Below are 57,671 nucleotides of genomic sequence, written 5' to 3'. Positions count from 1 at the left end.
GAGTTCCCCGACTTCTGGTCGGTGAACGCGGTCAACATCGTCACCAGCAAGTACTTCCGGGGCGCCGTCGGCACCCCGCAGCGCGAGACCGGGCTCAGGCAGCTGATCGACCGCATCGTGAAGACGTACCGGAAGGCCGGCGAGGACCACAGCTACTTCGCCTCGCCCGCCGACGCCGAGATCTTCGAGCACGAGCTGGCGTACGCCCTCCTGCACCAGATCTTCAGCTTCAACAGCCCCGTCTGGTTCAACGTGGGCACCCCGCAGCCCCAGCAGGTCTCCGCCTGCTTCATCCTCGCCGTCGACGACTCCATGGAGTCGATCCTCGACTGGTACAAGGAAGAGGGCATGATCTTCAAGGGCGGCTCCGGCGCCGGCCTGAACCTCTCCCGCATCCGCTCCTCCAAGGAGCTCCTCTCCTCGGGCGGCAACGCCTCCGGCCCGGTCTCGTTCATGCGCGGCGCCGACGCCTCCGCCGGCACCATCAAGTCCGGCGGCGCCACCCGTCGCGCGGCCAAGATGGTCGTCCTCGACGTGGACCACCCGGACGTCGAGGACTTCATCGCCACCAAGGTGAAGGAGGAGGAGAAGATCCGCGCCCTGCGCGACGCGGGCTTCGACATGGACCTGGGCGGCGACGACATCACGTCCGTCCAGTACCAGAACGCCAACAACAGCGTCCGCGTGAACGACGAGTTCATGACGGCCGTCGAGAACGGCACCGAGTTCGGCCTGCGCGCCCGGATGACCGGCGAGATCATCGAGAAGGTCGACGCCAAGGCGCTGTTCCGCAAGCTCGCCGAGGCCGCGTGGGCCTGTGCCGACCCGGGCATCCAGTACGACGGCGTGATCAACAACTGGCACACCTGCCCCGAGTCCGGCCGGATCACCGCGTCGAACCCGTGCAGCGAGTACATGCACCTGGACAACACGTCCTGCAACCTCGCCTCGCTGAACCTGATGAAGTTCCTCAAGGACGACAGCAAGGGCCACCAGTCCTTCGACGCCGACCGCTTCCAGAAGGTCGTCGAGCTCGTCATCACCGCGATGGACATCTCCATCTGCTTCGCGGACTTCCCGACCCAGAAGATCGGCGAGAACACGCGCGCGTTCCGCCAGCTCGGCATCGGCTACGCCAACCTCGGCGCCCTGCTGATGGCGACCGGCCACGCGTACGACTCCGACGGCGGCCGCTCGCTGGCCGGCGCCATCACGTCCCTGATGACCGGCACGGCCTACCGCCGCTCCTCCGAGCTGGCCGCGGTCGTCGGCCCGTACGACGGCTACGCCCGCAACTCCGACGCCCACAACCGCGTCATGAAGCAGCACTCCGACGCCAACGCCACGGCCGTCCGCATGGACGACCTGGACACCCCGGTGTGGGCCGCCGCCACGGAGGCCTGGCAGGACGTGCTGCGCCTCGGCGAGAAGAACGGTTTCCGTAACTCTCAGGCGTCCGTGCTCGCCCCGACCGGCACCATCGGCCTGGCGATGTCCTGCGACACCACCGGCGTCGAGCCCGACCTCGCCCTGGTCAAGTTCAAGAAGCTGGTCGGCGGCGGCTCGATGCAGATCGTCAACGGCACCGTGCCGCAGGCCCTGCGCCGCCTGGGCTACCAGGAGGAGCAGATCGAGGCGATCGTCGCCCACATCGCCGAGAACGGCAACGTGATCGACGCTCCCGGTCTCGCGCACGAGCACTACGAGGTGTTCGACTGCGCCATGGGCGAGCGCGCCATCTCCCCGATGGGCCACGTCCGCATGATGGCCGCGATCCAGCCGTGGATCTCCGGCGCGATCTCCAAGACGGTCAACATGCCGGAGACGGCGACCGTCGAGGAGGTCGAGGAGATCTACTTCGAGGCCTGGAAGCTCGGCGTCAAGGCCCTCGCGATCTACCGTGACAACTGCAAGGTCGGCCAGCCCCTCTCCGCGAAGACCAAGGAGAAGGAGAAGACCGAGGTCACGGAGAAGACCGAGGAGACGATCCGCGCCGCGGTCGAGAAGGTCATCGAGTACCGCCCGGTCCGCAAGCGGCTGCCCAAGGGCCGTCCCGGCATCACGACCTCGTTCACGGTCGGCGGCGCCGAGGGCTACATGACCGCCAACTCCTACCCGGACGACGGTCTCGGCGAGGTCTTCCTGAAGATGTCCAAGCAGGGCTCGACCCTTGCCGGCATGATGGACGCCTTCTCCATCGCGGTCTCGGTGGGCCTTCAGTACGGCGTGCCGCTGGAGACCTACGTCTCGAAGTTCACCAACATGCGCTTCGAGCCGGCCGGCATGACCGACGACCCGGACGTGCGGATGGCGCAGTCGATCGTCGACTACATCTTCCGGCGTCTGGCGCTCGACTTCCTGCCGTTCGAGACGCGTTCCGCGCTCGGCATCCACTCCGCCGAGGAGCGCCAGCGCCACCTGGAGACCGGTTCGTACGAGCCGACCTTCGAGGAGGAGAACGTGGACGTCGAGGGCCTGGCCCAGTCCGCCCCGCGTCAGACGGACCTCAAGGCCGTCGCCACGCCGAAGGCCGAGGTCGAGGCCGTCGAGCCCGCCCCGAAGCAGGTCCACACCAGCGCCGAACTGGTGGAGATGCAGCTGGGCATCCAGGCCGACGCCCCGCTCTGCTTCTCCTGCGGCACGAAGATGCAGCGCGCGGGTTCCTGCTACATCTGCGAGGGCTGCGGGTCCACGAGCGGCTGCAGCTGACGTCGCAAGTCCGCTGGAACTGATCCAGCTCGTCAGGGCGGTGGAGCCGATGTCCGGCTCCGCCGCCCTCGGCGTCTTCGCGCCCGGCTCGCGGTCAGGGGCGGCGCATCCGGCCCATGATCCGCGTGAACGTCGACGGGTCGTCCTCGAAGCCCTGGACACCGGAGTGGAACGACCAGCTGTCGGACGTCTCCCGGACGAACTCCGCGACCGTCGCCGCCGTCGCGCCGAGGACGTCGCCGAAGTCGTCCTCGGCCAGGACGGTGTAGCCCTCCCTTATACGGAAGGCAGGGTTCAGCACGCTGACGAACGTGCGGTGCTCCTGGATCTGCTGGATGACGACGCCGATGACCACGCGCGCGTACCGCGCGTCCAGACGGTCGAGTTCCAGCGTCATGACCTCGTCCCAGCCGAAGCCCTTGCCGTCCTTGCTGTCCCGGTTGAGATAGATCGTGCCGTCGGGGGAGCGGCTGTCGAAGTGCACCACGTAGGCAGGCTCGCCCTGCGGGTCGTCCGCCAGATACGTCGCGGCCACGATGTCCAGGTCGGTGGGCGGCCGGCCCGCCGGGCTCGGGTCCCACTTGAGCGACATCTCGATCTTGCGGATGCCCTTGTTGAGTCCGCTCACCGGACTTCCCCTCCCCGTTTCCCCGTCTGTCTGCCGTCACCCCGAACTGCTCGGCCGCCAGGGCCGGTTGTCCATCCTGCCACGCGCAGTGCGCCGTCGCAGGCCTGCTCTCTCCCGGAGAGTGACCAACGCCACGCCCTGTGGCCTTACCATGGCGCGGTGCTGGTCAAGTGGATTCGCTGCACCGTGGTGGACCGCCGCGGTTTCGAACGGGGACAGCGAAAGTGGGCGGGGCTTCTGGGGGAGCCGGGGTTCCGGGGGCAGGGCGGGGGCTGGAGCAGGGCACGGCCCTCCGTCGCGCATGTCTTCGCCTTCTGGGAGAGCCGCGCCTTCTACGACTCCTTCATGGCACGCTCCCACGACCGGCTGGCGACAGCTCAGGCGGGCACGTTCAAGGACGCACAGGCACGGCTGTTCGACTACCGCTTCGACGTGAAGACCGGCTTCGAGCCCCGCTTCACCGACTCCGACGTGGTGCGGGTGGCCCTGTGCCGGGTCCACGAGGAACGCGCCGAGCACTTCACGCTGATGCAGGAGAAGGTCTGGAACCCGGCCATGGCCGGCTCGCCGGGCATGATCCGGGGCATGTTCGCCGAGGCGCCGGGCCACGAGTTCCTGGTGCTGTCGATGTGGAGGTCGCAGGCCGAGCACGGCAAGTACCGCACCGAGCGGGTGGAGCGGCTCGCCCTCCGTGCGCAGACGGAGGCGGACATCGCCTCCCTCACCGGTGACATCGTCGAACTCGAGCCGGCCTGGACGGTCTGATCCCGCAGCACAGGGGACGCCCTGAGCCCGCAGCACGGGGGTGGGGACGTACGCCGTCATGCGCCTTCCGGCGCGGGATCGGTGTGACCTACGCCGTATGGAGGCCGTCGGAGTGCTCGATCGGGCGTCGGTCGATCTAGGGTCTTGGCATGGCACGACCACGGCGCATCGTCCTTGTCCGGCACGGCGAGTCGACGGGCAATGTTGATGACACCGTCTACGAGCGAGAACCCGATCATGCCCTGGGCCTGACGGAGCGGGGCCGCCGGCAGGCGGAGGAGACCGGAAAGCACCTGCGGGAGGTGTTCGGCCGCGAGCAGGTCAGCGTGTACGTCTCCCCCTACCGGCGTACGCACGAGACCCTCCGGGCCTTCCACCTCGACCCCGAGCTCATACGCGTACGGGAGGAGCCCCGGCTGCGCGAGCAGGACTGGGGGAACTGGCAGGACCGCGACGACGTCCAGTTGCAGAAGACCTACCGGGACGCCTACGGACACTTCTTCTACCGCTTCGCGCAGGGCGAGAGCGGCGCTGACGTCTACGACCGTGTGGGGGGCTTCCTGGAGAGCCTGTTCCGCAGCTTCGAGGCCCCCGATCATCCTCCGAACGTGCTCCTCGTGACCCACGGGCTGGCGATGCGGCTGTTCTGCATGCGCTGGTTCCACTGGACGGTCGCCGACTTCGAGTCGCTCGCCAATCCCGGGAACGCCGAGATGCGGATGCTCGTTCTCGGCGACGACGGCAAATACACCCTCGACCTGCCGTTCAACCGCTGGCGGGAGCCGGAGCCGTACGGAATCACCGGAGATAGAGTGGCAGAGAGATGACAGCCGATTCCTCGCCCGCAGGGCGCCTCGACCGGGCCCTCGCCAGTCTGCGCGGTCTCGCCGTGGGCGACGCGCTGGGCTCGCAGTTCTTCGTTCCGGTGAACTTCCCACTGCTCCAGCGCCGCGAGCCGCCGCCCGGACCGTGGCAGTGGACGGACGACACCGAGATGGCGTGCTCCGTCGCCGCCGTACTGGCGGCCCACCACCGCATCGACCAGGACGCCCTGGCCCGCTCCTTCGCGGAGCACCACGACTTCGACCGCGGGTACGGCCCCGCCGTCAACCGACTGCTGCGGCTCGTCAGGGAGGGCGCGGACTGGCGTGAGCTGTCGGCCGCCCTGTTCAACGGACAGGGTTCCTGGGGCAACGGCGCCGCGATGCGCGTCGCCCCGCTCGGCGCCTGGTACGCGGACGACCCGGAGCAGGCGACCCATCAGGCCGAGATCTCGGCCTATCCCACGCACCAGCACCGGGAAGCCGTGGTCGGGGCCATGGCCGTCGCCGCGGCCGCCGCGCTGGCGGCCGCCCCCGGAGGCCCGCCCAGCGCCGAGGCGCTGCTGGACGGCGTCGTCGCCCTCGTGCCGAAGAGCGCCGTCGGCGCCGGGCTGCGTCGCGCCCGGGACATGCTCGACTACGCCGACGCGGCCACCGTCGCGGCCGTCCTCGGCTGCGGACGGCGTACGTCGGCCCATGACACGGTCCCCTTCGCGATCTGGTCGGCCGCCCGCGCCCTCGGCGACTTCGAGGCAGCGTTCTGGACGACCGCGCAGGTCGGCGGGGACGTGGACACGACCTGCGCCATCGTGGGCGGAATCCTGGCCGGCGGGAAGGCGGGAACGCCGCCGGCCGCCTGGACGCGGCAGGTCGAGGCACTCCCGGAGTGGCTGCCCACCACCGCCTGACGAGCGGCCTTTCGGCCGACGGAGACTCTCCGTGCCCGATGGGAACTCTGCGTGACCGTCCGGCGTTGTCCGGATATCGCTGCGCGACGTGTGCGAAGTCCACGGCGTGACGTATGCGAGCCGGTGCCGGTGTCCGAACCAGGGCCCGGGCCGGGGGCCGGAGCCGGAGCCGGAGCCGGGGGTGATCCAGGGGGTGGGTGTGGTGGGTGTGAGGTTCGCGCTGGTGACGCTGTTCGTGATCATGTCGAGGTCCCGGGGCCGGCGACAGGGCCGCCTCCGGAGCGACCGTCGCTGCGCTGTGGCAGGCGGTGGCGCTCCCGGGGCGGCCCGTGCGGCCGTACGGTCACCCCACCGCGGGACCCGCCGTACCGGACAGCGCTTCCAGGTCGCTCTTGCGGACCCGGATCACGAACCAGGCCGTCACCAGAGCGAGCGCCGCCATGGCGGCGGCCGGCACGAACGCCGTCGAGATGCCGTGGGCGAGCACCTCGTGCCCCCAGGGGGCGGGCAACTGGTGCGTCCTGGCGAACTCCGCCTTCTGTTCCGCGGTGCCGTCCGCGAGGAACCGGGGCAGTTGCTTCTCCGCCTCGCCCTTGCTCGCGGACCCGAAGACGGTCGTCAGGATGGACAAACCCAGCGAGCCGCCCACCTGTTGCGTGGCGTTGAGCAGCCCGGAGGCCGCGCCCGCCTCGTGCGGAGCGACGCCGGAGACCGCCGTGACGGTGACCGTCACGAAGTTGAGCCCCATGCCGAAGGCGAAGACCAGGATGGGCCCGAGCACCCCGCCCGCGTAGGAGCTGTCCGGAGTGATGAACGCCTGCCAGGTGAGTCCGATCGCCACCAGCGCGGAGCCGACGAGCATGAACGGCTTGGGGCCGAGCACCGGCAGGAAGCGCTGCGACAGGCCCGCGCCCGCCGCGATGGCGACGGTGACCGGGAGGAAGGCCAGACCGGCCTTGATCGGGCTGTACCCCAGGATGTTCTGCACGAAGAGCACGATGTAGAAGAACATGCCGAACATGGCGGCAGCGAGGCTCAGCATGATCACGTACGTGCCGGATCGGTTGCGGTCGGCGAACATCTTCAGCGGGGTGATCGGCTCCTTGGCCCGCCGTTCGGTGAACACGAAGCCGATCAGCAGGATCGCCGCCGCCGCGAACGCGCCGAGGGTCAGGCCATCCCGCCATCCCTCCTCGGCCGCGCGGATGAAGGCATAGACCAGGGAAGCCATACCGGCCGTCGACGTCAGTGCGCCCGCTATGTCGAAGCGACCGGGATGCCGCTCGGACTCGTTGATGTACAGCGGCGCGACGACGGCGATGAGCACCCCGATGGGCACGTTCACGAACAGCACCCAGCGCCAGTCGAGCCATTCGGTGAGCATGCCGCCCGCGAGCAGTCCGATGGCGCCGCCGCCCGCGGAGACCGCCGCGAAGACGCCGAAGGCCCGGTTGCGCTCCGGGCCCTCGGGGAACGTCGTGGTGATGAGCGCCAGCGAGGTGGGCGACGCGATGGCGCCGCCGACGCCTTGCAGGGCCCGTGCGGCCAGCAACTGCCAGGGCTCCTGGGCCAGTCCGCCCAGCAGCGAGGCGAAGGTGAAGATCAGGATGCCGGCCATGAAGGCCCGGCGCCGGCCGAGGATGTCGCCCGCTCGGGCGCCGAGCAGCAGCAGCCCGCCGAAGGTGAGCGTGTAGGCGCTGACCACCCAGGTGAGGTCGGTGGTGCTGAACTTGAGCGCGTCTTGAATGTGCGGGAGTGCGATGTTCACAATCGTCGCGTCGAGTACCACCATGAGTTGGCAGGCCGCGATGACGGTGAGCGCGATGCCGGGGTGTCCCGCCCGGCGGGCCGCACCCGGTTTCTGCTTCTGGATCAACTGAGAGGTCGTCACGATGGGTCCCCCACAAGAGCGTTAGTGAACGCTGGCGTTCACTGGCGCGTCAACGGTAGTGAGTCCTCGGTAGTGAACGCAAGCGTTCACTCGCGGCGTCGCCTCAGGGCGTGTCCCCCGCCGCGATCCCACGGGGCCTCGCCTGCTCGGCCTCGCCCCACCCCGCTCCCCGCTTCACCTGCCATCCCCGCTTCACCCGTAATCCCCGCTCCTACTGCTCGCTGGAGAAAGTCAGATGGTTACTTCGCGCTGGACGGCCGCCCCCGCTCAGGCGGCCTCTCCCCGCCGGCGCGGCGCCGTGCTCGAACGTGCGATTCTCGATGCCGCGCTGGATCAGTTGGGCACGGTCGGCTGGAACGGCCTCACGATGGAGGGCGTCGCGGCCGGCGCCCAGACCGGCAAAGCGGCCGTCTACCGTCGCTGGCCGTCCAAGGAGGACCTCGTCGCCGACGCCCTGCGGGCCGGACTGCCCAGGTTCGACCGTGTGCCGGATCTGGGCAGTGTGCGGGCGGACCTGGTGGCGTTGTGCCGCACCGCGCGGGACGCGATGTACTCCCGCCCGGGTTTCGCGCTGCGCTCGGTGATTCACGAGTGCGATCCGTCCCAGGCGGTGCGTTTCCAGGCCCTGATCCTCGAAGGCGTGGTGGAGCCCACCGTCGAACTGCTGCACGAGGTGATCAGCCGGGGAATCGAACGGGGGGAGGTGCGGCCCGATGCGGCGAACAGCTATGTCTTCGACGTCATCCCGGCCATCATGATGTACCGCTCCAAGATGTGCGCGTGCGAATGGAACGACCGTGATCTCGACGAGATGATCGACCAGCTCATGCTGCCTCTGCTGCGGCCGGACGCGGCCTGAAAGGCGGCGCGCCGACGCCGGAACCCGCTGATGCCGCGGCCCGGCGACGGCCGGGGCATACCGGGGTGTCGCTCCGGGATCCGGTCGGCGTAACCTGAGGACGCCATGCCGTACGAACCACCTACTCACACCGTCGAGCGCTCCCTTCGCGCCACGACCGGAGCGAAGATCATTGCCGGTGTCGACGAGGTGGGCCGCGGCGCTTGGGCCGGACCCGTCACCGTCTGCGCGGCGGTCACCGGGCTGCGCCGACCGCCCGCGGGCCTCACCGACTCCAAGCTGCTCACCCTCAAGCGACGCACAGCGCTCTCCGCGGTGCTGCTCGACTGGGTGACGTCGCACGCGCTCGGTCACGCCTCCCCGGAGGAGATCGACGATCTGGGGATGACCGCCGCGCTGCGGCTCGCCGCCGGGCGCGCGCTGGACGCTCTCCCGGTCCGGCCGGACGCGGTGATCCTCGACGGGAAGCACGACTATCTCGGCGCTCCGTGGCAGGTCCGCACGGTGATCAAGGGTGACCAGTCGTGCGTGGCGGTCGCCGCGGCCTCGGTGATCGCCAAGGTTCAGCGCGACAAAATGATGGCCGAACTGGGCATCGACCATGCAGACTTCGGCTTTGCGGACAACGCCGGCTATCCGTCGCCCGTGCACAAGGCCGCACTGGAGGAGCGGGGCCCCACCCCGTACCACCGGTTGTCGTGGGCGTATCTTGATGCGCTGCCCCAGTGGCGGCACCTCAAGAAGGCCCGCAGCTGGGCGAACGGGAGCGCTCCGGAGATCGAAGGCCAACTCGGCTTCGACTTCTGACGACTCCGGCCCCCTGATGTTCCACCCGCTGGCGCGTGCCGTGCCGGCGTTTGATAAACAACAGCTCATGCCTCTCATTCCCGAGGAGCCTCAGATTCACGAGAGTGCCCAGGGTCCCCGCGCGACTCCGGCCAGCGGCCGCACCGCACCGACCCCCCGACCTGTACCCGGACCCCGTCCCGCGGCTCCGTCGCGTCCCGGTCGTCCCGGACCCCTCCGGCCCACGCCGCCGGCGCAGCGCGCGCCGCGTGACGGGGCAGTCAAGCCCGGGCCGTCGGCCCCGGCTTCCCCCGCCGCCGCTACCACTTCGGCGGCTCCCCAGGTCCAGTTGATCCCGGCCTCGGCCGAGGGCGCGCTGGACGCCGCCGAGGAGGCCGTGGACCTCCTCCTGGAGTCGGGCCGCGCCCCGGGGGACGTGTTGGTGATCACCACCGGCGAGCAGCACCCCTGGGCCGCCCACGAGCTCTCCTTCGGTGAAGCTCCCTACTGGGCGCAGCACGACGCAGGCGACGACGTCTTCTACGCCGACGCCGCCGTGGCGGGCCGTGCGGGCGTGCGCCCGGTGGTCGTGGTCGCCGTCAACGGCGGCGATGACACGCTGACCGCGGCGCTGCCGCTGGCTCGTGCCCGGGCCGGCGCCCTGTTGATCTGCTGCGGCGACCCCCAGCAGATCAACGCGGTGCTGGGCGCGGGCGTCTGATCCGCTCCGGCGGCCCCACGGGCCAACGGGCCGCCGGGTGCGCGCCGGGTGCCGGGTGAGTGCGCCCTGGGGCGCGTCGGCTTCACAGAGGCGTCGTGCTGCGACGCCTCTGTGGCGTATCCCGGGCGCCGGCGCACGCTCCCGGCCGATCGCGTCGGCGATCCCGACGCGGGCGGGCGTCGGACCTGCGGGCGGCCGTTGGACCTGAGGCGGGCGTCGGACCTGCGGCCGGCGTTGGACCTGAGGCGGGCGGCCCGTGGCCCCCGCGCCGGGTGACCGGAGATCCTGCGTCCCATGAGCGGTCGTCCGACTGCTGCGGGCGAGATCGGGACGTCCGCGTGGCCTGACGGGGGCACCCTCGTGGTGATCGTCCTGACCGGCCCCCCGGCCCGCAGAACGTCCCCCGGGGTCGTCCGGCGGGGCATCGCCAGGGCGCTCACGGGGATCAGCGAGACGACGGCCGACGGCTCCCGCCTCCATGGCGTGGGCACCACGACCGCCCGGCGAACGGTCGCCCTCAAGGGGCGGCCGTCCGTGCGTCAGCGGGCGGCAGCGCGGCGCAGGACCTCCGAGGCGGCGCCGCCGGTCCGCGGCAGTGGGGGCGGCGCCTCGGAGAGCGCGAACGGCTCGGGGGCCGAGTCGGCGTTGGGCCGTCGGCCGCCCCGGCCCTCGCCGAGGACCTGCCAGCCGTCCCGGGTCAGCGTGATGTACGCCCCGCAGCGCAGCCCGTGCAGCGTGCAGGCGTCCCGCAGGCCCCACATCCACGCGCCGTCCTCCTCCGTCCAGCGCGCGTCGCCGTCACGGCAGTAGAGCAGCACAGCGGTGCGCACGGGGGTGCGGCGCCGCAGGTCGTGCGGGATGACCCGGCGCAGCTGGGCGAGCAGGGCGTTGCGGTACATCCAGCCGTCGGTCGAGGCCTGACGCCGGGTGAACGAGGCGCTCGCCCGTACCCGCTCGTCCGGATCGAGCACGGCCACGATCGCGGTGGCCGGCCCCGGCCGGTGCCGTGAGTGCAGCCCGCTGACGACCTCCCGCGGACTGCGCAGCAGCGGGATGCCGGCCGAGGCCCATTCGGCAGGCTCGAGCAAACGGTTGGCGGAAGTGGCGGACGTGTTCGTCGACAACGATGCCGCCGAGGACGGAGCGAATCCGAAGGTCACGATCCTCCCTTCGGCTACGGCCCACAGACGGGCGGGGCGGATGAGGGGGAGCGCACGCCGCAGCAGAGCCCTAGCGGACTACGGGTGATCCGTGCGGGGAGCGGACCTCAATTCTTCCTTCCGAACTTGGATGCGGCAACGAGCAATTGGGACTGCCGACCGTTATATGGTGGCGAGTGACTTATATCCCTACCCGGTGATTCGCGGCAGGACGCCTGAACCCACCGTTCCAGTCCGGCTCACGGGCCCCGTCGGACCCATCGCGAGACCGCCGTCACGCTGAGTGAAGTGGCTGATTGTCACTGCCATCGGGTTGCATGGAGACATGGACGATCTGGAGCTGCGCACCGAAGCCGACGCCATCCTCGCCGAGCTCGTCGGCGCCCCCGGGGGCGCCGCACGGCTGCGGGAGGACCAGTGGCAGGCGGTGGCGGCCCTGGTGCGGGAGCGCCGGCGGGCCCTGGTGGTGCAGCGCACCGGATGGGGCAAGTCGGCGGTGTACTTCGTCGCCACCGCTCTGCTGCGCCGCCGCGGCTCAGGTCCCACGGTGATCGTCTCGCCGCTGCTGGCGCTGATGCGCAATCAGGTGGAGGCGGCGGCGCGAGCCGGAATCCGGGCCCGCACCATCAACTCGGCCAACCCGGAGGAGTGGGACACCGTCTACGACGAGGTCGAGCGCGGCGAGACCGACGTCCTCCTGGTCAGCCCCGAACGTCTCAACTCCGTCGACTTCCGCGACCAGGTGCTGCCCAAGCTCGCGTCGACGACCGGTCTCCTGGTGGTCGACGAGGCGCACTGCATCTCCGACTGGGGACACGACTTCCGGCCCGACTACCGCCGGTTGCGGGCGATGCTCGCCGAACTCGCCCCCGGCGTACCGGTGCTGGCCACCACCGCGACGGCCAATGCCCGGGTGACGGCCGATGTGGCCGAGCAGTTGGGCACCGGCGGCGGTGAGGCCCTGGTGCTCCGCGGCGCGCTGGACCGCGAGAGCCTGCGGCTGGGCGTGGTCCGGCTGCCGGACGCTGCGCACCGTCTGGCCTGGCTCGCCGAGCACCTGGACGAGCTGCCGGGCTCCGGCATCGTCTACGCGCTCACCGTCGCCGCGGCCGAGGAGGCCACCGCCTTCCTGCGGCAGCGCGGCTTCGAGGTGGCGTCCTACACGGGCCGTACGGAGAACGCCGACCGGCTGCAGGCCGAGTCCGACCTGCAGGAGAACCGGGTCAAGGCGCTGGTGGCGACCTCCGCGCTCGGCATGGGGTTCGACAAGCCCGACCTGGGCTTCGTGATCCATCTCGGATCGCCGTCCTCGCCGATCGCCTACTACCAGCAGGTGGGGCGCGCGGGCCGCGGCGTGGCCCACGCCGACGTGCTGCTGTTGCCGGGCAAGGAGGACGAGGCCATCTGGCGCTACTTCGCCGACACCGCGTTCCCGCCCGAGCCGCAGGTCAGGCAGACTCTCGCGGCTCTCGCCGAGTCCGGACGGCCGCTGTCCGTGCCGGCCCTGGAAACGGCGGTGGATCTCCGGCGCAGCCGACTGGAGACCATGCTCAAGGTGCTGGACGTCGACGGCGCGGTCAAGCGGGTCAAGGGCGGCTGGACGTCCACGGGCGCCGCATGGGTGTACGACGCCGAGCGCTATGCGTGGGTGGCACGGCAGCGGGCCGCGGAACAGCAGGCCATGCGCGACTACGTGAGCACGTCGGGGTGCCGGATGGAGTTCCTGCGCCGGCAGCTGGACGACGAGGGCGCCCGGCCCTGCGGCCGGTGCGACAACTGTGCGGGCCCCTGGGCCGACGCGACGGTCTCGGCCGAGACGCTGACCGGCGCGACGAGGGAGCTGGACCGTCCGGGAGTGGAGGTCGAGCCGCGCCGGATGTGGCCGACGGGGCTGCCCGCCCTGGGCGTCGAGCTGAAGGGCCGCATCCCCGCCAAGGAGCAGTGCGGCGCCGGGCGGGCTCTGGGACGACTCTCGGACATCGGCTGGGGAAACCGGCTGCGCCCGCTGCTGGCCGACAACGCCCCTGACCAGCCGGTTCCCGACGACGTCCTGAAGGCGGCGGTGGCGGTGCTCGCCGACTGGGCGCGCTCTCCCGAGGGCTGGGCCACGAACGGCCCGGACGCCGCTGCCCGTCCGGTCGGAGTCGTCGCCGTGCCGTCCCTGTCCCGCCCGCGGCTGGTCGGCTCCCTCGCCGAGGGCATCGCGACCGTCGGCCGGCTGCCGTTCCTCGGTGTGCTGACCTACGCGGGTCCGGGCGGCGCGCACGCGGCGCGGCGCAGCAACTCCGCTCAGCGCGTGCGGGCCTTGTCCGGTGCGTTCGCCGTCTCCGACGAGCTGGCCGAGGCCCTGGCGGGGTCTGCGGGGCCGGTTCTGCTCGTGGACGACTTCACCGACTCCGGCTGGACCCTCGCGGTCGCGGCGCGGCTGCTGCGCCGGGCGGGCGGGGGAGAGGTCCTCCCGCTGGTGCTCGCCACCGCGGGCTGAGCCTTCCCGGCCATGCTCCTCTGCGCGAGGACCCGACTTCCCTTTCGGTGAGAGCCGTTTGCCCGGCAGGCGGAACGCCGAATGAACGTTGCCGGGCGCATGGGCGCGGTGTTACGGTTTTGCCGAGCCCCGTATGGGCCTACGCATGGAGGTAGCGGCTACTCGCCATTACAGAGATCGGCACCGTTCCGTCTCTCGCAGCTCGTCGATCCCACCCGGGGATTGCTGCGCCCATTTTCACTGCGTAGGTATGCGGGGCATTCGTGTGTCGATTTCCGGTGGCGTGGCTGTCTCTCTGCGATCAGCCGACACCGAAAGGCAGCGCATGAGCGAGGAACGGGCCGGGACGCGGCAGGAGCAGGTCGGACGGCGGAACGAGCAGCCCGGGCCGCGAAATGAGCGGGCCGAGTGGGGAAATGAGCAGGCCGGGCGGCGAAATGAGCAAGCCGAGGCCTGGCAGGAGCAAGCGGGGGACTGGACGGGCTTCGACGTCCATGAATTCCAGCGTGGGGTCATCGCCGAGTTTCGCGCCAACGAGGGCAGGCTGGGCGGCATGTTCGAAGGCTGGACCCTGACCGTGTTGACGACCGTCGGGGCCAGGACCGGCCTGCGCCGCGAAAGCATCCTGGGGTATCTCGAATTCGACGGGAAAGGCGTCGTCGTCGCCTCCGCGAACGGCGCCGACAAACACCCCGATTGGTATCACAACATCCGCAGGAACCCGATCGTGACGGTGGAGACCGGCGCCGACACCTACCAGGCGATCGCGGCCGTTCCGCAAGGCCGAGAGCGCGACGAGCTTTTCGGCCGCGTGGTCGAGGAGGCGCCTGGCTACGCCGACCATCAGGCCCGGACGTCACGGGAGATCCCGGTGATCGTGCTGCACCGGATCGGCCCGGTGCCCGGGGCGGAACGGGTCAAAGGGATGGGCGACTGGATCGTCGAGGTGCACGACTGGCTGCGGGACGAGCTGAAGACGTTGCGCGAACAGGCCGATCGGCTGGTCGAGGGCAGCGCCGAGAGGATCGAGCGGACCACACCGGACCTCGCCCGGCAGATGCGCACCCACTGCCTCGACTTCTGCGGCGCGCTGACAAAGCATCACGGCGGCGAGGACATGGCCGTGTTCCCGGCGCTCGCGAAACAGTTCCCCGCCCTGGCACCGGCTTTGGCCCAGCTCGGGGACGAGCACAAGGCGGTGGCCCGAGCCCAGGAGGCCATCCGGCGACTCGTGGACGGGTTCGTCCCCGGCGAGTCCGACCCGAGGCGGCTGCGGGAGGAGCTCGAGCGGCTGGCGGACCGGCTCGAGAACCACTTCACCTACGAGGAGGAGACGATCGTCACCGCGCTCAACGCGACGGTGCCGGCTCCGCACGTCGGTTGACCGAGCGGCTCGGCTGACATGTCTCCGACCTGACTTATCCACAGGCTGAGCGCAACTTTGCGATCCGCGAGATCGTCGGGGCATGACGAACCACAGCGAAGCCACGGGAACCCCCGAAAACAGCGACATTACCGACTGGGCAGAGGTCGGGCGGCCGGATGCCCCCGACGGCAAGGGACGTCGAGGGGAGGGCGATCGTCGGGACGGGCGACACGGGAAAGGACCTGACGGGAAAGGACCTGACAGGGAGGGTCATGACCGGGAAGGGCATGACCCGGAAGGGCATGACCCGGGCGAGGGAGGTCAGGAGGTGTGGGGTGCCGCCGTTCACCAGGTCACCCTGCGCACCCCGGAGGAACTGGCCGACGCTCTGCCCTACCTGCTCGGCTACCGGCCGGAGGACAGCATCGTCCTGGTCGCCCTGCACGACGAGGGCGGGCGGGGCCGGTTCGGCGGCCGGGCCAGGCTCGGCATCCCCGCGAATCCCGACGACTGGCCGGCCGTCGCCGACCAGTTGGCGCGAGGGCTGGTGACGGGCGGTGAGCGCCGGGGCGCCCGCCCCGCGCAGATGGTCGCCTACCTCTGCCAGGAACCGGCGAGGGGCGAGACGGGCCGTCGGACCATGGAACGGCTGCAGCCACTGGCCCAACAACTGCGGGTGGCGTGCGGGCGTCTCGATGTTCCGGTGATCGAGGCGCTCTGCATCGCGGACGGCCGCTTCTGGTCGTACTGCTGCGCGGGCCAGGGCTGCTGCCCGGTCGAGGGCGTGCCGATGGGACTGCCCGGGACCTCCGTCCTGGCCGCGGCCGCGACCTACGCCGGCATCCAGGTCCGAGGCACCCTGCGCGAACTGCGCGCTCGGCTGCAGCCTTTGGAGACCGCCGTCGCCCTGGAGCAGGAGATCGCCCTGGACACCGCGGGCCTGGCGCTCGTCCCGCGGATCCTCGACGAGGCGAGCCGCACGTCGGTGGCCGACGAGACGCTCGCACTGGCTCGGCACGTCATGCGGCGCCTCGCCGAGGCGCCGGCCGTGCCGGGCTCCCTGGCGGCCGACCGCCGGGACGACGTACTGCTCGGACCGGACGAAGCCGCCGCTCTGATCCTCGGCCTGCAGGACCGGATGACGCGCGACCGGGCGGCGGAGTGGATGGAGGGCGACGAGGCCGCCCCGGCGCTGCGTCTGTGGCGCGCGCTGGCCCGCCGCTGTGTCGGACCGTACGGCGAACACGCGGCGGCGCCCCTCACCCTGGCCGGCTGGGTGGCCTGGTCGAGCGGCGACGAGCTCGAGGCCAGGGAGGCCCTGGCGATGGCCCTGGGCGCCGACCCCGGGTATCTCTTCGCCCGCCTCCTGCACCAGGCCTGCAACGAAGGCCTCGACCCCGAGTCGGTACGCCGCTGCCTCCGAGCCGAACGCACGGGACGCGCGCACCCCACGGCACCCGGCACGGGGGAGGAGGCGCACCCGGAGCAGGCAACCCGGGAGCAGGCAACCCGGAAGCAGGTAACCCGGGAGCAGGTGCAACGGGAGGCGGAGGCGGTACAGACGCCGACAGCGGTGCAGACGCCGGAAGCGGGAGAGAAGCCGGAAGCGGGAGAGAAGCCGACAAGGCGGCAGACGCCGGAAACAGGAGAGAACCCGACATGGCGGCAGACGCCGGAAACGGGGAAGGAAGCGGAAACGGGGGCTGTGCGGGAAACCGGGGCGGGACCGGAAGCAGGGGAGGGGCCCGCAGCCCCGCTCCCGGGGACGGAACCGGCAAGCGGCGTTCCGGCGGCGCGAGCACCCCGCACCCACCCACAGAAGCCGCATCCCGCCCGTCGCGCTGCGGCCGGCCGGGGCCAGTCCCGGCCACGCCCCGCAGGCAAGGCCTCCGCGCGGCGTCGTGGCACCCGCCCCGAAGGCGCACGATCCGACGGTGACACCGCCCCCGGCAGGTCGTGAGGGGCCGGAGCGGCATCGCCGGGCGCGGGCACCGGAGTGCCGGGCGAGTCCGCCGCCATTCGGTGGGGCCCGCAGCCCGGTGCGTGACCTGGGGGAGTCCAGCCCCGTTCACCTGAGTGGCGGAACGCCCGCACGGGTGGACCGCCGCGCGCACCCGCCCCTGCCGAAGCCTTCCACCAGGCCTCGACCATGCCGAGGCGCACAGAGAGCAGAAGAAGTCACCCATGCATCAGCCGACTCCGCCCTCCGCCGCCGACGGACGCTCCCGCCCCGACAGCCCGCGCACGTGGTCCGGTCCCACCGCGCCCTCACCACCCACCCCACCGGCTCCTCCGGTCCCGTCGGCGCCGCCTGTCACGCAGACGCCGTCCACCCTCCGTGACCCAGGTCCCGCGCCGCTCGAGGAGCCGGGCGGCGGGTCGGGACCGGCCGTCGGGCAGGGCGTTCGCGACGCCCCCCGCTTCCCGTCGGCGGGCGCGGCGCGCCGCGCGTCCACGCCGCCGGGCAGAGGCACCGTGCCGCCGTCCGGGCCGCCGTCAGCGTCGCGCGCCACCGGACTGCCGCCCGCCCACACGGCGATGATCTGCGTCGCCCTGCCGGGTCTCGCCGTCTCGTCCGACCAGGGACAGCTGACGGGGCACGGCCTGGACGGGATCTACCGGGCGGGCCGCCGCATTCTGTCCCGGTGTCTGCTGCGGGTGGCGGGCCGCGAACCGCTCGTCGTCCAGGCCCGGATGACATCGGCCGACTGTGCCCGCTTCGTCGCCGCCCTGCGCGTCACGCCGCACGGCGGCCCGGACCCCGACGTGGTCGTCGAACGGACCCGCTCGGCGGACGGCGTCGAACGGATCACCCTGCGCAGTGCCGCCGCACGGCCGCTGCGCCTGCCGGTGGAGGTCGCTCTCGGCACCGACCTGGCAGACCTGGGCGCGATCGCGTCCGGCGCCGCCGGTCCCGAACTGCCCGCCAGCGTGCACGACTGCGGCCTGCGCTGGTCCGGCGCCACCGGAACCTCGTACGTCACCGCCCAACCGCCGCCCGCCGACGCGATCGCCGCCGCGGGGCTGCTGCGCTGGGAGTTCGACGTCCCTCCCGGCGGGAGTGTCTGCGTGGAGCTGCGGGTACGCCTGGAGGGCGCCGGACCGGTCCGGGCCGTGGGCCGCGCGGCGACCAGCCCCCTGGCTCCGGCGAGCGCCGGCGGCGACGATCCGCGCGTAGGGGCCCTCCTGGCGACCAGCGTCAAGGATCTGCGCGCGCTGCTGGTTCGCGACCCCGCGCACCCCGCGGACACGCATCTGGCCGCCGGAGCGCCCTGGCGCTGCGGTCTCGCCCCGGCCGACGCCCTGGCCGCCGCCCGTATGACGCTGCCGCTCGGCACCCGCCTCGCCGCGGGGACGCTGCGCATCCTGGCCCGCACCCAGGTCACCGGGCCGGGCCCCCGCTCCGGCATGATCCCCGGTCCCCGCAGGGACGCAGGCCCGCACCTCCCGCCGGGCTGCACGGGAACGGAGGCCACGCTGCTCTTTCCGGCCCTCCTCGCCGAAGCGCGGCGCTGGGGACTGTCCGATCACGAGACGGAGGAACTCCTGCCGGCGGCCGAGCGCTGCCTGACCTGGTTGCGCGGCGCCGTAGGGGACCAGCCCTACCTGAGCGACCCCCAGCCCGACGGACCCGTGCGTTGCGAGACCCAGGCCCACGCCCATCGTGCGGCCCTGCTCGGGGCCGACCTGCTCGACGCCTGCGCGAGACCGGGCGGCGCCACCCTGCGGGAGTGGGCCCGGACCTCGCGCGCCGTGTTCCGCCGCGACTTCTGGATCGACGACCCGGGCGGGGGCAGGCCCGCCGCCGCACGCACTCCGGACGGGCGGACGCTGCCCCACCTCTGCGCGACGGCGGCCCATCTCCTCGACACCGGACTGCTGGGCGGCGGCGTCCACGCCCCCGGGCTGCTGGACAAGGTGCAGACCGAGCAGCTCGCCCGGCTGCTCGGCGGTCCCCTCATGGATTCGGGCTGGGGGCTCCGCGGCCTCGGCGCCAAGGAGGCCGGCTACAACCCGTTCGGCCACCGCAGCGGCGCCGTGCGCATCCACGAGACGGCGATCGCTGTCGCGGGCATGGCGGCCGCGGGCTACGAGAAGGAGAGCACCGCGCTGCTCCGGGGCGTTCTGGCCGCGTCGGAGGCCTTCGGTCACCGTCTTCCGGAGATGTACGCCGGGGAGCAGCGCGAGGACGGCGGCGCGCCGCTTCCCCACCCGGCCGCCTGCCGTCCCGCCGCGACCGCCGCGGCGGCGGGCGTCCTGTTGCTGACCGCGCTCGTCGGCATCCGCCCCGACGCGCCGGCCGGGACCGTCGCCCTGCGCCCGTTGCCCAGCGCGCCTTTGGGCGAGGTCGGTCTCACGGGGTTGCGGGTCGCGGACGCCCCCTTCTCCGTACGGGTCACCCGGCTCGGACTCGCCATGGTGGAGGAAGCGTCCGAAGGTCTGCAGCTGGGTGTGTGACCGCTCCGTTCCGCCCGCTCTCGCGGCGGCGGTCGGCCATCGATGCGGCTGATCAAGGGCGTGTTTATCGTCAGGAAGACGACTATGATCGCCGCATGTCCTACGACCCGTCAGCCTTCCCGCCCTTCGCCGTCACCGTGGACCTGGTCGTGCTGACCGTGCGCCGCCATGCCCTGTGCGCGCTGGCGGTACGCAGGGGCGAGGCGCCGTTCCAGGGGTGGTGGGCGCTGCCCGGCGGTTTCGTACGGGCCGACGAAGACCTCACCCAGGCGGCGGCGCGCGAGCTGGCGGAGGAGACCGGGCTGCATGCCCATGACCCCAGGGTCCCGGCCCAGGACAACGGCGCCCACCTGGAACAGCTGGCCACGTACGGCGATCCCGGGCGCGATCCCCGCATGCGCGTGGTGAGCGTCGCGCATCTGGCGCTCGCCCCCGACCTGCCGGCTCCGCGAGCGGGCGGTGACGCCAGCAACGCGCGCTGGGCGCCCGTCGAGGAGCTGCTCCAGCAGGGCGGGCACGGCCGGGACGGCGAACCGGTCGCACCGCTGGCCTTCGACCACGCCCGGATCCTCGCCGACGGAGTGGAGCGCGCCCGTTCCAAGATCGAGTACTCCTCCCTCGCGACGGCGTTCTGCCCCACGGAGTTCACGGTCGGCGAACTGCGCCGTGTCTACGAGGCGGTGTGGGGCGTGGCGCTCGACCCGCGCAACTTCCACCGCAAGGTGACGGGCACGCCCGGCTTCCTCGTTCCCACCGGCGGCACCACCACCCGGCAGGGGGGCCGCCCCGCGCAACTGTTCAGGGCCGGCGGCGCGACGTTGCTCAACCCGCCCATGCTGCGCCCGGAGGTCTGAGATCCGGCACCGGGACCACTGATGCGCGACTGACCGTGCGGTACACGGAAAAAAGGGATATAGCGCGCTATCTTCCTGAAGGTGATCCAGGCCTACGGACTGACCAGCGATTCCCGTAAGGCGCTTCCGCCCGCCGTCGACGACGTCTCCTTCGAGGCGCACGCGGGCCGCGTCACCGTGCTGCTCGGAGCGCCGGGCGCCGGCAAGACCACCGTGCTGAGACTTCTGCTCGGACTTCAACAGGGGCGCGGCCTCGCCTGCTTCAGAGGCCGCCCGCTGCACCGCGTCGCCCACCCCTCGCGCGAGGTCGGCGTCCTCCTCGGAGACGTGCCGGGACACCCGGCCCGCACGGTCCGCGGCCATCTGCGCATGCTGTGCGCGGCCGCCGGCGTCGCGGTCCGGCGAGCCGACGAAGTGCTCGAGGTGGTCGGCCTGGTCGGCCTGCGCGACGAACGCCTCGGCGGCCTCTCCCGCGGCATGGACCGCCGGCTCGGACTGGCCTGCGCGCTTCTCGCCGACCCGCACACCCTCGTCCTCGACGAACCGGCCGACGGGCTGTCCGGACGTGAGAGCCGCTGGCTCCACGGCATGCTGCGCGCGCACGCCGAGCAGGGGGGCACGGTGCTGACGACGACGGCCGACCCGAAGGAGGCCGCCCGCGTCGCCGACCGGGTCCTCGCCCTGGAGCAGGGCAGGCTCGTCGCCGACCAGGAGGCCGCCGACTTCGCCCGCACCCGGTTGCGCCCGAGGGTGGCCGTCCGAAGCCCCCACGCCGTCCGCCTCGCCGCGCAGCTCACCAGGGAGGCCCGCGCCGCGCAGCGCTCCGTCGAGGTCGTGCAGGAGGACGGCAACCGGCTCTCCGTGTACGGCAGCAGCTGCGCCGACGTCGGCGAGACGGCGTTCCGGCACGGCATCCTCGTCCACCAACTCGCGGACGAAACAGGCGACATGGGGCCGAGGGCGGAGCCCAGGGCCGTGATGGGCAAGGCCGTGGAGAACGAAGCCGTGGAGAACGGGGCCCCGGGGGACAAGGCTCCGCGGAACACGGCTGCGGCCGACGTGACCGCGAAGATCGCGCCCGAGGATGCGGGGGAGGCGTCCACGGAATCCGACCCCGCGACGGCACGATCCCTCTCTGCCGGGAGTCCGCCCGCGGTCGCGCCCCCGGAGCACCCCGCTCCGACCGGCCCTGCCCTGACGGGCCCTGCCCCGATGCGTCCCAACCCGACCGGCCCCGACCTGGCGGATCGTCCCGTGGGCGCGGACGACCCCCGCCCCGAGTCCGACGCCGAGCCCACGGCCGCGCCGCCCTCCCCTCGCCTCCCCGCCGCCCGTGCTCCGGGTGACCTTCCCGCGCTGCCGCCTCCCCTCTCCGTGCGCTCCGCGCCCACCCCGCTGCGCCCTCTCCGCTACGAGATCCGCCGCGCCACCGGGATCAGCACCGGCTTCCTCACCGGCGCCGCCGTACTGCTCGTCTCCGCCGTCACCGCCCTGGTGCTGGGCGGCGCGGGCCACACCGCTCAGGCGCGGCTGCTGGCCGCCTGGCCCGTACAGCTGCCGCTGCCGCCCGCGGCCCTCGGTGCAGGTCTGCTCGGCGCGCTGGCCTTCGGGGACGAGTTCCGCCACCCCGCCCTGGCGGCGGACCGCGGCACCGTGCCGCGAAGGCTCGGGGTGCTCACCGCCAAGCTGCTCGTCGCCGCCGTCACCGCCGTGGCGCTGGCCTTCCTCACGGTGGGCTGTGACGCCGAGGCGCTCTACCTCGTCTACGGACAGGAGCTCGCCCGAGTTCCCGCGGACTGGATGTCGCTCGGCGCGAGTTGGCTCGGGCTGGTGGTCGGCTGCGCCTGGGCGGGGGTACTGGCGGCCGGCGTCTTCCGGTCCACCACGGCAGGGCTGGCGGCGGTGCTCGCGGTACCCGTCGTCGTCGTGCCCGTAGTACAGAAGGCCGTGGAGAGCGCGTCCGTGCGGACGGCGGCCGGACTCTCGATGCGGTTGCGCGAGACGCTTCTGGTGCAGTGGCCCTTCGGCGGGGAGCGATACGTGGACGCCGCGGCGCGCGTGCTCGGCCAACCCGTCGGCGGGGCAATGGCGTTGTCCCTCGCCGCGCTGCTCTGCGCGTATCTGCTCACGACCCTGCGCGGCAGGGTCCGATGACGACCGTCCGGACCCAACCGATCCCTGCGTGTGCGCAACTCCCCGGAGAAAGCCCATTTCTTTCCGATAAGGCGTCAATTGCGACGGGGTGAGCGATCACCCTTTCGTGTGCTTTTCACCAAAGACCTCAAGGGAGTTGGAAACAGCGCCGACAAAGGATCCGTGAGTACCCTTGCGCACACCATGATGACCGCCGCCCGCTCCGCCGACTCCGGTCTGGCCGGCCCGGGCGAACTCGACCGCTATCCCTACGCCGAGGCCCCCGTCGCCGACCGCGTCGGAGCCTCCGTCTGGGAGACCGCGGAGCCCGAGCTGGGCCGCGTGGGCCGCCGCTCCACGGGGAACCGCGGGCGTGGGCTGCACGGCCAGCTCGTCCAGCAGCTGGGGCAGATGATCGTCTCGGGCGACCTGGGCGCCGACCGCCCACTGGTGCCCGAGGAGATCGGCCAGCGGTTCGAGGTGTCCCGTACCGTCGTCCGCGAGTCGCTGCGCGTCCTCGAGGCCAAGGGCCTGGTCAGCGCCCGCCCGAACGTCGGTACGCGCGTGCGTCCCGTGAGCGACTGGAATCTGCTCGACCCGGACATCATCGAGTGGCGCGCCTACGGCCCCCAGCGCGACGACCAGCGACGCGAGCTGAGCGAGCTGCGCTGGACGATCGAGCCGCTGGCCGCCCGCCTCGCCGCCGGGCACGGACGGGAGGACGTCCAGCAGCGGCTGTCCGACATGGTCGAGATCATGGCCCATGCGATGACGCAGGGCGACGTGCTCACCTACTCCCGAGCCGACACCGAGTTCCATTCGCTGCTCATCCAGGTCGCGGGCAACCGCATGCTGGAGCACCTTTCCGGGATCGTGTCGTCCGCTCTGCAGGTCTCCGGCGGTCCGGTCACGGGCTGCGAGCGGCCCAACGACGCCTCGCTGGCACACCACGGCAGGATCGTCGACGCCCTGGCGGCGGGCGACGGCACGGCGGCCGAGGCGGCCATGCGCCAGCTGCTCACCGTGCACCCCGAGGTGGAGCGCGTCGTGCCGGCGCCGCGCGAGCACTGACACGCAGACCTCGGGCGCGACGGTCCGGGATGCCCTCCCCCTCCTGCCATCCTCGGCCCGGTATGCCCACACCCCGTCGGACCCCGCAGAAGCCCGTCCCGGGAACTGCGGGGTCCGACCGTGTACGTGCGGGATTTGGTGGCGAAGGTGTGGGTAGACACCACGGGTGACCTCATCTGCCCGCGTCTGACCGTTTATGAACGCTTACGGGGTGTGACTCGGGCCACGAAGATTGGGCGTAACGCTTGTGGAAACAACGCGATGACCTAAGAGGTGACAGCCGCAGAGGGAATACGGACGCCGTTCAAGGCGCTGTGCATCCTCCCGGCCCCCGCCCGCGCCGTCGGCCCGTTCCCAGGCCGGTGGTCGGCTCCAGTCCGTCGTGGACGGGGCCGGAAGCCGTTTTCCAACGTTCCGAGAGGTTGTTCGTGTCGGCCAGCACATCCCGTACGCTCCCGCCGGAGATCGCCGAGTCCGTCTCTGTCATGGCGCTCATTGAGCGGGGAAAGGCTGAGGGGCAGATCGCCGGCGACGATGTGCGTCGGGCCTTCGAAGCTGACCAGATTCCGGCCACTCAGTGGAAGAACGTACTGCGCAGCCTCAACCAGATCCTCGAGGAAGAGGGTGTGACGCTGATGGTCAGTGCCGCGGAGCCCAAGCGCACCCGAAAGAGCGTCGCAGCGAAGAGTCCGGCCAAGCGCACCGCCACCAAGACGGTCGCCGCGAAGCCGGTGACCACGCGGAAGACCGCCGCTGACGCCGCCCCGGCCGCCCCGGCCGCACCCGCTGTGGACGACCCCGCAGAAGAAGAAGCCGCCCCCGCCAAGAAGGCGGCTGCCAAGAAGACCACGGCGGCCAGGAAGACGGTCGCGAAGAAGACCGTCGCGGCCAAGAAGACCGTGGCCAAGAAGACCGCCGGCAAGAAGGACGACGGCGAGTCGGTCGAGGAAGAGGCCCTCGAGGACGCCCCCAAGGCGGGCGACGAGCCCGAGGGCACCGAGAGCGCCGGCTTCGTCCTCTCCGACGACGACGAGGACGACGCGCCGGCCCAGCAGGTGGCCGCCGCGGGCGCCACCGCCGACCCGGTCAAGGACTACCTCAAGCAGATCGGCAAGGTCCCGCTGCTCAACGCCGAGCAGGAGGTCGAGCTCGCCAAGCGCATCGAGGCCGGTCTGTTCGCCGAGGACAAGCTGGCCAACGCCGACAAGCTCGCGCCGAAGCTGAAGCGCGAGCTGGAGATCATCGCGGAGGACGGCCGCCGCGCCAAGAACCACCTCCTGGAGGCCAACCTCCGTCTGGTGGTGTCCCTGGCCAAGCGTTACACCGGCCGCGGCATGCTCTTCCTGGACCTCATCCAGGAGGGCAACCTCGGTCTCATCCGCGCGGTCGAGAAGTTCGACTACACCAAGGGCTACAAGTTCTCCACGTACGCCACCTGGTGGATCCGTCAGGCGATCACCCGCGCGATGGCCGACCAGGCCCGCACCATCCGCATCCCGGTGCACATGGTCGAGGTCATCAACAAGCTCGCGCGCGTGCAGCGTCAGATGCTTCAGGACCTGGGCCGCGAGCCCACTCCGGAGGAGCTGGCCAAGGAACTCGACATGACCCCCGAGAAGGTCATCGAGGTCCAGAAGTACGGCCGTGAGCCCATCTCGCTGCACACCCCGCTGGGTGAGGACGGCGACAGCGAGTTCGGCGACCTCATCGAGGACTCCGAGGCCGTCGTGCCGGCGGACGCGGTCAGCTTCACGCTTCTGCAGGAGCAGCTGCACTCGGTCCTCGACACCCTGTCCGAGCGCGAGGCGGGCGTCGTCTCGATGCGCTTCGGTCTCACCGACGGTCAGCCGAAGACCCTCGACGAGATCGGCAAGGTGTACGGCGTCACGCGCGAGCGGATCCGCCAGATCGAGTCCAAGACCATGTCGAAGCTGCGCCACCCGTCGCGTTCGCAGGTGCTGCGCGACTACCTCGACTAGGTCGCCTCCGTACACGCCGAAGGCCCGGTGTCCCGTCAGGGAACCGGGCCTTCGGCGTGTACGCGCGGGTGCGTCCCGCCAGGGGTTGGATCACTGTGGGTGTTCACCGAGCACTTCAGAGTGAGGAGTCCTCATGCGACGTCCCCTGGTCCGGGCCCTGTACCGGCCGTTGATTCTCGCGGCCGTGGCCATGGTCATACCGTTGGCCTCCGCCGCTCCCGCCGCCTCCGACGGCGTCGTCCTCGGGGGCTACCCCGTCGACGTCTCGCAGAGCCCGTGGACGGTCGCGCTGTCCAGCCGTGACCGGTTCGGAGGTATGCGCTCGGGACAGTTCTGCGGTGGCGTGGCGGTCGGGCCGACGACCGTGCTCACGGCGGCGCACTGCATGGGCGAGGAGGCTTTGGGTGCTCCGCCGGAGCGGGTCCGGGACCTCAAGGTCGTCGCCGGTCGCACGGACCTCTACTCGGAAGCGGGGCAGGAGGTCTCCGTACGCAGCGTCTGGGTGAACCCCCGATACGACGGTTCCAGCAACGCCGGAGACTTCGCCGTGCTCACCCTGGCCACGCCCCTTCCGGCGGGAACGGCCATCGGCATGGCCGCGGCGGGTGACGCGGCGTACCAGCCCGGCGGGGAGGCCCTGGTCTACGGCTGGGGAGACACCACGGGGTTCGGCGCCTACGCGCACACGCTCCGGGCGGCACCGGTCCACGTGCTGGCCGACTCGCTCTGCGAGCGGGCGTACCCGGGTTCGTCCGACGGCTCGTACCTCGCGCAGAGCATGGTGTGCGCCGGAGAGGCTCGCGGGGGCCGGGACGCCTGCCAGGGGGACAGCGGCGGGCCGCTGGTCGCGCAGGGCCGGCTCATCGGGCTCGTGTCGTGGGGCAGCGGCTGTGGGCGGGCCGGCAGCCCCGGCGTCTACACGCGGGTCTCCGACGCCCTGCGGACGCTCGGCTGGGATGTCGCCACCCGAGGTTCCCTGAGGGCTCCAGACAGCCCCTGAGCGGGCTGTGCCCGGGCGGGGGATTGCGGGCAAGAAGCGGGCGGCCGCCCCTGGTGTCAGGGGCGGCCGCCCGTTCGCCGGCCTGTGCCGACTCTGGCTCGTCGTGGACGCGTCGGATCAGCGCTCTTCTTCCAGGGCGGACGCCGGAACGGTAGTCAGCCGCTCCGTCTCGTCCTGTATCTCAGCGGCGATCTTCTTGAGTTCCGGCTCGAACTTGCGGCCGTGGTGGGCGCAGAAGAGCAGTTCTCCGCCGCTGAGCAGCACGACGCGTACGTACGCCTGGGCGCCGCAGCGGTCGCAGCGGTCAGCGGCCGTCATCGGGCTCGCGGGGGTCAGAACAGTAGTCACGTCGCCTCTTCTCTAGCTCGACGAGCTGTCGTACCAGGGTCAACATCCAACCAGCCCCAAAACGTTCCCGCTCGTGGCTTGTCCTCGAAAAAATCTTTCCGAGGTGGCCGTCTGCTGCCGGTTTGGCGGCGAATGTGCCGTATTGCGTGGTCTGTAATGCTTACGGTTTCGCACTGTCGGTCGTGGTTCGATCCTCCCGGCTGGCTTGCCGGTTTGTTCATGAGGACGTGCCCGGAGCCTAAATGGTTCATGCCCCGAAGGGAACGTGATATGTACTTCACTCCAACGAGGGATCGAACACGCATACGACGCTGGACTAGTCTGAGTTTCGGACGAGGGTGGCGTTACAACGGCTCTACCAGGCCTCGGTACCCTCTTGGCGGCTACCCGAGCCGCGCCCTTACCCAGAAGGGCCCCAAGTGAAATTCAGCGAGGAGCGAACCGCGTGACCGCCGAAACGTCCGTGCCGTCCACAGCGCTGCTGGCAGGAGCAGACCGGGACGGATCCAACTACACCGCGCGGCACCTGCTCGTCCTCGAGGGCCTCGAGGCCGTGCGGAAGCGCCCGGGCATGTACATCGGCTCGACCGACAGTCGCGGCCTGATGCACTGCCTGTGGGAGATCATCGACAACTCCGTCGACGAGGCCCTGGGCGGGTACTGCGACCACATCGAGGTGATCCTCCACGACGACGCCTCGGTGGAGGTCCGTGACAACGGCCGGGGCATCCCCGTCGACGTCGAGCCCAAGACCGGCCTGTCCGGCGTCGAGGTCGTCATGACCAAGCTGCACGCCGGCGGCAAGTTCGGCGGCGGCTCCTACGCCGCCTCCGGCGGTCTGCACGGCGTCGGCGCCTCCGTCGTCAACGCCCTGTCCGCCCGGCTCGACGTCGAGGTGGACCGAGGGGGTCACACGCACGCGATCAGCTTCCGGCGCGGAGTCCCCGGCGCCTTCGCCGCGGACGGTCCCGACGCCGAGTTCGAGCCGGGAGGCCTGCGCAAGGTCAAGCGGGTCGCCAAGAACCGCACCGGCACGCGCGTGCGGTACTGGGCCGACCGGCAGATCTTCCTCAAGGACGCGAAGCTCTCCCTGGAGAACCTGCACGGCCGTGCCCGCCAGACCGCCTTCCTGGTTCCCGGCCTGACCATCGTCGTCCGCGACGAGTACGGTCTCGGCGACGGCGGCAGCAAGGGTGAGGAGTCCTTCCGCTTCGACGGCGGCATCAGCGAGTTCTGCGAGTACCTGGCCGCCGACAAGCCGGTCTGCGACGTCCTCCGTTTCACCGGGCAGGGCACCTTCAAGGAGACGGTGCCGGTCCTGGACGACCACGGACAGATGACGCCGACCGAGGTCACCCGTGAGCTCGGCGTCGACGTGGCGCTGCGCTGGGGGACCGGCTACGACACGAACCTCAGGTCGTTCGTGAACATCATCGCCACGCCCAAGGGCGGCACGCATGTCGCAGGCTTCGAGCAGGCCGTCGCCAAGACGATGAACGAGGTGCTGCGCGCCAAGAAGCTGCTGCGCGTCGCCGAGGACGACATCGTCAAGGACGACGCCCTGGAGGGCCTGACCGCCGTCGTCACGGTACGCCTGGCCGAACCCCAGTTCGAGGGCCAGACGAAGGAGGTCCTCGGCACCTCGGCCGCGCGGCGCATCGTGAACACCGTGATCTCCCGCGAACTCAAGGCGTTCCTGACCTCGACCAAGCGCGACGCCGCGGCGCAGGCCCGGGTCGTGATGGAGAAGGCGGTCGCCGCTGCGCGGACGCGCATCGCGGCCCGGCAGCACAAGGACGCGCAGCGACGCAAGACGGCGCTGGAGTCCTCGTCGCTGCCCGCGAAGCTGGCAGACTGCCGCAGCGACGACGTCGAGCGCAGCGAGCTGTTCATCGTCGAGGGGGACTCGGCGCTCGGCACCGCGAAGCTCGCCCGGAACTCCGAGTTCCAGGCGCTGCTGCCGATCCGGGGCAAGATCCTCAACGTCCAGAAGTCGTCCGTGACCGACATGCTCAAGAACGCCGAGTGCGGCGCGATCATCCAGGTCATAGGGGCCGGTTCCGGGCGGACGTTCGACATCGACGCGGCCCGTTACGGCAAGATCATCATGATGACGGACGCCGATGTGGACGGTTCCCACATCCGCACCCTGCTCCTGACGCTGTTCCACCGCTACATGCGGCCCATGGTCGAGGCCGGCCGGGTGTTCGCCGCGGTTCCGCCGCTGCACCGCATCGAGCTCGTCCAGCCCAGGAAGGGCCAGGACAAGTACGTGTACACGTACTCGGACCGTGAGCTGCGCGACAAGCTGATGGAGTTCCAGAGCAAGGGTGTCCGGTACAAGGACTCCATCCAGCGCTACAAGGGTCTCGGTGAGATGGACGCCGACCAGCTGGCCGAGACCACGATGGACCCGCGTCACCGCACCCTGCGCCGCATCAACCTCTCCGACCTCGACTCGGCCGAGCAGGTGTTCGATCTGCTCATGGGCAACGACGTGGCCCCGCGCAAGGAGTTCATCTCCAGCTCGGCCGCGACGCTGGACCGGTCGCGCATCGACGCGTGACCCCCGCGTCCGCGAGGACGCACCCGGTCGCGGCCGCACCCGGTTCGAGCAGCGCCATCACGGGGCTGACCCGGGCTTCTCCACCCTCGGGTGGAGAAGCCCGGTCCGCAAGGATCCACCCATGATCCACCCTGGCTCCGATCTGCGAGCCGGGGTGTTTCCGTAGCGTCGAAGGCGTCGGCAGCGCTGGCTGCCGGCCTCCCCTTCCCGCCCACGGAGGCTGTGATGTCCGGGCTCCTCAACGCGACGGCGATCGCGGCAGTGATCGTTCTCGTGATCGTTCGGCAGTTCCGGGCCGGCCGCGTGGAAGCGGACCGGCGATGGTGGCTCCTGCCCGGCATCCTGGCGGTCACGGCGCTGCGCGGGCCCGACCTGCTCGACGCTCGCCACCCCACCACGTCCGCCCTGGTCCTCGGCGCCGAACTGATCGTCGGCCTGGCCATGGGGGCCGCCTGGGCCCGGACCACCCACGTGTGGGTTGAGGCGGACGGCTCGGTGTGGAGCAGGAGCACGAAGGCGAGCGCGGCCGTGTGGTTCGCCGGCATCGCACTGCGGCTCGGCCTCTTCGGCCTCGGCGCGCTGATGGGCGTCCACCAGCACAGTTCGGCCCTGATACTGGGACTCGCGGCCACCCTGCTGGTGCGCTCCGGGCTCCTGATCCGGCGGGCGCAGCCCCTGCGGAGGCCCGCCCCGGCGCAGGTCACGGCGTACGGCGACCACGTGCCCCGGTCCGCGAGGAAGGAGCGCGTGTGACGGAGAACTTCTGGACCCGCTGGCCGTCGCGAGAGGCGCTGAGCCCCCAGGCGATCACCCGGCCCAGGCGGCTGCTCGCCTGGGGAGTGCGGCTGCTGGTGCTCGTCGCGCTGGTGTGGGGCGCCCTCCACGACAGCCGCGTCCACGGGTGGGCCGGGGTCGCCGGGGCGGGCGGGCTGCTCGTGGCCGGGGGGCTCGCGTGGGCCCTGTTCCGGACCACGCTCGAGCACCGGCTGCGGCCCTCTCTCGCCCTCCTCCTCGCGCTGCTGCTCCTGGCCGCCGGGGCCGAGGCCGTCGGACTGAGCTCCCCGGCCGTGGTCCTGTGCTGTGGTGGTGCCGTCGTGGCTCTGGAGCGGCTGCCCCTGGCCGCCGCCGTGCCCGTCGCCTCGGCCGGTTTCGCCGCCTTCGCCGTGTTCGACGACGATCGGGGGATGGTCTCGGCCTCCGTCATCGGGGGCATGGCCCTCGCCGGCTACGCGCTGCGGCTCGACGCCGAGGCCAGAGGCGTCGCACAGCGCCTGCTCGCCCAGGAGCGGGCGGCCCGCACGGCCGAGGCCGAGTCCGCCGCGCTCGCGGAGCGGGCCCGCATCGCCCGGGAGATCCACGACGTGCTCGCCCACAGTCTCTCGGCGCAGCTGGTGCACCTGGAGGCGGCCCGGCTGCTGATCGAGCGGGGCGGGGACCGCGAACAGATCCTCGAACGCGTGGTGGCGGCACGCGGCATGGCCCGCGACGGTCTCGAGGAGACCCGGCAGTCGCTCTCCGCGCTGCGCGGTGAGACGACACCGCTGGAGGAGTTCCTCACCGGCCTCGTCGGCGCGTCCGAGGGCGCCGAGGTCACGGTCGCCGGCGAACGCGTACCACTGCCGGTCGAGGCCTCGCAGGCCGTGCGCAGGGTCGCCCAGGAAGCGCTGACGAACGTGCGCAAGCACGCGCCGGGCGCGAGGGTGAGCGTGCGGCTCGAGTACCGTCCGCGCGAAGTCACCCTGGACGTGCGGGACTCGGGCGGCTCGCCGGGCGAACTCGCCGGGGCCGGAGGCGGGTACGGTCTGCTGGGTATGCGTGAGCGCGCCGAGCTGCTCGGCGGCTCGCTCGCCGCAGGGCCGGACGAGGAAGGGTTCGTGGTGACGCTGAGGGTGCCCGTATGACCGGGGAGCCGGAGAAGCCCGCCAGGGTGGTGGTCGCGGACGATCAGACCGTCGTCAGAGAAGGCATCGTGATGCTGCTCGGGCTGCTGCCGGGAGTCGAGGTCGTGGGGGCTGCGGGAGACGGCGAGGAAGCGGTGCGGCTCGTCGCCGAACTCGCTCCCGATGTGGTGCTGATGGACCTGCGCATGCCCCGCTGTGACGGTGTGGAGGCGACTCGGCGCATCACGGCCCGGTACCCCGGCACCCAGGTCGTGGTACTCACCACCTACGCGGACGACGAGTCCCTGTTCCCGGCGCTCAAGGCCGGGGCGCGGGGATACCTCACGAAGGACGCCGGCGGGGACGAGATCGTACGGGCCGTGCACAGCGTGCTGTCCGGGGACGCCGGCCTGTCGCCGAGTGTGCAGCGCAGGCTGCTGGAACGGCTGTCGGCGCCCGAACCCGAGCCGACGGGGTCCGCCGTCGTGCCCGACGGGCTCACCACACGGGAGGCGGAGGTTCTGGTGCTGATCGCCGAAGGCCTCAGCAACCCGGAGATCGCCCGCAGGCTGAGCGTGTCCATCGCCACGGTGAAGACGCACATCAACAACATGTTCTCCAAGACGGGACTCAAGGACCGTGCTCAGGCGGTCAGTTACGCGTACCGGAAAGGGCTGGTGCGGCCGCCCGCAGCGGGATCGGCCTGATGGTCACCTGATGGAGTGAAGTGTGCGGGGAAGAAGAGTCATGGATCTTCCCGTTCTGTCCATCCTTGGGCATGCAGTCAAGCAACGGTTGCGTCCGCACCGGCGGGGACGATCCCGAGACCGGCGGCGCCACGCCGCACGCGCGCGAGCCCCACCGAAGCCAGGAGCAGGCGTACCCGGGAGCGACGGAAGAGGTGCGCTACGACGACCCGTGGTACGAGGCGCTCGCCTCGGGCTGGGGCGAGTCGGCCGCGGTGAGCGTGCCCCCGACCGAGATTCCGGCGGCGCGCGCGACCGGTGCCGCGGCGACGGCCGAGATCTACCTCCAGGTGCAGCGCAGCGCGGCCTTCCAGGAGGTGCGCAGCCGGTATCGGCGGTTCGTGGCGCCCGCCGCCGTCGGGTTCTTCGTCTGGTACGTGGCGTACGTCGTGACGGCGACGACCGCGCCGGAACTCATGGCGCGGCCGGTGGTGGGCGCGGTGAACGTGGCGCTGCTCGCCGGGCTCGGACAGTTCCTGAGCACGTTCCTCCTGACCTGGGCCTACGCGCGGCACGCCCGGTTGCGCCGCGACCGTGCGGCGCTCGAACTGCGCTGGGACACCCAGGAACTGACCCGTGGAGCCCGCGGCGGTGCGTCGTGACCGGCAACCATCAGACGCTCGCGTTGATGCTGTTCAGCGTCTTCGTCGCGGTGACCTTGGGGATCACCACCTGGGTGAGCCGCAACCGGCATGGTTCGGCGGAGGAGTTCTACGCCGGAGGCCGACTGTTCTCCCCGATGGAGAATGGTTTTGCCATCGCCGGCGATTACATGTCGGCCGCTTCCTTCCTCGGAATCTCCGGACTGATCGCGCTCTTCGGCTACGACGGCCTGCTGTACTCGGTGGGCTTCCTGGTCGCCTGGCTGGTGGTGCTGTTCCTGGTGGCCGAACTGGTGCGCAACTGCGGCCGGTTCACCCTGGCCGACGTGGTCGCCGCGCGGATGAGGGAGCGGCCGGTGCGGATCGCGGCGGGAACCTCCTCGGTCACCGTGTCCGTTCTCTATCTGGTGGCGCAGATGGTCGGCGCGGGCAGCCTGGTCGCGCTGCTCCTCGGGAACACGGGGGAGGCGGCCCGGTCGTGGGCCGTCATCGGAGTGGGTGCGCTCATGGTCGTCTACGTGTCGCTGGGAGGGATGCGGGCCACGACGTGGATCCAGATCGTCAAGGCGGTCCTGCTGCTGGGCGGCACCGTCACGCTCACCGTGCTCGTCCTCGTGCGCTTCCACGGCGACTTCGACCATCTGCTGCGCACGGCCGCCGAGCGCAGCGGGCACGGCGACGCGTTCCTGGCGCCCGGGCTGAAGTACGGCGGGGACTGGACGGCGCGCTTCGACTTCATGAGCCTCGGTCTCGCGCTGGTGCTGGGCACGGCCGGGCTGCCGCACATCCTGTCCCGCTTCTACACCGTGCCGACCGCGCAGGCCGCCCGGCGGTCCGTCGTCTGGTCGATCGGGCTCATCGGCGGCTTCTATCTGATGACGATCGTGCTGGGCTTCGGCGCGGCGGCGATCGTCGGCCCGGACGCGGTCCGCGGCTCGAACGCGTCCGGGAACACGGCGGTGCCCCTTCTGGCCCTCGATCTGGGCGGCGGCCCCGACTCCACGGGCGGCACCGTCCTGTTCGCCGTGGTGGCGGCCGTCGCCTTCGCCACGATCCTCGCGGTCGTCGCCGGGATCACGCTGGCCTCCTCGGCCTCGGTGGCGCACGACCTGTACGCCTCCCTGCGTCGCCGGCGCTCCCGGCCCCGCAGCGAGGTGGCCGTGGCACGGGTCGCCGCCGTCGGAGTCGGAGCGGTCGCGATCGGCCTCGGCCTGCTTGCCCGTGACCTCAACGTCGCCTTCCTGGTCGGACTCGCGTTCGCCGTCGCGGCCTCCGCGAACCTGCCCGTCCTGCTGTACTCGCTGTTCTGGCGGGGCTTCACCACGCGGGGCGCCGTGTGGGCGGTGTACGGCGGGCTGATTCCGGCCCTGGCGCTCGTGGTGTTGTCGCCGGTGGTGTCGGGCAGCCCGGGGGCGCTTTTCCCGGCGGTGGACTTCCAGTACTTCCCGCTGGAGAACCCGGGCCTGGTCTCGATTCCGCTGGGCTTCCTGGCGGGCTGGCTGGGCACGGTCACCTCGGCCGAGGTCGCGGACGAGGCCAAGCACGCGGAGGCCGAGGTGCGGTCGCTGACCGGGGCGGGCGCGGCGTAGGGAGGGCCTGGGGCGTGGGGCGGCCGGAGCAGTGCGCTGCGCGGCCGTGCTGCAGCGGACGGGCCCGGCCCGGGCTACGGAGCGACCCACGCGTACCGGTGCTCGGGGCGGCCGGTGTCGCCGTACTTCAGAGAGAGGTGCAGCCGGCCTGCCTGCTCGAGGTGGCGCAGGTAGCGCTGGGCGGTGGAGCGGCTCAGGCCGGTCTCGGCGGCGACCTCGTGGGCCGAGAGCGGGTGGTCGGCGCGGTGCAGCACCGCACAGATCAGGTCGGTGGTGGGTTCCGAGTGCCCGCTGGGCAGGCCGGGGGACGGGGGCGCGGGCGTGGTGCGCAGCGCGCTGAAGATCCGGTCCACCTGGTCCTGACCGGCGACGCCGTGGCCGCCGACCCGGTCCACCGTGCGGCGCAGGGCGGCGTACGAGTCGAGGCGGGTGCGCAGCGCCGCGAAGGTGAACGGTTTCACCAGGTAGTGCAGAGCGCCCAGCCGCATCGCGGTCTGTACCGTCGAGACGTCACCGGCCGCTGTGATCATGATGACGTCCGTGCCGTGGCCCTGCTCCCTCATACGGTGGACGAGTTCCAGCCCGGTTCCGTCGGGAAGGTAGTGGTCGAGCAGGACCAGGTCGATCCCTCCGCGCTGCACCGAGGCGAGCCCCTGGGCGGCACTGTGTGCGCGGGCGGCGACCCGGAAGCCGGGAACCTTCCCCACGTATTTGGCGTTGATCTCGGCGACACGGAAGTCGTCGTCCACCACCAGGACGTCAATCATCGGGCCTCTCTCCGTCAAGGCCAGGCGGGCGATGTGCCCGTGTTTCGGCTTCGTTGTTCTAGCGCGCGCTAAACGAGCACAACAGGTCCTTGCAAGCAAAAGAAGCGCATGCGCCCAGAAGGCTGCTCCAGCCCCGTCGCTCGCCTCTACCGTCCCCGGCCATGAGCGCAAACACCAGCCCCGCCATCGAGCTGCGGGGTGCGAGCAAGGTCTTCAGGACCCCGTCGGGGGCCCCGCACACCGCGGTGCGGGACCTCGACCTCACCGTCGCACGCGGCGAGTTCGTGGCCGTCGTCGGACCGACGGGATGCGGCAAATCGACCACGTTGACCCTGGTCAGCGGGCTGGAAGAGCCCACCCAGGGCGAGGTTGTCGTCACCGGTCGGTCCGTGCGCGGCGTTGGCGACAAGGTCGGCTTCGTCTTCCAACAGGACGCGACCTTCCCGTGGCGTACGGTCCTGTCCAACGTCATGGCCGGGCCCCGTTTCCGCGGTGTGCCCAAGGCGGAGGCGAAACGCAGGGCCCGTGAGTGGCTGGACCGGGTCGGACTCGCCGCCTTCGAGGACCGCTATCCGCATCAGCTCTCCGGTGGCCAGCGCAAACGCGTCGCCCTCGCCGCGACCTTCGTCAACGACCCCGAGATCCTGCTCATGGACGAGCCGTTCTCGGCGCTCGACGTGCAGACCAGGGCCCTGATGTCGGACGAGCTCCTCGAACTGTGGGAGGGCACCGGGGCGTCCGTCGTGTTCGTCACCCACGACCTGGAGGAGTCCATCGCGCTGGCCGACAGGGTCGTCGTGATGACCGCCGGCCCCGCCACCGTGAAGCAGGTCTTCGACATCGACCTGCCGAGGCCGCGCAAGGTCGAGTCGGTGCGCCTGGAGCCGCGGTTCATCGAGATCTACCGCGAGATCTGGGAGTCCCTCGGCGAAGAGGTCCGCATCACCCGCGAAAGAGGTGCCGCACATGTCGCCTGACGTTCTCAGCACACCGGTCGTCGACACGGCCAAGGCGCCGGACCGGGCCCACTCGCGTGCGCGTGCCGCACGCAGGCGCAAGGCCGTCGTGATGGCCTCGAGGGCGTTGCTCCTGGTGGCGGTGCTCGGTCTGTGGGAGGTGCTCTCCCGGGCCGAGATCATTGATCCGTTCAACTTCTCGATGCCCACGAAGATCTGGGACCAGATCTACACCTGGGTGACGCACGGAACCGCTCTCGGTTCACTGGGCGAGCAGATCTGGTACACGCTCCACGAGGCGCTGCTGGGCTGGGTCATCGGTGTGGCCGCGGGCGTGGTGTGCGGGATCGCACTCGGACGGATCGCCTTCCTCGCCGACGTCCTCGGGCCCTACATCAAGGTGCTGAACTCCATACCGAGGATCGTGCTGGCTCCGATCTTCGTCATCTGGTTCGGTCTCGGCCCGGCCTCCAAGGTCGCCTCGGCCGTCGTCCTGGTGTTCTTCCCGGTCTTCTTCAACGCCTTCCAGGGCGCTCGCGAGGTCGACCGCAACCTCGTCGCCAACGCCCGCATCCTCGGCGCGAGCGACCGCAGGGTGACTTTTCAGGTGGTCATCCCGTCCGCCACCTCCTGGATCTTCACCAGCCTTCATGTCAGCTTCGGCTTCGCCCTCATCGGCGCCATCGTCGGCGAGTACATCGGCGCGACCAAGGGGATCGGCCTGCTCGTCGCGCAGTCGCAGGGCACGTTCAACGCGGCCGGCGTGTACGCCGCCATGGTCATCCTCGCCGCCGTCGCCCTGGTCGCCGAAGGGCTGCTGACCTTCGCCGAGAGCCGGATCTTCCGCTGGAAGCCGGCCGGCTCCGACAGCTGACCTCTCGTTGAACGATCCTCCGTGCCCTTCGTTCCGCAGCTGATTCCCTCGTCGAACGATCCCCCGAGACCTTCGTCCCCTCGCCGCACCCTCGGCACCGCCTTCTCACAAGGACGTGAACCCGCCATGCGCACTACCGTCAGATACGCGGCCCTGGCCGCCGCCGGCCTGCTCGCCCTCACCTCGCTCACCGCCTGTGCCGACGACGCGGCGAGCACCGCCTCGACCGGCTCCGGCAGCAAGGGGGACGGCAACGGGACGAAGGTCAAGATCATGGTCGGCGGCCTGGACAAGGTCATCTACCTGCCGGCCATGCTCACCCAGCGGCTGGGCTACTTCGACGCCGAAGGGCTAGACGTCGAGCTGCTGAGCGAGCCGGCCGGGGTGCAGGCCGAGACCGCGCTCGTCTCGGGCCAGGTCCAGGGCGCCGTCGGCTTCTACGACCACACCCTCGACCTCCAGGTGAAGGGGAAGGACGTGGAGTCCGTCGTGCAGTTCTCGCACGCACCGGGCGAGGTGGAGATCGTCTCCACCAAGACACAGGGCGACATCGACTCGCCCAAGGACTTCAAGGGCAGGAAGCTCGGCGTCACGGGCCTCGGCTCCTCCACCGACTTCCTGACCAAGTACCTCGCCGTGAAGAACGGCGTGAAGGTCAGCGACTTCACCCCGGTCGCCGTCGGCGCGGGACCGACCTTCATCGCGGCGCTCCAGCAGGGCTCCATCGACGCCGGGATGACCACCGACCCGACCGTGGCGACCGTCCTCGACAAGAAGGCCGGCAAGATCCTCGTCGACATGCGCACCCCGAAGGGCTCCGAGGAGGCGCTCGGCGGACCGTATCCGTCGTCCAGCCTGTACATGCAGACGGACTGGGTCAACGATCACAAGGACACCGTCCAGAAGCTGGCCAATGCATTCGTCAAGACGCTCAAGTGGATGTCCACCCACAGCGCGTCAGAGATCGCCGGGAAGATGCCGGCCGACTACTCGCAGGGGAACAAGCTGCTCTACTCGGTGGCCATCAAGAACACGCTGCCCATGTTCACCGTGGACGGTGTGATGCCCGAGAACGGGCCCGAGACCGTCGAGAAGGTCCTCAAGGCGTTCAACCCGACCATCAAGAACGCCGAGGTCGACCTGGACAAGACCTACACGACCGAGTTCGTCGCCAAGGCGACGGGCTGACGGCGGAGCAGCCGACGGGCCTCGTCCGAAGGACCCTGCCTGTCAGGCGCGGGTCGCCCACACGTAACGGTGTTCCGGGCGGCCCGCGTCGCCGTACTTCAGGGTCAGCCGGGCCCTCCCGGTGCGCTCCAGGAGCTTCAGATAGCGCTGGGCGGTCTGCCGGCTCACTCCCGTCCGGTCGGCGATCTCCTGGGCGGACAGCGGTCCTTCGGCGTTCATCAGGGACTGCCGCACGAGTTCGGCGGTGGTGGGGGAGTGCCCCTTGGGCAGCCCGGGCTCCGAGGGGGCGGACAGCGCGCCGAAGATGCGGTCGACGTCGGCCTGCTCGGCCTCGCCGCCGCCGTCGAGCGTGCGGCGCAGATCGGCGTACGCCTCCAGCTTGCCGCGCAGACCGGCGAAGGCGAACGGCTTCACCAGGTACTGCAGTGCGCCCTGGCGCATCGCGGCCTGCACGGTCGAGACGTCCCGCGCGGCGGTCACCATGATCACGTCGGTCTGGTGGCCGCGCCGGCGCATCTCCTGGACGACCTCGAGCCCCGTGTCGTCCGGCAGATAGTGATCCAGCAGGACGAGGTCCAGGTGCGGCAGCAGTTCCAGCTGGCGCAGCGCGTCGGCGGCGCTGTGGGCCTCGCCGGCGACATGGAAGCCCGGGACCTTCTCGACGTAGGCGGCGTTGACCCGGGCCACCCTGGCGTCGTCGTCCACGACCAGTACCTCGATCATCGTGTCTCCTCCTCGACGGCGCCGAGCACCGATGCGGCCGGCACGGGTTCCGGATGCGGCACGTGTTCGGGATCGGGCTCGGTCAGCGCCTCCGGCAGGACGATGGTGAACTCGGCGCCCCCGCCGGCCGCCTCGCCGACCGTGGCGCTGCCGCCCTGCCGTTCGGCGAGCCTGCGCACCAGCGAGAGCCCGATGCCGCGCTTGCCGTGCGCCGGCGGCTTCTTCGTCGACCAGCCCTCGGTGAAGATCGACTCGCGGTGCGCGTCCGGGATGCCGGGCCCGGTGTCCCGCACCCGCAGGACCGCGGTACGGCCCTCCGTCCGCAGCTCGACCTCCACGCGCGCGTGCGGTGTGCCCGCCACGGCGTCGAGCGCGTTGTCGACGAGGTTGCCGACGACCGTGACCAGCCCGCGGGGATCGATCAGCCGGTCGGGCAGCCGGGTCCGGTCGGAGACCCACAGGGCGACGCCCCGCTCGGCCGCGACGGTCGCCTTGCCGACCAGCAGGGCTGCGAGCAGAGCGTCCCCGATCTTCTCCGTCACCTGTTCCGCGGTCGCCCGGTGGTCGCCGACCACCTCCCCCACGAAGTCGACGGCGTCGTCGAACATCTCCAGTTCGAGCAGCCCGAGCAGGGTGTGCATGCGGTTGGCGTGCTCGTGGTCCTGGGCGCGCAGCGCGTCGATGAGACCGCGCGTCGAGTCGAGCTCCCGGCCGAGCTGTTCCAGCTCGGTGCGGTCGCGCAGGGTCGCCACGGCGCCACCGTCGTCGGTGGGCATCCGGTTCACGACCAGGACGCGCTGGCCGCGTACGGCGATCAGGTCCGTGCCGGTCACCCGGCCGGCCAGGACGTCGGCCGTACGTCCCTCGCCGAGCGCCTCGTCGGGCGGCGTGCCCACCGCCTCGTCCCCGATGCCGAGGAGACGCTGGGCCTCGTCGTTGAGCAGCCGGACGCGGCCGGCGCGGTCCAGGGCCACCACGCCCTCCCGGATGCCGTGCAGCATCGCCTCGCGCTCGGAGAGCAGCGCGGAGATGTCCGAGAAGGCCAGGTCGCGGGTCTGCCGGTGAAGCCGCCGGGAGATGAGCCAGGCGGCCAGCGCGCCGACCGCGAGAGCGCCTCCGGCGTAGGCGAGCAGGCCGGGGATGGCGTGGATGAGCCGGGCGCGCACGCTGTCGTACTCGATGCCGACCGAGACCGCGCCGATGATGGTGCCGTCGGCGTCGCGCAGCGGGACCTTGCCGCGGGCCGAGCGCCCCAGGGTGCCGCTGTCGATCTCCATGACGTCCTTGCCCGACAGCGCCTGGCTCGGGTCCGTCGAGACATGGCCGCCGACCTGCTCGAGGTCGGTGTGCGACCAGCGCGTGCCGTTGAGGTCCATCACCACGACGTACTCGGCGCCGCTGGCCTTGCGGATCCGTTCGGCCTCCTGCTGCACGGGGCCGTCGACCGACGGCCGCGTGCTCTGCAGATCCTCGGCGATCTGGGGTATGGCCGCGGTCGTCTGCGCGATGGCGAGGGCCCGGCGCATCGCCTGGTCGTCCAGCTGATTGCTGAGCGGAGCGAGGAAGAGGCCGGTCGCGAGCACCACGACACCCGCGGCGATCGCCAGCTGCATGAGCAGGACCTGGGAGAACATGCGCCGCGGCATTCCGAGGCGCAGCCGCCGGGCGGGGGGAGTGGGGCTCATACCCAAGACGGTACGTGGGCCGACCCGTGCAGCCGAAGGGGCGGGTGAGGTGTATCTCTTGACCGGCTCAAGAGGAAACGGTTCGGCCGAGCGCCCTGCGCGGGCGTCCCGTGTCGTGCCGTGACGATCCGTCCCGTCCTGTGCCGTGCCGTGCCGTGCCGTGCGGCACGTCATCGTGCCGAGGCCGCGCCCGCCAGTTCGTGCACCGCCACCACGTCCATCCGCGCGGGCGCACCGAGGACCGACGTGCCGCAGCTCTCCGGCCTCGGCGGCAGCGAGGCGCCCTGGGCCACGACGACCAGCCAGTGCCGTCCGTCCGTGTGCGCGACCGTCACCTCCCAGCGGGGTGCGCCGCCGGTCGTGTGCACGACGCTCAGCACCTCGGCGGCGTCCTCGCCGGTCTCCGCGCGCACCGCCAGCTCCGCCGCCTGGCCGGGCCGCTCCCAGGCCGAGCTGCCCCGGCAGCCCTCCACGACGATCCGGCCTTCCCGGACGCCGCGCAGGGCCTCCTCGACCGTGTGCGCCGCGGCCCGGCCGTACGCGTAGCCGTGGGGCAGGACGAGCAGGGTGGGGGAGAAGCGGTGACCGCCCAGATGAGTGACCTCCCAGGCTCCCCGCACCCCCGAGGCGGCGAGCTCCGCGGCCAGCGGGCGGCCGAGCAGCGCACAGCAGCGGTCCCGTTTGCCGTTGGTGCAGACGAGGACGAGTGGGTCGCCCGCGTGGGACGCGCCGCCCAGCACCCTGTCGAACGTGTGGTGGTCGCCCCGGCCGAGCGCGGCGAAGTCGAGGTCCAGCAACCGGCGCGGGTCGTGGGTCGTGGCGCCGTGCAGCCACACCCGTCCGGGAACGGTGTGGGCCGCGTACACCTGCCGCCGGGCCGGTGCGCCGAAGTCCGCGTGGCGACCGGGCCGCCGGATGAGCGCGACACGCACGCCCGTGTTCTGCGCGGCGGCTTCCAGGGCGCGCCCCAGAACGGGGTCCAGGTGGCTCGAGACCAGCGCTCGGGCACCCCAGGGACCGGGCTGTTCCAGGAGCAGCCAGGTGGTTGCCGTGGCCGCGGTTCCGGCGATGGGCTCGTCGAGGTCCCGCGAGACGGTTGCACACGTACTCACAGAGGTGAGCCTAACCTGAGTTGACGCGAGGCGACTTCGGGACGGCCGGACGGCCGGACTTCAGGACGGCCCAACGCCCGGATGCCCGGCCCCCGGACACCCGGACTCGCGGCCCCCCGGACGCCCGGGTGTGGGGCCGTCGAGTGCGCGGCGCGACACCGCGCGTGCTGCCGGGGTGCCGACCGCGGACCGACGGGACGGCAGGGGCGGCGGGGCGACAGGGCGGCAGGGGCGGCACAACGCCCGAGCGCCGTAGCGCCCCGGGGCGCTACGGCGCGCCCGGCCTACTCCGCCGGCAGCGGCTGAGGCGGTTCGGGGCCCACGTAGTGGCCGCTCGGGCGCATCCGCAGGGGCCGTTCGCCGTACTCCTCCAGGGCGTGGGCGATCCAGCCCGCCGTACGGGCCACGGCGAAGACCGTCTCGCCGGCCGAGGGTTCCATGCCGCAGGACACGGTGAACACGGCGAGGGCGAGGTCCACATTGGCGTGCAGCGGCGCGTGGCGGGCGGTCGTGGCGACGATGTCCCGGGCCGCGTCGAGGGCGGGCGCCGCCTCGGGGATGTCCTCCAGGAGCGCGAACAGGGCACCCGCGCGCGGGTCCTCGCCGCGGTACAGCGGGTGGCCGAGGCCGGGGATGCGACGGCCGGCCCGCAGTTCCTCCGCGATCACGGGTCCGGCGCTGCCGAGGTCGAGCACCTCCAGCAGCATGCGGTGGGCGAGTCCGCCGGCCGCGCCGTGCAGCGGTCCTTCGAGCACCCCCAGCCCCGCGGAGACGGCCGCGTAGGGGTGCGCCCGGGCGGAGGCGGCGACCCGCACCGCGAGCGTCGAGGCGGCCAGGTCGTGGTCGGCCAGCAGGCCGAGCGCCGTGTCGAGGACGTGCAGCCGGGCCTCTTCGGCCGGGCGTCCGCTGAGCCGCCCCCACAGGCGCCGGGCGAGCGAGCCCTCGAAGCGGCGGTCGTGCCGCCGCGGGGGCAGGGCGGCGACGAACGTGGGGATCAGGGTCCGCGCGGTGCCGAGCACGGCGTCCTCGGACAGGTCGTACCGGAGCGGGTCCACGGCTGCCGCCGCCACCGCGGCGACCCGCAGACGGTCGGTCGTGCCGGTGTGCTCCGGCAGCGCGTCGACGGCCCGGACGGCGGCGTCGACGGACTCCGCGGGCGCCGTGAACGCGGCCCGGGGGCGCAGCATCCCGGTCCACAGCCATTCGGCGACCTCCTCGTAGGAGTGCCCAAGGGCCAGCTCGACCGCGTCGACCCCGCGGTAGTAGTAGCGGTCCGCGTCGATCGACGTGAGGCGGGTGCGTACGGACAGCTCCGTCCCGGGTCTCGGAGTCCCGTCGGCCTCGCGCCTGTTGCGCCGGGCGAGAGCCTCGACCTCCCCGGCGTCGAAGGTGCTGCCCCGGCCCCCGGGGGTGCGCCGGCTGCCCAGCCGGCCGCGGCTGACGTACGCGTACACCGTCTCGGGCTTCACCCCGAGCAGTTCGGCGGCCTCTTTGGTGCTCAGCCGTCGGTCGAGGCGGCCGGTGCCGGGTTCCTGATCACGCATGGGGGCACCGTATCCACATCTCCTCAGGTTGATCCGATCAACGTTGACGATGGTGGACGGGCGGTGGGGCAGAAGTCCGGCGCCCCGGCCCGAAGACGCGGAAGGTCCGGCACCGCGAGGTGCCGGACCGCAGGGCGCTCGTCATCCGGACTCGCCGTTCCGGCGAGACGCGTCGAGGACGAGGATCAGCTCCCGGGCGTCGTCACGCGTCGGGGATGTCGGACTTGGCGCGCACCAGCGTCTCCCGGGTGATGACGACGATGCGCTCGTAGTCGGCGCGGGACGCGTCGGACGGCAGCTCTCCGTCGAGCGTGTCGGTCATGTCCCGGCCGATCACGGCGAAGCTCCCGTCGGCCAACTCGAAGATGTCGGGGCAGTTCCCGCCTCCCGTGCTCCCCCGCTCGCAGGGGGGCACACCGATCCGACGGATGATCTGACTCACTGTTGGTTCCTCTGGCTTTCACGGGTGAACTTCGCTGAAGAGTGCGCGCACGGCGACTGCGGGGCGCGAAGGCCGCCCTGTGGGGCGCGTTCGTCATCCGGCGGCGTGAACGACGGACTTATGGGGTCGCCCTACGCGATCACGTGTGAGTCAACCCCAGCCGCGCCTGGGACAACGCACTACTTCATCCGTTTGTTATCGCCCGTCGGCGTGAAGCTCCCGGCGCGCGCCCTCAGTCGACGGGCGGCTCACCCACCACCCACCACTCGTCGATGTCCGCTTCCTCGAGCCGACGCAGGAGTTCGTCGACCATGCGCCCCAGACCCGCCTCGTCCGAATCGTCCGGAAGGGTGGCCCGCTGGCCTTGCGTCGCGTACCAGTAGCCGCGCACGACCGGGTTCTGGAGCAGCCCCCGCATACGGCCGTGGAACTCCTCGCGGCTGAGGTTGCCGATGCGGTAGTAGAACAGCAGGTTCGTGTAGAGCGCGTTCGCGAAGAGGTACTGCCGTCGTTGTTGCGCAGACGCCGGGGCCTCGAAGATGTCCAGCACCTCCGCCAGTTCGGGACTGTCGATGGCCTTGCTCAGAAGCTCCCAGTGCAACCGCTGCTGATGGGCGAGGTTGGTGTGGCGCTGATCCCGGGCCGCCGTCTCGAGATGCTCGAGCCGTACACGCAGCGCGTCGAGGGTGTGCCGCTGAGCGGCCAGTGCGGCGAGGGCGCCCGCGGCCAGGCCGAGGCCCGCCGCGGCGACGGGGACGAGTCCCCGCGCCCGTGACTTCTGTGTGGCCATGTCAACCCCCGGATCAGGCGGCCGTGCGCCGGTCGTCGGGGTGCAGGTGGCGTGACGGGGACCGGCGAGCGGTGGGCGGCGCTTGCCGTCTCCCAGAGTGCCGAGCGGCTCTGATCGGCGGGGGAGGCGGAGGGGAGGCGCACGGAGGGAAGCGAGGGTCGCACGCCAGAGCGCCTTGTCTGACGTCTGCCCCGCGTGTGCTGCCGACAATCGTTCACTTCGCGGGCATTCACCCGGCTCGTATCCTGGGCGCGCAGTCAGTCCGCGTGTGTGCGCCGCAGCCGTGAGCCGGTGCACGCGCAGGTGTCAGAAAGGTCGCACGGTGGCACACAGTCCCGGTCCGCAGCAGATCCCGGTCGTCGTCCTCGCCGGATTCCTGGGTTCGGGGAAGACGACGCTGCTCAACCACCTCCTGCACCACAGCGGAGGCAGCCGGATCGGTGCGATCGTCAACGACTTCGGCGCCATCGAGATCGACGCCATGGCCGTGGCCGGGGCGCTCGGCGACTCCACCGTCTCGCTCGGCAACGGCTGCCTGTGCTGTGCCGTCGACGCCGGCGAACTGGACGTCTACCTCGAGCGGCTGGCCCGGCCCGGCACCGGGATCGACGTCGTCGTGATCGAGGCCAGCGGCCTCGCCGAACCGCAGGAACTCGTCCGGATGGTGCTCGCCAGCGACCACCCGGGGATCGTCTACGGCGGGCTCGTCGAGGTCGTCGACGCGGCCGAGTTCGACGTCACCCGGGCCAAGCACCCCGAGATCGACCGGCATGTCGCCCTCGCCGACCTCGTCGTCGTGAACAAGCTCGACCGTGCAGCGGACCCCGAGCGCGTCCTCGGGCTCGTCCGCGGCCTCACCGACCGGGCCGCCGTCGTCCCGGCCACCCACGGCCGGGTGGACCCGGAGCTCCTCTTCGACTGCCGACCGAGCGAGGAGCGCATCGGGCAGCTGTCCTTCGACGACCTGCACCGGCACGCCGACGCGCACGACACCGAGCTGCACGGCCGCGGCACGGACGCGCACGACACCGACCCGCACGACACCGGCGCGGGCGCGCACGGCGGGCACCTGCACGCCGGCTACGACAGCGTGTCCTTCGCCTCCGAGGTCCCCCTCGACCCGCGCCGGCTGATGCGGTTCCTCGACGCCAGACCGGAGGGTCTCTACCGGATCAAGGGATACGTCGACTTCGGACCCCACGACCCGGTCAACCGGTACGCCGTGCACGCGGTGGGGCCCTTCCTGCGCTTCTACCCGGAACCCTGGCCCACCGCCGGCGCCCGCCTCACCCAGCTCGTGCTCATCGGCGCCGGCATCGACACCGCGGCCCTGGGCAAGGATCTCGAGGGCTGTCGCAGCGACGCCCCCCACGCCGACGAACACGGCATGTGGGGCGTCCTGCGCTTCGTCCAGAACCCCGAGGACGACCTCTGCGAGGCGCCCTAGATCGGCCCCGCCACCACGCTCACCGTCTTCGCCAGCGACACGCCCGAGCCGTCACGGCGCGGGTCGATCTCCGGCAGCTCGGCCGGCATGCCGTTCTTCTGGGCCGCCTTGGCCGGGACGGGGCCCGCCCAGGCCAGCGACAGGCAGTCCTCGCCCTTCAGGAACCGCTGGCAGCGCACACCGCCGGTGGCGCGGCCCTTGCGCGGATACTGGTCGAAGGGGGTCAGCTTGGCGGTCGTCTGGACGGAGTCGTCCAGCGTCCCCCGGGAGCCGGCGATGGTGAACACCACGGCGTCCGCCGCCGGGTCCACGGCCGTGAACGAGATCACCTTCGCGCCCTCGGTGAGCTTGACGCCCGCCATGCCGCCCGCCGCACGGCCCTGCGGACGCACCTGGGAGGCCTGGTAACGCAGCAGCTGGGCGTCGTCCGTGATGAAGACCAGGTCCTCGTCGCCGGTGCGCAGTTCGACGGCGCCGACGATCCGGTCCCCGTCCCTGAGGGCGATGACCTCCAGCTCGTCCTTGTTCGTCGGGTAGTCGGGCACGACCCGCTTGACGACGCCCTGCTCCGTGCCGATGGCCAGCCCGGGGGACGACTCGTCGAGCGTGGTCAGGCAGACCACCGTCTCGTCGCCCTCCACGGACACGAACTCCGCCAGCGGGGCCCCGCCGGACAGGTTCGGCGCGGACGCCGTGTCCGGAAGCTGCGGCAGGTCGACGACGTTGATCCGCAGCAGACGGCCCGACGACGTGACCGCGCCGATCTCCCCGCGCGCGGTGGCCGGCACCGCCGAGACGATCACGTCGTGCTTGGTGCGCTTGGCGTCCCCGTCGTCCCCGTCCTCGGCGTTCGCCGTGAAGGGATCGCCGTTCGCCGTGCGGGCCAGCAGGCCCGTGGAGGACAGCAGGACGCGGCACGGGTCGTCCGCCACCTGGAGGGGCACGGCGGCGGCCGTGGCGCCCGACGACTCCAGCAGGACCGTCCGCCGTTCGGTGCCGAACTTCTTGGCCACCGTGGCGAGTTCCGCGGAGACCAGCTTGCGCAGCTCCGCGTCCGAGTCCAGGATCCGGGTCAGCTCGGCGATCTCCCCGGTGAGCCGCTCCTTCTCCGACTCCAGCTCGATGCGGTCGTACTTGGTGAGGCGGCGCAGCGGAGTGTCCAGGATGTACTGGGTCTGGATCTCCGACAGGCCGAAGCGCTCCATCAGGCGTTCCTTCGCCTGCGCGCTGTTCTCGCTGGAGCGGATCAGCCGGATGACCTCGTCGATGTCGACGAGGGCCGTCAGCAGGCCCTCCACCAGGTGCAGCCGGTCACGGCGCTTGGTGCGGCGGAACTCGCTGCGGCGGCGCACGACGTTGAACCGGTGGTCGAGGTAGACCTCCAGCAGCTCCTTCAGGCCCAGCGTGAGCGGCTGGCCGTCCACCAGTGCCACGTTGTTGATGCCGAAGGACTCCTCCATCGGCGTCAGCTTGTAGAGCTGCTCCAGGACCGCCTCCGGCACGAAGCCGTTCTTGATCTCGATGACCAGGCGCAGGCCGTGCGCCCGGTCGGTGAGGTCCTTGACGTCGGCGATGCCCTGGATCTTCTTCGAGCCGACCAGGTCCTTGATCTTGGCGATGACCTTCTCGGGGCCGACCGTGAAGGGGAGTTCGGTGACGACCAGGCCCTTGCGGCGGGCCGTGACCGTCTCCACCGCGACCGTGGCGCGGATCTTGAACGTGCCGCGGCCGCTCTCGTAGGCGTCCCGGATGCCGGAGAGGCCGACGATCCGGCCGCCGGTCGGCAGATCGGGGCCCGGGACGAACCTCATCAGGGCGTCGAGGTCCGCGCCGGGGTAGCGGATCAGGTGACGGGCGGCCGCGACGACCTCGCCCAGATTGTGCGGCGGCATGTTCGTGGCCATGCCGACCGCGATCCCGGACGCGCCGTTGACCAGCAGGTTCGGGAAGGCGGCGGGCAGTGCGACGGGCTCCTGCTCCTGCCCGTCGTAGTTCGGCGCGAAGTCGACCGTGTCCTCGTCGATCGACTCCGTCATCAGGCTCGTCGCCGCGGCCTGGCGGCACTCCGTGTACCGCATGGCGGCCGGCGGGTCGTCATTGCCGAGGGAGCCGAAGTTGCCGTGGCCGTCGATGAGCGGCACACGCATGGAGAAGGGCTGGGCCATGCGCACCAGGGCGTCGTAGATCGAGGAGTCGCCGTGCGGGTGCAGCTTGCCCATGACCTCGCCGACGACACGGGCGCACTTCACATAGCCGCGCTCCGGGCGCAGACCCATCTCGTTCATCTGGTAGACGATGCGGCGGTGCACCGGCTTCAGGCCGTCACGGGCGTCCGGCAGGGCGCGGGAGTAGATGACCGAGTACGCGTACTCGAGGAAGGAGCCCTGCATCTCGTCGACGACGTCGATGTCGAGGATCCGCTCCTCGTACGAGTCGTCGGGCGGCGGGGTCTTCGTGCTGCGGCGGGCCATCGCTGCCGGCTCCTTGCTGGGGCGTGGTACGGGATCTGACGCGGACCATTGTGGACCGTGGCACTGACAGGGCGGGCGAGGACCCGGCGTCGGCCTTGGGCCCCGCCCGCTTCAGCCGCCTCGTCCACGGCTGCCCGCAGGCTACGCGATCTCGCTCTCGGCGTATGTCGTCCGGGAACTTCGCCTCCTGTCCGCACGCTTGCATACAGTGACAGGACCGGCAGGAAAACCGCGGTTTCGACGACCGCGTCCGCGATCGGAAGGGACGTACATGCCCATGGGTCACACGGCCACAGCCCAGGCAGGCTCCGGGGGCCTGACAGCGACCGAGCACCGTCTGGCCAACGGCCTGCGCGTGGTGCTCTCGGAGGACCACCTGACCCCCGTGGCGGCGGTGTGCCTCTGGTACGACGTCGGCTCACGCCATGAAGTCAAGGGCCGTACCGGCCTTGCTCACCTTTTCGAGCACCTGATGTTCCAGGGGTCCGGCCAGGTCAAGGGCAACGGTCACTTCGAGCTCGTCCAGGGTGCGGGCGGTTCGCTGAACGGCACCACCAGTTTCGAGCGCACCAACTACTTCGAGACCATGCCCGCCCACCAGCTGGAGCTCGCCCTCTGGCTGGAGGCCGACCGCATGGGATCCCTGCTCACCGCACTCGACGACGAGTCGATGGAGAACCAGCGCGACGTCGTCAAGAACGAGCGCCGCCAGCGCTACGACAACGTCCCCTACGGCACCGCCTTCGAGAAGCTCACCGCTCTCGCCTACCCCGACGGCCACCCCTACCACCACACGCCGATCGGCTCGATGGCCGACCTGGACGCGGCGACGCTGGAGGACGCGCGTGCGTTCTTCCGCACGTACTACGCGCCCAACAACGCCGTCCTGTCCGTGGTCGGCGACATCGACCCGGAGCAGACGCTCGCCTGGATCGAGAAGTACTTCGGCTCCATCGCCGGGCACGACGGCAAGCCCGCGCCACGCGACGGCTCCCTGCCCGACGTGATCGGCGAGCAGCTGCGGGAGGTCGTCGAGGAGGAGGTGCCGGCCCGCGCCCTGATGGCCGCCTACCGTCTGCCCGAGGACGGCACGCGCGCGTGCGACGCCGTCGATCTGGCGCTCACCGTCCTCGGCGGCGGCGAGTCCTCCCGCCTCTACAACCGGCTCGTGCGCCGTGACCGCACGGCGGTGGCGGCCGGCTTCGGCCTGCTGCGGCTCGCCGGGGCGCCCTCACTGGGCTGGCTGGACGTGAAGACGTCCGGCGACGTCGAGGTGCCCGTCATCGAGGAGGCCATCGACGAGGAGCTCGCCCGGTTCGCCGAGGAGGGCCCCACGGCCGAGGAAATGGAGCGCGCCCAGGCCCAGTTGGAGCGCGAATGGCTCGACCGCCTCGGCACCGTCGCCGGCCGCGCCGACGAACTGTGCCGGTTCGCCGTCCTGTTCGGCGACCCGCAGCTCGCCCTGACCGCGGTCCAGCGTGTGCTGGACGTGACGGCCGAGGAGGTGCGGGAGATCGCCCAGGCCCGTCTGCGTCCCGACAACCGCGCGGTGCTCGTCTACGAGCCCACCGCCCCCGAAGCCCCCGCCGACCAGGACGAGAACGAGGAGGCGGCCCGGTGACCGAGCTCGCCACGATGGACTTCCACCCCCAGCCCCTGGCGGGCGAGGCCAAGCCGTGGGCGTTCCCGGCGCCCGAGCGCACCGCCCTGGCCAACGGGCTGACGGTGCTGCACTGTCACCGCCCCGGCCAGCAGGTCGTCGCCGTCGAGATCCTGCTCGACGCCCCGCTGGACGCCGAACCGGCCGGTCTCGACGGCCTCGCCACGATCATGGCGCGCGCCTTCACCGAGGGCACCGACAAGCACTCCGCCGAGGAGTTCGCCGCCGAACTGGAGCGCTGCGGCGCCACGCTGGACGCGCACGCCGACCACCCCGGCCTCCGCATCAGCCTCGAGGTCCCGGCCTCGCGCCTGAGCAAAGGCCTCGGTCTGCTCGCCGACGCCCTCAGGGCGCCCGCGTTCGCCGACAGCGAGATCGAGCGCCTCGTGCGCAACCGTCTCGACGAGATCCCGCACGAGCTGGCCAACCCCTCGCGGCGCGCCGCCAAGGAGCTCTCCAAGGAGCTGTTCCCGGCCACCGCCCGTATGTCGCGTCCGCGGCAGGGCACCGCCGAGACGGTCGAGAAGATCGACTCCGCGGCCGTCCGCGCCTTCTACGAGAAGCACGTCCGCCCGGCGACGGCCACCGCCGTGGTCGTCGGCGACCTCACCGGCGTCGACCTGGACGCCCTGCTGGGCGACACCCTGGGCGCCTGGACGGGCTCCGCCGCCGAGCCCCGCCCCGTGCCGCCGGTGATCGCCGACGACACGGGCCGCGTCGTCATCGTGGACCGCCCGGGGGCCGTCCAGACGCAGCTGCTGATCGGCCGGATCGGCGCCGACCGGCACGACCGCGTGTGGGCCGCCCAGGTGCTCGGCACCTACTGCCTCGGCGGCACCCTCACCTCCCGCCTGGACCGCGTCCTGCGTGAGGAGAAGGGCTACACCTACGGCGTTCGCGCCTTCGGGCAGGTCCTCCGGTCCGCGCCGGACGGCTCGGGCGCCGCGATGCTCGCCATCAGCGGTTCCATCGACACCCCCAACACCGGTTCCGCCCTGGACGATCTGTGGCAGGTGCTGCGCACCCTCGCCGCCGAGGGGCTGACCGACGCCGAGCGCGACGTCGCCGTGCAGAACCTGGTCGGGGTGGCACCGCTGAAGTACGAGACAGCGGCGGCCGTCGCGGGCACGCTGGCCGACCAGGTCGAGCAGCACCTGCCCGACGACTACCAGGCGACGCTGTACCGCAGGCTCGCCGCGACCGGCACGGTGGAGGCCACCGCGGCGGCCGTGAACGCCTTCCCGGTGGACCGTCTCGTGACGGTCCTCGTGGGCGACGCCGCCCAGATCAAGGCGCCGGTCGAGGCCCTCGGCATCGGCGAGGTGAAGGTCGTGCCCGCCGAGTAGCCGTCGGCGCCGAGGCAACGGCACGCACGCGCAGGGGCCCTGGTCGACCGCGTGTCACCAGGGCTTCTGTATGTCCGAATTGGGGCGGACGTTGCCTGTCTGCCCTGTGGGATGCGCTACAAAAACCGTGATCCGTTTGAGGATTGAACCCCCCGCCGCTTAGCTTCATCCGGGCTGTCCGTCAGGCACTGCGCCGCAGCCGCGGCACCGGACAGTCATCGCCGAGTCCCCGTACGGCGCGAGCCAGGGGAGCCGGGGACCCACTTTGTGCAGTCCCTGGGGTGAATCGGACGCCCGCGTGTACGCGAGGGGGTCCGTAGGAGACCTTCCTGCTCCGAACCCGTCAGCTAACCCGGTAGGCGAGAGGGAAGGAAAGGACACCCCTGACTTCATGGCGTTCACCTGCGCCACCGGGAAGCACCGCCGGCCCAGCCGGATGCAGCGTTCCACCGCTCGCGCGGTCGGCGTGGCGGCGCTCACCACCACCGGTGTGATGGCCACCGTCGCCTCCACCCCGGCCTTCGCGGCCGAGCCCACCCCCGAGCAGACCGGTCTGATCCCCGTCGTCACGGTCGGCGAGTCCGTCGCCGAGTCGGTCGCCGACCAGGTCGACGAGCAGGTCGCCGCGCAGAAGCAGGCCGCCTTCGAGGAGGCCGCCCGCCAGGCCGCCGCGAAGAAGGCCGTGGAGGAGCGCGAGGCACGCGTGCGTGCCGCCCGTGAGGCCGAGCGCAAGCGCCTCAACACCTTCGTGTCGCCGATCACCGGCTCCTACGTCTCCACCGGCTACCAGGCCAGCAGCTCGCTGTGGTCCTCCGGCAGCCACACCGGCATCGACTTCCACGCGGCCAGCGGCACCACCGTGCACGCGGTCGGCTCCGGCACCGTGGTCGAGGCCGGCTGGGGCGGCGCCTACGGCAACCAGATCGTCGTCAAGATGCACGACGGGACCTACACGCAGTACGGCCACCTGTCGTCCATCGAGGTCTCGGTGGGCCAGACGGTCACCCCGGGCCAGCGCATCGCGCTGTCCGGCGCGACCGGCAACGTCACCGGTGCGCATCTGCACTTCGAAGCCCGCACGGGCCCCGAGTACGGCTCGGACATCGACCCGGTCGCCTACCTTCGCAATCACGGCGTCAACGTCTGACGACCGACGGCGACGGATCGTTCGGCCCCGGCCTCTCGGCCGGGGCTTTCGCCGTTTCCGGGGCCCCGCTGTCCAAAAAATATCCCTGGATTCCGGCTCCCCGTCGGAAATTCCCGCTCATTGCAATAGAGTCACGGAACACACGTCAACCGTCGACGTTTCACGGGGATTAGGCGGAGGTCCGTCATGCGAATTCCGGCGCACTCGGTGTGCACGGCCATCCGGGACGACATCGTCGCGGGTGTCTACGAACGCGGCAGCCGCCTCACCGAGGAACTCCTCGCCCGCCGCTACGGCGTCTCGCGTGTCCCCGTCCGAGAGGCGCTGCGCACACTGGAGGCCGAGGGCTTCGTCGTCACCCGGCGGCACGCGGGCGCGTGCGTGGCGGAGCCCACCGAGCAGGAGGCCGCGGACCTGCTGGAGATGCGGCTGCTGCTGGAGCCGCTCGGCGCCTCCCGGGCCGCCCAGCGGCGCACGGAGGCCCATCTGAAGGTGCTGCGCGGGCTCGTCCGGCTGGGTCAGGAGCGGGCCAGGAGGGGCAACAGCGAGGATCTGCGCTCCCTGGGGAGCTGGTTCCACGAGACGCTCGCCCAGGCCGCCGGGAGCCCCGCCCTCACGTCGATGCTCACCCAGCTCCGGCACAAGATCGCCTGGATGTACGCGGTGGAGGCGCCCGCCGACCCGGTGGAGTCCTGGGCGGAGCACGGCGCCATCGTCGACGCGGTGACGCGCGGCGACGGGGAGCGCGCGCGGGCGGTCACGGCGCTCCACACCGAGCGCGCGACGCTCGCGCACCGGCTGCGCTTTTCCGGAGGACCGGAGCGCGCCGAGCGTGTGAGGACTTCGCAACCTCCCGTAAACATGAGCGGTCTGCGGCATTAACACGGGAGCCGTATACAAAGAAGGAGTAATTCGCGGGGGATTACTTCTGCTGCCCGTGAACGGGAAATGCGAAGGGCTCGCCCGGATAATTCGGACGAGCCCTTCGCCGTGTAATGCGGCGGTGCTCAGACGGTCTCGGGGAGTTCCTCGAGGCCCTCCGCGACCAGCTTCGCCAGCCGGTCGAGCGAGGCGTCCGCGCCCTCGGCGTCGGAGGCGAGGACGATCTCCTCGCCACCCTGGGCGCCCAGGCCGAGAACGGCCAGCATGGAGGCCGCGTTGACGGGGTTGCCGTCGGCCTTGGCGATCGTCACGGGGATGCCTGCGGCCGTGGCGGCCCGGACGAAGATGGAAGCGGGGCGGGCGTGGAGGCCCTCGGCCCAGCCGACGTTGACGCGGCGCTCAGCCATGTGATGCTGCCCTTCGGTGTCTCAGGTTGTCTAGACCAGTGTTCCACACGTGAAGCGTGTGAGGGACGGTCCCTGGGTGTCCCGTCACCATGCGGCCGTCGGATCGCGGCCTCGACCCGACGTGCGTCCTCCAGACTGCCTCGCGCTGTCGCCGGAAGCGAGCCGTAGTGTGGGCCCCATGCAGAGCGCGTCGGACCGGCACGAGTACCCCGCCCACTGGGAGGCCGACGTGGTGCTGCGCGACGGCGGCACCGCGCGCGTCCGCCCCATCACCGTCGACGACGCCGAGCGCCTGGTCAGCTTCTACGAGCAGGTCTCGGACGAGTCGAAGTACTACCGCTTCTTCGCGCCCTACCCACGCCTGTCCGCGAAGGACGTCCGCCGCTTCACGCACCACGACTTCGTGGACCGGGTGGGCCTCGCGGCCACGGTCGGCGGCGAGTTCATCGCCACCGTGCGGTACGACCGCATCGGCGCCGACGGCATGGCTGCCTCCGCGCCGGCCGACGAGGCCGAGGTGGCCTTCCTCGTGCAGGACGCCCACCAGGGGCGCGGCGTCGCCTCCGCCCTCCTCGAACACATCGCGGCCGTCGCACGCGAGCGCGGCATCCGCCGCTTCGCCGCCGAGGTGCTCCCCGCCAACAACAAGATGATCAAGGTCTTCACGGACGCCGGCTACACCCAGAAGCGCAGCTTCGAGGACGGCGTCGTCCGCCTGGAGTTCGACCTCGAGCCCACCGAGCGCTCCCTCGCCGTGCAGCGCGCGCGGGAGCAGCGTGCCGAGGCGCACTCCGTACGACGGCTCCTGACACCCGGCTCGGTCGCCGTCATCGGCGTCGGCCGCACCCCGGGCGGGGTCGGCCGGAGCGTCCTCGGCAATCTCCGGGAGGCCGGGTTCACCGGCCGCCTGTACGCCGTGAACCAGGCCTTTCCCGAGGATCTGAAGGAACTGGACGGGGTGCCCGCCCACCGTTCGATCCGGGACATCGCGGAGCCCGTGGACCTCGCGGTCGTCGCCGTCCGGGCCGAGCAGGTGCCCACGGCAGTCGCCGAGTGCGGCGAACACGGTGTGCAGGGACTCGTCGTCCTCTCCGCCGGCTATGCCGAGAGCGGTCCCGACGGGCGCGAGCGGCAGCGTGAACTCGTACGCCACGCGCGCGCGTACGGCATGCGGATCATCGGCCCCAACGCCTTCGGGGTCATCAACACCTCGCCCCAGGTGCGGCTCAACGCCTCCCTCGCCCCCGAGATGCCGAGGCCGGGCCGGATCGGCCTGTTCGCCCAGTCCGGCGCCATCGGCATCGCCCTGCTGTCCCGGCTGCACCGGCGCGGCGGCGGCGTCACCGGCGTCACCGGCGTGTCGACCTTCGTCTCCTCCGGCAACCGTGCGGACGTCTCGGGCAACGACGTCCTCCAGTACTGGTACGACGACCCCGACACCGACGTCGCCCTCATGTACCTCGAGTCCATCGGGAACCCGCGCAAGTTCACCCGCCTCGCCCGGCGCACCGCGGCCGCCAAGCCCCTGGTCGTCGTCCAGGGCGCCGGTTCCGCGCCGCAGGGGCACGCCGTCCGGGCCACACGGCTGCCGCACGCGACGGTGTCGGCGCTGCTGCGGCAGGCCGGCGTGATCCGCGTGGACACCATCACCGAGCTGGTCGACGCGGGCCTGCTCCTCGCCCGTCAGCCGCTGCCGACGGGGCCGCGCGTCGCGATCCTCGGCAACTCCGAGTCCCTCGGACTGCTCACGTACGACGCCTGCCTCTCCGAGGGGCTGCGGCCCCTGCCCCCGCTGGACCTGACCACCGAGGCCGCGGCGGAGGACTTCCACGCCGCACTGGCGCGCGCCCTGGCCGACGAGACGTGCGACGCCGTCGTCGTGACGGCCATCCCGGCGATCGGGGAGACCTCGCCCGGCGACGCGGAACTCGCGGACGCCCTGCGCTCGGCGGCGGCCGCGGCTCCGGCCAAACCGGTGCTCGTGGTGCACGTGGAGCTCGGCGGCCTCGCGGCGGCGCTGTCCGCCGCGGCGAGCACCGCACCGCGCGCCGAGGCGACCTCACGCGCGCGTGCCGCGGCACAGGACGCCGGACCGCTGCAGCCCCCCGTCGTCGAGGCGCCCGAGGGCGCACACCTCATCCCCGCCTACCCGGCCGCCGAACGCGCCGTCCGCGCCCTCGCCGAGGCCGTGAAGTACGCCCAGTGGCGGCGCGAGGCGGCGGACCCGGGCCGGGTGCCCGAGTACGAGGACATCGACGAGCGGGGCGCCGCCGCACTGATCGACGGGCTCCTCACGCGCGGGCAGGGACTCACCCTGGGCGCCGAGGAGACCGTCGAGCTGCTCGGCCGTTACGGCGTCCGCATCCGCCGGGCGATTCCCGCGCTCTCCCCCGACGAGGCCGCGCGGGCCGCCGCCGACCTCGGCTACCCCGTCGCCCTCAAGGCCACCGCCCCGCACCTGCGGCACCGGGCCGACCTGGGCGGCGTCCGTCTCGACCTGGCCGACGAAGAGCAACTGCGCAGGGCATACGTCGAGTTGACCGAGCTCTTCGGAAAGGCGCAGGAGCTCCGGCCGGTCGTCCAGGCGATGGCGCCGCGGGGGGTCGACACCGTCGTACGGGCGGTCATCGACCCGGCGGCGGGGGCCGTGCTGTCCTTCGGGCTCGCCGGAGCCGCCTCGCAGCTCCTCGGGGACATGGCCCACCGACTGGTTCCCGTCACCGACCGCGACGCGACGTCGTTGATCCGCTCGATCCGGACCGCCCCGCTCCTCTTCGGCTGGCGGGGCTCGACGCCCGTCGACACCCGCGCCCTGGAAGAGCTGCTGCTGCGCGTCTCGCGACTCGTGGACGACCACCCCGAAGTCGTCGCCGTCACCCTGGAGCCGGTGGTCGTCGCCCCGCACGGCCTGAGCGTCCTCGGCGCCTCCGTCCGCCTCGCACCCCCGCCCGCGCGCGACGACCTCGGCCCCCGGACCCTGCCGGTGTACTGAGGCGGACGCACGGCAGACCCGGGCGCCGAAGGACGGGGGAGAGCCGGCCCGGACGCCGGAGGCCGGGGCCCCGCGGTCGTGCGGCCCCCCGCGGTCGGTCTGCCCGACGGGTCCTGGTTGGGACCGGGACGCCAGGGCCTGGCCCCCGGCGAGTTCCGGTCGGCGGCCGGCGCGGACCTCGCGTGCCACCACTGCCTGGAACTCGTCTTCGCCGATCCCGCCGCCCACGTGGCCTGCCCGGCGGCCTTCCACGACCCCGTGTTCCGGGAGCCGACGCCCCGCGAACTCGCGAGCCTGGACCGCCGCCTCGGCGAACGCCCCTGGGTCGTGGCCGCGTTCGACGCCGACGCGGGCGGCCCCGGTCCCACCCCCTGTCTCGTGGCCGCGGAACGGCTCGAGATCGTCCGGGAGCACGTGCTCAGGCACGCGCGCGAGGACGCGCCCCCGGGCAGCGGTTCGCCCCGTGGGTGCGCCGGCCCCACCGCTGAGGAGACGCGCCCCGCCCCTGCTCCCGGCCCCCGGAAGCGATCGCGAGAGGCACCTCGCAGTCAGCGGGTCCCCGTAGGATGGACCCCATGGCCAAGACCAGTACGACGACCCAGGGGCTGCGCGCGGCGATCGAGCGCAGCGGCTACTACCCGGCCCTCGTGGCCGAGGCGGTGGAGGCCGCCGTCGGCGGCGATCCGATCCGGTCGTACCTGGTTCACCAGGAGACCACGTTCGACCAGAACGAGGTGCGCCGGCATGTGACGGTGCTGGTGCTCACCGGCAACCGCTTCATCGTCAGCCACACCGACGAGCAGGCCGCCGACACCACCTCCCCGACGCCGTACGCCACGACGTCCACGGAGTCCGTGAAGCTCGGCCGCATCTCGTCGGTCGTCCTCAGCCGCGTGGTCGCCAACCCGGAGTC

The 57,671-nt window shown here is 71.6% G+C and carries 45 protein-coding genes and 1 riboswitch (2 of these 46 running past the window's edge); of the genes, 32 read left to right on the top strand and 13 right to left on the bottom strand.

All coding sequences use genetic code 11. The features are described 5' to 3' along the window. Positions 1 to 2,709 carry the 3' portion of a vitamin B12-dependent ribonucleotide reductase gene (locus OHS82_RS12710; protein WP_057575374.1) on the top strand. Its footprint begins 192 nt before the window's first position, so 2,709 of the gene's 2,901 nt are visible here — the last part of the coding sequence; its start codon lies beyond the left edge, outside the window; the stop codon is at positions 2,707 to 2,709. A 94-nt stretch (positions 2,710 to 2,803) separates the two neighbouring features. On the opposite strand, the gene OHS82_RS12705 is transcribed toward OHS82_RS12710, so the two are convergent. Continuing rightward, positions 2,804 to 3,337, bottom strand: coding sequence for a TerD family protein (locus OHS82_RS12705; RefSeq protein ID WP_057575376.1), 534 nt, complete (start codon positions 3,335 to 3,337; stop codon positions 2,804 to 2,806). A 159-nt stretch (positions 3,338 to 3,496) separates the two neighbouring features. Between OHS82_RS12705 and OHS82_RS12700 the strand changes: the two genes are divergently transcribed. The 3 genes from OHS82_RS12700 (at position 3,497) to OHS82_RS12690 (ending at position 5,831) form a co-directional block, all read left to right on the top strand. Continuing rightward, on the top strand, positions 3,497 to 4,102 hold the full coding sequence (locus OHS82_RS12700) for a YdbC family protein (protein ID WP_057575377.1): 606 nt from the start codon (positions 3,497 to 3,499) through the stop codon (positions 4,100 to 4,102). A 149-nt stretch (positions 4,103 to 4,251) separates the two neighbouring features. After that, positions 4,252 to 4,929: a histidine phosphatase family protein gene (locus tag OHS82_RS12695; protein ID WP_057575380.1), complete on the top strand. Its 678-nt coding sequence runs from the start codon at positions 4,252 to 4,254 to the stop codon at positions 4,927 to 4,929. Continuing rightward, positions 4,926 to 5,831, top strand: coding sequence for an ADP-ribosylglycohydrolase family protein (locus tag OHS82_RS12690; RefSeq protein ID WP_057575382.1), 906 nt, complete (start codon positions 4,926 to 4,928; stop codon positions 5,829 to 5,831). Before OHS82_RS12695 ends, OHS82_RS12690 begins: the two co-directional genes overlap by 4 nt. A gap of 343 nt (positions 5,832 to 6,174) precedes the next feature. On the opposite strand, the gene OHS82_RS12685 is transcribed toward OHS82_RS12690, so the two are convergent. Further along, the gene (locus OHS82_RS12685) at positions 6,175 to 7,722 is read right to left on the bottom strand and encodes an MFS transporter (protein ID WP_057575384.1); all 1,548 of its coding nucleotides are present in this window, start codon (positions 7,720 to 7,722) and stop codon (positions 6,175 to 6,177) included. Positions 7,723 to 7,957: 235 nt separating this feature from the next. Here OHS82_RS12685 and OHS82_RS12680 point away from each other — a divergent pair, with 235 nt between their 5' ends. The 3 genes from OHS82_RS12680 (at position 7,958) to OHS82_RS12670 (ending at position 10,088) form a co-directional block, all read left to right on the top strand. Then, positions 7,958 to 8,581, top strand: coding sequence for a TetR/AcrR family transcriptional regulator (locus tag OHS82_RS12680; protein ID WP_057575386.1), 624 nt, complete (start codon positions 7,958 to 7,960; stop codon positions 8,579 to 8,581). A gap of 105 nt (positions 8,582 to 8,686) precedes the next feature. Further along, complete coding sequence (locus tag OHS82_RS12675; protein WP_057575388.1) at positions 8,687 to 9,388, top strand: ribonuclease HII; 702 nt, start codon at positions 8,687 to 8,689, stop codon at positions 9,386 to 9,388. Between the two features lie 67 nt (positions 9,389 to 9,455). Continuing rightward, a complete protein-coding gene (locus OHS82_RS12670; RefSeq protein WP_079041011.1) occupies positions 9,456 to 10,088 on the top strand; it encodes a hypothetical protein in 633 nt (210 codons plus the stop codon). A gap of 539 nt (positions 10,089 to 10,627) precedes the next feature. Here the strand turns inward: OHS82_RS12670 and OHS82_RS12665 are convergent. Beyond that, positions 10,628 to 11,248: a hypothetical protein gene (locus OHS82_RS12665; protein WP_057575394.1), complete on the bottom strand. Its 621-nt coding sequence runs from the start codon at positions 11,246 to 11,248 to the stop codon at positions 10,628 to 10,630. Positions 11,249 to 11,573: 325 nt separating this feature from the next. On the opposite strand from OHS82_RS12665, the gene OHS82_RS12660 reads away from it, so the two are divergent. The 9 genes from OHS82_RS12660 (at position 11,574) to OHS82_RS12620 (ending at position 26,594) form a co-directional block, all read left to right on the top strand. Further along, on the top strand, positions 11,574 to 13,733 hold the full coding sequence (locus OHS82_RS12660; protein ID WP_328433884.1) for a RecQ family ATP-dependent DNA helicase: 2,160 nt from the start codon (positions 11,574 to 11,576) through the stop codon (positions 13,731 to 13,733). A gap of 145 nt (positions 13,734 to 13,878) precedes the next feature. Next, positions 13,879 to 15,117: a nitroreductase/quinone reductase family protein gene (locus tag OHS82_RS12655; RefSeq protein ID WP_328433883.1), complete on the top strand. Its 1,239-nt coding sequence runs from the start codon at positions 13,879 to 13,881 to the stop codon at positions 15,115 to 15,117. Between the two features lie 310 nt (positions 15,118 to 15,427). Next, positions 15,428 to 17,059, top strand: a complete 1,632-nt coding sequence (locus OHS82_RS12650) for a DUF4192 domain-containing protein (RefSeq protein WP_370444072.1) — start codon at positions 15,428 to 15,430, stop codon at positions 17,057 to 17,059. Positions 17,060 to 17,637: 578 nt separating this feature from the next. Continuing rightward, positions 17,638 to 19,557 carry a glycogen debranching N-terminal domain-containing protein gene (locus OHS82_RS12645; protein ID WP_328436057.1) on the top strand — a complete coding sequence of 640 codons (1,920 nt, stop codon included), beginning with the start codon at positions 17,638 to 17,640 and terminating at the stop codon, positions 19,555 to 19,557. Between the two features lie 95 nt (positions 19,558 to 19,652). After that, entirely contained in the window at positions 19,653 to 20,411 is a 759-nt protein-coding gene (locus tag OHS82_RS12640) for an NUDIX hydrolase (protein WP_057575399.1), read from the top strand. Positions 20,412 to 20,492: 81 nt separating this feature from the next. Further along, on the top strand, positions 20,493 to 22,565 hold the full coding sequence (locus OHS82_RS12635) for an ATP-binding cassette domain-containing protein (RefSeq protein ID WP_328433882.1): 2,073 nt from the start codon (positions 20,493 to 20,495) through the stop codon (positions 22,563 to 22,565). A 162-nt stretch (positions 22,566 to 22,727) separates the two neighbouring features. Next, positions 22,728 to 23,615, top strand: a complete 888-nt coding sequence (locus OHS82_RS12630; RefSeq protein ID WP_057575402.1) for a FadR/GntR family transcriptional regulator — start codon at positions 22,728 to 22,730, stop codon at positions 23,613 to 23,615. A gap of 428 nt (positions 23,616 to 24,043) precedes the next feature. Continuing rightward, a complete protein-coding gene (locus tag OHS82_RS12625) occupies positions 24,044 to 25,594 on the top strand; it encodes an RNA polymerase sigma factor (protein ID WP_057576198.1) in 1,551 nt (516 codons plus the stop codon). 133 nt (positions 25,595 to 25,727) lie between these two features. Continuing rightward, on the top strand, positions 25,728 to 26,594 hold the full coding sequence (locus tag OHS82_RS12620; RefSeq protein WP_328433881.1) for a serine protease: 867 nt from the start codon (positions 25,728 to 25,730) through the stop codon (positions 26,592 to 26,594). A 117-nt stretch (positions 26,595 to 26,711) separates the two neighbouring features. Here OHS82_RS12620 and OHS82_RS12615 read toward each other — a convergent pair whose 3' ends face one another. After that, entirely contained in the window at positions 26,712 to 26,942 is a 231-nt protein-coding gene (locus OHS82_RS12615; RefSeq protein WP_057575406.1) for a DUF7455 domain-containing protein, read from the bottom strand. Positions 26,943 to 27,387: 445 nt separating this feature from the next. Between OHS82_RS12615 and OHS82_RS12610 the strand changes: the two genes are divergently transcribed. From OHS82_RS12610 to OHS82_RS12585, 6 genes are all read left to right on the top strand, one after another. Beyond that, a complete protein-coding gene (locus OHS82_RS12610; protein WP_057575407.1) occupies positions 27,388 to 29,508 on the top strand; it encodes a DNA gyrase/topoisomerase IV subunit B in 2,121 nt (706 codons plus the stop codon). Between the two features lie 225 nt (positions 29,509 to 29,733). Next, positions 29,734 to 30,261: a CcdC protein domain-containing protein gene (locus OHS82_RS12605; RefSeq protein WP_057575409.1), complete on the top strand. Its 528-nt coding sequence runs from the start codon at positions 29,734 to 29,736 to the stop codon at positions 30,259 to 30,261. Next, positions 30,258 to 31,409, top strand: coding sequence for a sensor histidine kinase (locus OHS82_RS12600; protein WP_328433880.1), 1,152 nt, complete (start codon positions 30,258 to 30,260; stop codon positions 31,407 to 31,409). Before OHS82_RS12605 ends, OHS82_RS12600 begins: the two co-directional genes overlap by 4 nt. Continuing rightward, a complete protein-coding gene (locus OHS82_RS12595) occupies positions 31,406 to 32,095 on the top strand; it encodes a response regulator transcription factor (RefSeq protein WP_057575413.1) in 690 nt (229 codons plus the stop codon). Before OHS82_RS12600 ends, OHS82_RS12595 begins: the two co-directional genes overlap by 4 nt. A 71-nt stretch (positions 32,096 to 32,166) precedes the next feature. Then, the gene (locus OHS82_RS12590; protein WP_057575415.1) at positions 32,167 to 32,736 is read left to right on the top strand and encodes a DUF485 domain-containing protein; all 570 of its coding nucleotides are present in this window, start codon (positions 32,167 to 32,169) and stop codon (positions 32,734 to 32,736) included. Then, positions 32,733 to 34,325: a solute symporter family protein gene (locus tag OHS82_RS12585; protein ID WP_057575417.1), complete on the top strand. Its 1,593-nt coding sequence runs from the start codon at positions 32,733 to 32,735 to the stop codon at positions 34,323 to 34,325. The genes OHS82_RS12590 and OHS82_RS12585 overlap by 4 nt, the downstream gene beginning before the upstream one ends. Before the next feature lie 74 nt (positions 34,326 to 34,399). Here the strand turns inward: OHS82_RS12585 and OHS82_RS12580 are convergent, their stop codons facing one another. Continuing rightward, a complete protein-coding gene (locus tag OHS82_RS12580) occupies positions 34,400 to 35,092 on the bottom strand; it encodes a response regulator (RefSeq protein ID WP_057575418.1) in 693 nt (230 codons plus the stop codon). 161 nt (positions 35,093 to 35,253) lie between these two features. On the opposite strand from OHS82_RS12580, the gene OHS82_RS12575 reads away from it, so the two are divergent. From OHS82_RS12575 to OHS82_RS12565, 3 genes are all read left to right on the top strand, one after another. Then, entirely contained in the window at positions 35,254 to 36,069 is an 816-nt protein-coding gene (locus tag OHS82_RS12575; RefSeq protein ID WP_057575420.1) for an ABC transporter ATP-binding protein, read from the top strand. Then, complete coding sequence (locus tag OHS82_RS12570; RefSeq protein WP_328433879.1) at positions 36,059 to 36,922, top strand: ABC transporter permease; 864 nt, start codon at positions 36,059 to 36,061, stop codon at positions 36,920 to 36,922. Before OHS82_RS12575 ends, OHS82_RS12570 begins: the two co-directional genes overlap by 11 nt. Before the next feature lie 126 nt (positions 36,923 to 37,048). Then, positions 37,049 to 38,110, top strand: coding sequence for an ABC transporter substrate-binding protein (locus OHS82_RS12565; protein ID WP_328433878.1), 1,062 nt, complete (start codon positions 37,049 to 37,051; stop codon positions 38,108 to 38,110). 42 nt (positions 38,111 to 38,152) lie between these two features. On the opposite strand, the gene OHS82_RS12560 is transcribed toward OHS82_RS12565, so the two are convergent. The 6 genes from OHS82_RS12560 to OHS82_RS12535 form a co-directional block, all read right to left on the bottom strand. Further along, positions 38,153 to 38,833, bottom strand: a complete 681-nt coding sequence (locus OHS82_RS12560; protein ID WP_057575426.1) for a response regulator — start codon at positions 38,831 to 38,833, stop codon at positions 38,153 to 38,155. Further along, complete coding sequence (locus tag OHS82_RS12555) at positions 38,830 to 40,518, bottom strand: sensor histidine kinase (protein WP_057575428.1); 1,689 nt, start codon at positions 40,516 to 40,518, stop codon at positions 38,830 to 38,832. The genes OHS82_RS12560 and OHS82_RS12555 overlap by 4 nt, the downstream gene beginning before the upstream one ends. 170 nt (positions 40,519 to 40,688) lie before the next feature. After that, complete coding sequence (locus tag OHS82_RS12550) at positions 40,689 to 41,630, bottom strand: sucrase ferredoxin (RefSeq protein ID WP_328433877.1); 942 nt, start codon at positions 41,628 to 41,630, stop codon at positions 40,689 to 40,691. 284 nt (positions 41,631 to 41,914) lie between these two features. Further along, positions 41,915 to 43,174 (bottom strand): citrate synthase, encoded by a 1,260-nt coding sequence (locus OHS82_RS12545; protein ID WP_328433876.1) that lies wholly within the window; start codon positions 43,172 to 43,174, stop codon positions 41,915 to 41,917. Between the two features lie 202 nt (positions 43,175 to 43,376). After that, on the bottom strand, positions 43,377 to 43,616 hold the full coding sequence (locus OHS82_RS12540; protein WP_107105117.1) for a hypothetical protein: 240 nt from the start codon (positions 43,614 to 43,616) through the stop codon (positions 43,377 to 43,379). Between the two features lie 232 nt (positions 43,617 to 43,848). Beyond that, positions 43,849 to 44,406: a DUF6082 family protein gene (locus OHS82_RS12535; RefSeq protein ID WP_057575434.1), complete on the bottom strand. Its 558-nt coding sequence runs from the start codon at positions 44,404 to 44,406 to the stop codon at positions 43,849 to 43,851. 322 nt (positions 44,407 to 44,728) lie between these two features. Between OHS82_RS12535 and OHS82_RS12530 the strand changes: the two genes are divergently transcribed. Continuing rightward, positions 44,729 to 45,853, top strand: coding sequence for a CobW family GTP-binding protein (locus OHS82_RS12530; protein ID WP_328433875.1), 1,125 nt, complete (start codon positions 44,729 to 44,731; stop codon positions 45,851 to 45,853). On the opposite strand, the gene OHS82_RS12525 is transcribed toward OHS82_RS12530, so the two are convergent. Then, positions 45,850 to 48,324 (bottom strand): DNA gyrase/topoisomerase IV subunit A, encoded by a 2,475-nt coding sequence (locus tag OHS82_RS12525; RefSeq protein ID WP_057575438.1) that lies wholly within the window; start codon positions 48,322 to 48,324, stop codon positions 45,850 to 45,852. The two genes, OHS82_RS12530 and OHS82_RS12525, sit on opposite strands and share 4 nt — an antisense overlap. Before the next feature lie 271 nt (positions 48,325 to 48,595). Here OHS82_RS12525 and OHS82_RS12520 point away from each other — a divergent pair, with 271 nt between their 5' ends. The 4 genes from OHS82_RS12520 (at position 48,596) to OHS82_RS12505 (ending at position 53,359) form a co-directional block, all read left to right on the top strand. Beyond that, positions 48,596 to 49,945, top strand: coding sequence for a M16 family metallopeptidase (locus tag OHS82_RS12520; protein ID WP_057575440.1), 1,350 nt, complete (start codon positions 48,596 to 48,598; stop codon positions 49,943 to 49,945). Then, complete coding sequence (locus OHS82_RS12515) at positions 49,942 to 51,330, top strand: M16 family metallopeptidase (RefSeq protein ID WP_328433874.1); 1,389 nt, start codon at positions 49,942 to 49,944, stop codon at positions 51,328 to 51,330. Before OHS82_RS12520 ends, OHS82_RS12515 begins: the two co-directional genes overlap by 4 nt. 209 nt (positions 51,331 to 51,539) lie before the next feature. Next, positions 51,540 to 51,707, top strand: a riboswitch (cyclic di-AMP (ydaO/yuaA leader). A 14-nt stretch (positions 51,708 to 51,721) separates the two neighbouring features. Next, positions 51,722 to 52,477 (top strand): M23 family metallopeptidase, encoded by a 756-nt coding sequence (locus OHS82_RS12510; protein ID WP_057575444.1) that lies wholly within the window; start codon positions 51,722 to 51,724, stop codon positions 52,475 to 52,477. A gap of 186 nt (positions 52,478 to 52,663) precedes the next feature. Next, entirely contained in the window at positions 52,664 to 53,359 is a 696-nt protein-coding gene (locus OHS82_RS12505) for a GntR family transcriptional regulator (RefSeq protein ID WP_057575446.1), read from the top strand. 125 nt (positions 53,360 to 53,484) lie between these two features. On the opposite strand, the gene OHS82_RS12500 is transcribed toward OHS82_RS12505, so the two are convergent. Beyond that, on the bottom strand, positions 53,485 to 53,766 hold the full coding sequence (locus OHS82_RS12500; RefSeq protein ID WP_057575448.1) for an HPr family phosphocarrier protein: 282 nt from the start codon (positions 53,764 to 53,766) through the stop codon (positions 53,485 to 53,487). A 178-nt stretch (positions 53,767 to 53,944) separates the two neighbouring features. On the opposite strand from OHS82_RS12500, the gene OHS82_RS12495 reads away from it, so the two are divergent. Continuing rightward, entirely contained in the window at positions 53,945 to 56,758 is a 2,814-nt protein-coding gene (locus OHS82_RS12495) for a bifunctional acetate--CoA ligase family protein/GNAT family N-acetyltransferase (RefSeq protein WP_328433873.1), read from the top strand. Positions 56,759 to 57,324: 566 nt separating this feature from the next. Next, positions 57,325 to 57,671, top strand: the 5' portion of a protein-coding gene (locus tag OHS82_RS12490; protein WP_057575452.1) for a DUF5998 family protein. 250 nt of this gene lie beyond the right edge of the window; the window shows 347 of its 597 coding nt (coding positions 1-347); the start codon lies at positions 57,325 to 57,327; the stop codon falls past the right edge of the window.

This window comes from Streptomyces sp. NBC_00425 (assembly GCF_036030735.1).
Lineage (GTDB): Bacteria > Actinomycetota > Actinomycetes > Streptomycetales > Streptomycetaceae > Streptomyces.
The sequence above is the reverse complement of the archived record's forward strand: the minus strand, read 5'-3'. Positions and strand labels throughout refer to the sequence as shown.

Excerpts from the sequence above, each read along its gene's own strand:
- OHS82_RS12520 (WP_057575440.1), top strand. The coding sequence starts at position 48,596 with ATGCCCATGGGTCACACGGCCACAGCCCAGGCAGGCTCCGGGGGCCTG.
- OHS82_RS12670 (WP_079041011.1), top strand. The coding sequence starts at position 9,456 with ATGCCTCTCATTCCCGAGGAGCCTCAGATTCACGAGAGTGCCCAGGGT.
- OHS82_RS12505 (WP_057575446.1), top strand. The coding sequence starts at position 52,664 with ATGCGAATTCCGGCGCACTCGGTGTGCACGGCCATCCGGGACGACATC.
- OHS82_RS12570 (WP_328433879.1), top strand. The coding sequence starts at position 36,059 with ATGTCGCCTGACGTTCTCAGCACACCGGTCGTCGACACGGCCAAGGCG.
- OHS82_RS12525 (WP_057575438.1), bottom strand. The coding sequence starts at position 48,324 with ATGGCCCGCCGCAGCACGAAGACCCCGCCGCCCGACGACTCGTACGAG.
- OHS82_RS12690 (WP_057575382.1), top strand. The coding sequence starts at position 4,926 with ATGACAGCCGATTCCTCGCCCGCAGGGCGCCTCGACCGGGCCCTCGCC.
- OHS82_RS12620 (WP_328433881.1), top strand. The coding sequence starts at position 25,728 with ATGCGACGTCCCCTGGTCCGGGCCCTGTACCGGCCGTTGATTCTCGCG.
- OHS82_RS12675 (WP_057575388.1), top strand. The coding sequence starts at position 8,687 with ATGCCGTACGAACCACCTACTCACACCGTCGAGCGCTCCCTTCGCGCC.
- OHS82_RS12680 (WP_057575386.1), top strand. The coding sequence starts at position 7,958 with ATGGTTACTTCGCGCTGGACGGCCGCCCCCGCTCAGGCGGCCTCTCCC.
- OHS82_RS12645 (WP_328436057.1), top strand. The coding sequence starts at position 17,638 with ATGATCTGCGTCGCCCTGCCGGGTCTCGCCGTCTCGTCCGACCAGGGA.
- OHS82_RS12555 (WP_057575428.1), bottom strand. The coding sequence starts at position 40,518 with ATGAGCCCCACTCCCCCCGCCCGGCGGCTGCGCCTCGGAATGCCGCGG.
- OHS82_RS12595 (WP_057575413.1), top strand. The coding sequence starts at position 31,406 with ATGACCGGGGAGCCGGAGAAGCCCGCCAGGGTGGTGGTCGCGGACGAT.
- OHS82_RS12500 (WP_057575448.1), bottom strand. The coding sequence starts at position 53,766 with ATGGCTGAGCGCCGCGTCAACGTCGGCTGGGCCGAGGGCCTCCACGCC.
- OHS82_RS12495 (WP_328433873.1), top strand. The coding sequence starts at position 53,945 with ATGCAGAGCGCGTCGGACCGGCACGAGTACCCCGCCCACTGGGAGGCC.
- OHS82_RS12605 (WP_057575409.1), top strand. The coding sequence starts at position 29,734 with ATGTCCGGGCTCCTCAACGCGACGGCGATCGCGGCAGTGATCGTTCTC.
- OHS82_RS12695 (WP_057575380.1), top strand. The coding sequence starts at position 4,252 with ATGGCACGACCACGGCGCATCGTCCTTGTCCGGCACGGCGAGTCGACG.
- OHS82_RS12580 (WP_057575418.1), bottom strand. The coding sequence starts at position 35,092 with ATGATTGACGTCCTGGTGGTGGACGACGACTTCCGTGTCGCCGAGATC.
- OHS82_RS12535 (WP_057575434.1), bottom strand. The coding sequence starts at position 44,406 with ATGGCCACACAGAAGTCACGGGCGCGGGGACTCGTCCCCGTCGCCGCG.
- OHS82_RS12510 (WP_057575444.1), top strand. The coding sequence starts at position 51,722 with ATGGCGTTCACCTGCGCCACCGGGAAGCACCGCCGGCCCAGCCGGATG.
- OHS82_RS12575 (WP_057575420.1), top strand. The coding sequence starts at position 35,254 with ATGAGCGCAAACACCAGCCCCGCCATCGAGCTGCGGGGTGCGAGCAAG.
- OHS82_RS12590 (WP_057575415.1), top strand. The coding sequence starts at position 32,167 with ATGCAGTCAAGCAACGGTTGCGTCCGCACCGGCGGGGACGATCCCGAG.
- OHS82_RS12565 (WP_328433878.1), top strand. The coding sequence starts at position 37,049 with ATGCGCACTACCGTCAGATACGCGGCCCTGGCCGCCGCCGGCCTGCTC.
- OHS82_RS12660 (WP_328433884.1), top strand. The coding sequence starts at position 11,574 with ATGGACGATCTGGAGCTGCGCACCGAAGCCGACGCCATCCTCGCCGAG.
- OHS82_RS12640 (WP_057575399.1), top strand. The coding sequence starts at position 19,653 with ATGTCCTACGACCCGTCAGCCTTCCCGCCCTTCGCCGTCACCGTGGAC.
- OHS82_RS12655 (WP_328433883.1), top strand. The coding sequence starts at position 13,879 with ATGGAGGTAGCGGCTACTCGCCATTACAGAGATCGGCACCGTTCCGTC.
- OHS82_RS12545 (WP_328433876.1), bottom strand. The coding sequence starts at position 43,174 with ATGCGTGATCAGGAACCCGGCACCGGCCGCCTCGACCGACGGCTGAGC.
- OHS82_RS12560 (WP_057575426.1), bottom strand. The coding sequence starts at position 38,833 with ATGATCGAGGTACTGGTCGTGGACGACGACGCCAGGGTGGCCCGGGTC.